The 57671-nt window shown below is 59.3% G+C and carries 48 protein-coding genes and 2 tRNA genes (2 of these 50 only partly in view); 29 read left to right on the top strand and 21 right to left on the bottom strand.

Annotated features, from left to right (window positions below; translation table 11 throughout):
• The 3 genes from AC3ISR_RS24205 to AC3ISR_RS24195 form a co-directional block, all read right to left on the bottom strand.
• On the bottom strand, positions 1–117 hold the 5' portion of the coding sequence (locus AC3ISR_RS24205) for a hypothetical protein (RefSeq protein ID WP_463984671.1). 162 nt of this gene lie to the left of the window's left edge; only the first 117 of its 279 coding nucleotides appear in the window; its start codon is at positions 115–117; its stop codon lies beyond the left edge, outside the window.
• Between the two features lie 135 nt (positions 118–252).
• On the bottom strand, positions 253–3063 hold the full coding sequence (locus tag AC3ISR_RS24200; protein ID WP_463984670.1) for an FAD-binding and (Fe-S)-binding domain-containing protein: 2811 nt from the start codon (positions 3061–3063) through the stop codon (positions 253–255).
• Between the two features lie 70 nt (positions 3064–3133).
• On the bottom strand, positions 3134–4828 hold the full coding sequence (locus AC3ISR_RS24195) for a lactate permease LctP family transporter (RefSeq protein ID WP_192298935.1): 1695 nt from the start codon (positions 4826–4828) through the stop codon (positions 3134–3136).
• A 261-nt stretch (positions 4829–5089) separates the two neighbouring features.
• Between AC3ISR_RS24195 and AC3ISR_RS24190 the strand changes: the two genes are divergently transcribed.
• Positions 5090–5857, top strand: coding sequence for a GntR family transcriptional regulator (locus AC3ISR_RS24190; protein WP_192298934.1), 768 nt, complete (start codon positions 5090–5092; stop codon positions 5855–5857).
• Positions 5858–5895: 38 nt separating this feature from the next.
• Here AC3ISR_RS24190 and smpB read toward each other — a convergent pair whose 3' ends face one another.
• Positions 5896–6378, bottom strand: a complete 483-nt coding sequence (gene smpB / locus AC3ISR_RS24185) for an SsrA-binding protein SmpB (protein ID WP_192298933.1) — start codon at positions 6376–6378, stop codon at positions 5896–5898.
• A gap of 166 nt (positions 6379–6544) precedes the next feature.
• Between smpB and AC3ISR_RS24180 the strand changes: the two genes are divergently transcribed.
• The gene (locus AC3ISR_RS24180) at positions 6545–6979 is read left to right on the top strand and encodes a type II toxin-antitoxin system RatA family toxin (protein WP_017735533.1); all 435 of its coding nucleotides are present in this window, start codon (positions 6545–6547) and stop codon (positions 6977–6979) included.
• Positions 6972–7274 (top strand): RnfH family protein, encoded by a 303-nt coding sequence (locus AC3ISR_RS24175; protein WP_463984669.1) that lies wholly within the window; start codon positions 6972–6974, stop codon positions 7272–7274. The genes AC3ISR_RS24180 and AC3ISR_RS24175 overlap by 8 nt, the downstream gene beginning before the upstream one ends.
• A 61-nt stretch (positions 7275–7335) precedes the next feature.
• Here the strand turns inward: AC3ISR_RS24175 and AC3ISR_RS24170 are convergent, their stop codons facing one another.
• Positions 7336–7863, bottom strand: a complete 528-nt coding sequence (locus AC3ISR_RS24170) for an outer membrane protein assembly factor BamE (protein ID WP_192298931.1) — start codon at positions 7861–7863, stop codon at positions 7336–7338.
• Positions 7864–7961: 98 nt separating this feature from the next.
• Here AC3ISR_RS24170 and fur point away from each other — a divergent pair, with 98 nt between their 5' ends.
• Positions 7962–8366, top strand: coding sequence for a ferric iron uptake transcriptional regulator (gene fur / locus AC3ISR_RS24165; protein ID WP_192299108.1), 405 nt, complete (start codon positions 7962–7964; stop codon positions 8364–8366).
• Positions 8367–8452: 86 nt separating this feature from the next.
• On the opposite strand, the gene recN is transcribed toward fur, so the two are convergent.
• Positions 8453–10126: a DNA repair protein RecN gene (recN, locus tag AC3ISR_RS24160; RefSeq protein WP_192298930.1), complete on the bottom strand. Its 1674-nt coding sequence runs from the start codon at positions 10124–10126 to the stop codon at positions 8453–8455.
• A 253-nt stretch (positions 10127–10379) separates the two neighbouring features.
• Between recN and grpE the strand changes: the two genes are divergently transcribed.
• The 8 genes from grpE to AC3ISR_RS24120 all read left to right on the top strand — a co-directional run bounded on the left by grpE (position 10380) and on the right by AC3ISR_RS24120 (position 20847).
• A complete protein-coding gene (grpE, locus tag AC3ISR_RS24155) occupies positions 10380–10940 on the top strand; it encodes a nucleotide exchange factor GrpE (protein ID WP_192298929.1) in 561 nt (186 codons plus the stop codon).
• Positions 10941–11042: 102 nt separating this feature from the next.
• A complete protein-coding gene (gene dnaK, locus AC3ISR_RS24150; RefSeq protein WP_192298928.1) occupies positions 11043–12959 on the top strand; it encodes a molecular chaperone DnaK in 1917 nt (638 codons plus the stop codon).
• 318 nt (positions 12960–13277) lie between these two features.
• Complete coding sequence (gene dnaJ, locus AC3ISR_RS24145; protein WP_192298927.1) at positions 13278–14402, top strand: molecular chaperone DnaJ; 1125 nt, start codon at positions 13278–13280, stop codon at positions 14400–14402.
• Between the two features lie 9 nt (positions 14403–14411).
• Positions 14412–15218 carry a 4-hydroxy-tetrahydrodipicolinate reductase gene (gene dapB, locus AC3ISR_RS24140; protein ID WP_192298926.1) on the top strand — a complete coding sequence of 269 codons (807 nt, stop codon included), beginning with the start codon at positions 14412–14414 and terminating at the stop codon, positions 15216–15218.
• Between the two features lie 259 nt (positions 15219–15477).
• Positions 15478–16614 (top strand): glutamine-hydrolyzing carbamoyl-phosphate synthase small subunit, encoded by a 1137-nt coding sequence (gene carA / locus AC3ISR_RS24135; RefSeq protein ID WP_192298925.1) that lies wholly within the window; start codon positions 15478–15480, stop codon positions 16612–16614.
• Positions 16615–16719: 105 nt separating this feature from the next.
• A complete protein-coding gene (carB, locus tag AC3ISR_RS24130) occupies positions 16720–19941 on the top strand; it encodes a carbamoyl-phosphate synthase large subunit (RefSeq protein ID WP_192298924.1) in 3222 nt (1073 codons plus the stop codon).
• Entirely contained in the window at positions 19938–20414 is a 477-nt protein-coding gene (gene greA, locus AC3ISR_RS24125; protein ID WP_003235048.1) for a transcription elongation factor GreA, read from the top strand. The genes carB and greA overlap by 4 nt, the downstream gene beginning before the upstream one ends.
• Before the next feature lie 28 nt (positions 20415–20442).
• Complete coding sequence (locus AC3ISR_RS24120) at positions 20443–20847, top strand: MFS transporter (protein ID WP_192298923.1); 405 nt, start codon at positions 20443–20445, stop codon at positions 20845–20847.
• A gap of 9 nt (positions 20848–20856) precedes the next feature.
• On the opposite strand, the gene AC3ISR_RS24115 is transcribed toward AC3ISR_RS24120, so the two are convergent.
• The gene (locus AC3ISR_RS24115; protein WP_017139256.1) at positions 20857–21165 is read right to left on the bottom strand and encodes a YhbY family RNA-binding protein; all 309 of its coding nucleotides are present in this window, start codon (positions 21163–21165) and stop codon (positions 20857–20859) included.
• Between the two features lie 105 nt (positions 21166–21270).
• On the opposite strand from AC3ISR_RS24115, the gene rlmE reads away from it, so the two are divergent.
• The 16 genes from rlmE to AC3ISR_RS24035 all read left to right on the top strand — a co-directional run bounded on the left by rlmE (position 21271) and on the right by AC3ISR_RS24035 (position 37487).
• Positions 21271–21921, top strand: a complete 651-nt coding sequence (rlmE, locus tag AC3ISR_RS24110) for a 23S rRNA (uridine(2552)-2'-O)-methyltransferase RlmE (RefSeq protein WP_192298922.1) — start codon at positions 21271–21273, stop codon at positions 21919–21921.
• A 200-nt stretch (positions 21922–22121) separates the two neighbouring features.
• A complete protein-coding gene (ftsH, locus tag AC3ISR_RS24105; protein WP_463984668.1) occupies positions 22122–24032 on the top strand; it encodes an ATP-dependent zinc metalloprotease FtsH in 1911 nt (636 codons plus the stop codon).
• Between the two features lie 8 nt (positions 24033–24040).
• A complete protein-coding gene (gene folP, locus AC3ISR_RS24100; RefSeq protein WP_226455729.1) occupies positions 24041–24892 on the top strand; it encodes a dihydropteroate synthase in 852 nt (283 codons plus the stop codon).
• Positions 24893–24908: 16 nt separating this feature from the next.
• Positions 24909–26246, top strand: a complete 1338-nt coding sequence (glmM, locus tag AC3ISR_RS24095; RefSeq protein WP_192298919.1) for a phosphoglucosamine mutase — start codon at positions 24909–24911, stop codon at positions 26244–26246.
• Positions 26247–26312: 66 nt separating this feature from the next.
• Complete coding sequence (tpiA, locus tag AC3ISR_RS24090; RefSeq protein ID WP_463984667.1) at positions 26313–27068, top strand: triose-phosphate isomerase; 756 nt, start codon at positions 26313–26315, stop codon at positions 27066–27068.
• 4 nt (positions 27069–27072) lie between these two features.
• Positions 27073–27456 carry a preprotein translocase subunit SecG gene (gene secG, locus AC3ISR_RS24085; RefSeq protein WP_010206600.1) on the top strand — a complete coding sequence of 128 codons (384 nt, stop codon included), beginning with the start codon at positions 27073–27075 and terminating at the stop codon, positions 27454–27456.
• Positions 27457–27478: 22 nt separating this feature from the next.
• A tRNA-Leu gene (locus tag AC3ISR_RS24080) sits at positions 27479–27564 on the top strand.
• Between the two features lie 96 nt (positions 27565–27660).
• Positions 27661–27737 (top strand) — tRNA-Met (locus AC3ISR_RS24075).
• Between the two features lie 140 nt (positions 27738–27877).
• Positions 27878–28336, top strand: a complete 459-nt coding sequence (rimP, locus tag AC3ISR_RS24070) for a ribosome maturation factor RimP (protein ID WP_032862957.1) — start codon at positions 27878–27880, stop codon at positions 28334–28336.
• 47 nt (positions 28337–28383) lie between these two features.
• Positions 28384–29865 carry a transcription termination factor NusA gene (gene nusA, locus AC3ISR_RS24065; protein ID WP_017735551.1) on the top strand — a complete coding sequence of 494 codons (1482 nt, stop codon included), beginning with the start codon at positions 28384–28386 and terminating at the stop codon, positions 29863–29865.
• A 27-nt stretch (positions 29866–29892) separates the two neighbouring features.
• Positions 29893–32409 (top strand): translation initiation factor IF-2, encoded by a 2517-nt coding sequence (gene infB, locus AC3ISR_RS24060; RefSeq protein ID WP_226455727.1) that lies wholly within the window; start codon positions 29893–29895, stop codon positions 32407–32409.
• 159 nt (positions 32410–32568) lie between these two features.
• Positions 32569–32964: a 30S ribosome-binding factor RbfA gene (gene rbfA / locus AC3ISR_RS24055; protein ID WP_065883945.1), complete on the top strand. Its 396-nt coding sequence runs from the start codon at positions 32569–32571 to the stop codon at positions 32962–32964.
• A gap of 3 nt (positions 32965–32967) precedes the next feature.
• Positions 32968–33885 carry a tRNA pseudouridine(55) synthase TruB gene (gene truB / locus AC3ISR_RS24050; protein WP_026136642.1) on the top strand — a complete coding sequence of 306 codons (918 nt, stop codon included), beginning with the start codon at positions 32968–32970 and terminating at the stop codon, positions 33883–33885.
• A 115-nt stretch (positions 33886–34000) separates the two neighbouring features.
• A complete protein-coding gene (gene rpsO, locus AC3ISR_RS24045; protein ID WP_003176135.1) occupies positions 34001–34270 on the top strand; it encodes a 30S ribosomal protein S15 in 270 nt (89 codons plus the stop codon).
• 194 nt (positions 34271–34464) lie between these two features.
• Positions 34465–36570: a polyribonucleotide nucleotidyltransferase gene (pnp, locus tag AC3ISR_RS24040; protein ID WP_192298916.1), complete on the top strand. Its 2106-nt coding sequence runs from the start codon at positions 34465–34467 to the stop codon at positions 36568–36570.
• 296 nt (positions 36571–36866) lie between these two features.
• The gene (locus AC3ISR_RS24035; RefSeq protein ID WP_192298915.1) at positions 36867–37487 is read left to right on the top strand and encodes a BON domain-containing protein; all 621 of its coding nucleotides are present in this window, start codon (positions 36867–36869) and stop codon (positions 37485–37487) included.
• Positions 37488–37724: 237 nt separating this feature from the next.
• Here AC3ISR_RS24035 and AC3ISR_RS24030 read toward each other — a convergent pair whose 3' ends face one another.
• From AC3ISR_RS24030 to dksA, 14 genes are all read right to left on the bottom strand, one after another.
• Positions 37725–40643 (bottom strand): DUF748 domain-containing protein, encoded by a 2919-nt coding sequence (locus AC3ISR_RS24030; protein WP_463984666.1) that lies wholly within the window; start codon positions 40641–40643, stop codon positions 37725–37727.
• An 87-nt stretch (positions 40644–40730) separates the two neighbouring features.
• Positions 40731–41747: a class I SAM-dependent rRNA methyltransferase gene (locus tag AC3ISR_RS24025; protein WP_463984665.1), complete on the bottom strand. Its 1017-nt coding sequence runs from the start codon at positions 41745–41747 to the stop codon at positions 40731–40733.
• A gap of 67 nt (positions 41748–41814) precedes the next feature.
• Positions 41815–42684 carry an oxygenase MpaB family protein gene (locus AC3ISR_RS24020; RefSeq protein WP_226455725.1) on the bottom strand — a complete coding sequence of 290 codons (870 nt, stop codon included), beginning with the start codon at positions 42682–42684 and terminating at the stop codon, positions 41815–41817.
• 16 nt (positions 42685–42700) lie between these two features.
• Positions 42701–44638, bottom strand: a complete 1938-nt coding sequence (acs, locus tag AC3ISR_RS24015; RefSeq protein ID WP_463984664.1) for an acetate--CoA ligase — start codon at positions 44636–44638, stop codon at positions 42701–42703.
• Between the two features lie 105 nt (positions 44639–44743).
• Positions 44744–46408: a glucose-6-phosphate isomerase gene (gene pgi, locus AC3ISR_RS24010; RefSeq protein WP_226455723.1), complete on the bottom strand. Its 1665-nt coding sequence runs from the start codon at positions 46406–46408 to the stop codon at positions 44744–44746.
• A 213-nt stretch (positions 46409–46621) separates the two neighbouring features.
• Positions 46622–47473, bottom strand: a complete 852-nt coding sequence (panC, locus tag AC3ISR_RS24005) for a pantoate--beta-alanine ligase (RefSeq protein WP_463984663.1) — start codon at positions 47471–47473, stop codon at positions 46622–46624.
• Entirely contained in the window at positions 47470–48270 is an 801-nt protein-coding gene (gene panB, locus AC3ISR_RS24000; RefSeq protein ID WP_192298908.1) for a 3-methyl-2-oxobutanoate hydroxymethyltransferase, read from the bottom strand. Before panB ends, panC begins: the two co-directional genes overlap by 4 nt.
• Positions 48271–48548: 278 nt before the next feature.
• Entirely contained in the window at positions 48549–49034 is a 486-nt protein-coding gene (gene folK, locus AC3ISR_RS23995) for a 2-amino-4-hydroxy-6-hydroxymethyldihydropteridine diphosphokinase (protein WP_463984662.1), read from the bottom strand.
• Positions 49035–49037: 3 nt separating this feature from the next.
• A complete protein-coding gene (locus tag AC3ISR_RS23990; RefSeq protein ID WP_192298906.1) occupies positions 49038–50432 on the bottom strand; it encodes a polynucleotide adenylyltransferase PcnB in 1395 nt (464 codons plus the stop codon).
• A gap of 696 nt (positions 50433–51128) precedes the next feature.
• Positions 51129–52559 carry a sigma-54-dependent transcriptional regulator gene (locus tag AC3ISR_RS23985; RefSeq protein ID WP_192298905.1) on the bottom strand — a complete coding sequence of 477 codons (1431 nt, stop codon included), beginning with the start codon at positions 52557–52559 and terminating at the stop codon, positions 51129–51131.
• A gap of 22 nt (positions 52560–52581) precedes the next feature.
• Positions 52582–55536, bottom strand: coding sequence for a sensor histidine kinase (locus tag AC3ISR_RS23980; protein ID WP_192298904.1), 2955 nt, complete (start codon positions 55534–55536; stop codon positions 52582–52584).
• The gene (locus tag AC3ISR_RS23975) at positions 55520–55696 is read right to left on the bottom strand and encodes a hypothetical protein (protein WP_003176118.1); all 177 of its coding nucleotides are present in this window, start codon (positions 55694–55696) and stop codon (positions 55520–55522) included. The genes AC3ISR_RS23980 and AC3ISR_RS23975 overlap by 17 nt, the downstream gene beginning before the upstream one ends.
• Positions 55697–55758: 62 nt before the next feature.
• Complete coding sequence (gluQRS, locus tag AC3ISR_RS23970) at positions 55759–56646, bottom strand: tRNA glutamyl-Q(34) synthetase GluQRS (protein ID WP_192298903.1); 888 nt, start codon at positions 56644–56646, stop codon at positions 55759–55761.
• Positions 56647–56729: 83 nt separating this feature from the next.
• Positions 56730–57173, bottom strand: a complete 444-nt coding sequence (gene dksA / locus AC3ISR_RS23965; RefSeq protein ID WP_192298902.1) for an RNA polymerase-binding protein DksA — start codon at positions 57171–57173, stop codon at positions 56730–56732.
• Between the two features lie 318 nt (positions 57174–57491).
• Here dksA and AC3ISR_RS23960 point away from each other — a divergent pair, with 318 nt between their 5' ends.
• Positions 57492–57671 carry the beginning of a pyridoxal phosphate-dependent aminotransferase gene (locus AC3ISR_RS23960; protein ID WP_192298901.1) on the top strand. 993 nt of this gene lie beyond the right edge of the window, so only the first 180 of its 1173 coding nucleotides appear in the window; the start codon lies at positions 57492–57494; its stop codon lies beyond the right edge, outside the window.

Raw genomic sequence — 57671 nt, 5'->3', positions numbered from 1 at the left:
GCCGTTGTTGATTTTGTTGAGGTTGATTTCGCAGAGGTCTTTGTCTCCGGCGGCGAAAACAGGGGAGGCCAGCATCGCAGCGGTGATGAACAAGCCAGCAAGAGCGGAACGCTTCATGGGGTATCTCCTCGCAAATAGGGCTCGACGCTGCTGGCGTTCACGGCTGCCAGCGACATCACTGATGAGCCTCGTTCGCCGAGGCCTATCTAGATGACTACGCGGGTGCGCGGGGGTTCTGTTTTTTTTGTCGGATCAATGGGCGCGTGCCTGTGTGACACGATCCACGAGGTACACGAGGCCGTGGTAATCGATACCGCCATGCTGGCTCAGGCCGATCTCGCAGGTGCGGCTGGTGGAGATGCCTTCGCTGCAATGTTGCACCGCGTCCTTGAGGGAGCGCAGTGAGTGGGCGTTGAGTTGCGGCGTGGTAAAGCCCTTGTCGCCGGCAAAGCCGCAGCAATGGATGCCTTCCGGGATGACCACCGTGTTGGAGCAGCGTCGGGCCAGGTCGATCAGCGCTTGGCTTTCGCCCAGGTGTTGGGTGCTGCAGGTGACATGCACGGCGATCGGTGCGTCTTGCGGCGTGAAGTCGAGGCGGTCCATCAAGTGGGTGCGGATAAAACGCACCGGATCGTAAAGGTCCAGGCGTGTTTCGCCGAGGTCTTGCACCAGGCGCAGGGTGCATGGGCTGGTGTCGCAATAGATCGGGTCGAGCCCGCCACGGCTGGCGTGGAGCAGGGCGCCAATGAGTTCCTGGCGTTTGTGTTCGGCTTGTTCGGCGTAGCCTTTGGAGACGAAGGGCTGGCCGCAGCACAGGCTGTCCTGGTTGTCGGGGAAGACGACCTGGTAACCGGCTTTTTCCAGCAGGCCGCGGGTTTTGTCGTACAGCGACATCTGCTCTTTATCCCCGGCTGCCGGGCCCATGGTGCGTGAGACGCAGGCCGCGAGATAGACCACGCGTGGCCGCTCGTCGGTCACCGGCGGACTGAAGCGGATAGCCTTTTCCGGCTGCGGCATGGCGTTGGTCCATTGTGGGATTTGCCCCTTCGACAGCCTGGTCACCGTGGCCGACAGTTTCGCCAGGCGCGGGGCGCCCAACAGCATGCGTGCGCCATTGGCCACGTGCAGGGTAAAGCGCGCGCCTTGCAGTGCGGTGGCGAAATGGGTAGCGAGCCATTCGGCGGTTTTCGTACGGTCGGCGTCGCGACTACGCAGCTTTTTCACCAGGTCGCCAGTGTTGATTCCTACAGGGCAACGCTGGGCGCACAGGCCGGTGGCAGCGCAGGTTTCGATGCCTTGGTAGTGGTAGGCCGCTTCCAGTTCGGTGGTGTCGACGCCAGCGCGTTTCTTCGCCTGGATGTCGCGCCAGATCACGATGCGCTGGCGCGGGCTCAGCGTCAGCCCTTTGGACGGGCACACCGGCTCGCAGAAGCCGCACTCGATGCACTTATCCACAAGCTCGTCGGCGGCGGGCAGCGGTTTGAGGTGTTTGAGGTGGATCTGCGGGTCTTCGCTGAGTACCACGTCCGGGTTGAGGATGCCGTTGGGGTCGAGCAGGCGCTTGAGTTGCCACATCAACTGATAGGCATCGCTGCCCCATTCCAGTTCGACAAACGGTGCCATGTTGCGACCCGTGCCGTGCTCGGCTTTCAGCGAACCGCCGAATTCCACGGCCACTAACTGGGCGACGTCATCCATGAACGCTTGATAGCGTGCGACTTCCTGCGCACTGTTGAAGCCTTGGGTGAATACAAAGTGCAGATTGCCTTCCAGGGCGTGTCCGAAAAGGATGGCTTCATCGTAGTGATGTTTGTCGAACAGTTCGATCAAGCGGTTCACACCGATGGCCAGCTGTTCGACCGGGAAGGTTACGTCTTCGATGATCACTGTAGTGCCGGTTTTGCGCACGGCACCCACTGCTGGGAAGGTGTCTTTGCGGATCGCCCACAGACGGGCGTTCTCCACGGGGTCTTCGGTAAAGTCGACCTGTTTTTCCACCGCAAATGCGGCCAGGGACGCCATGATCAATGCCAATTGCTCGTGCAGCAGTGACGGCGAAGCGGCGCGGGATTCGATCAGCAGCGCGCAGGCATTTTCCGAGAGGTGTTGTACGAAAGCAGGCATGCCCGGTTTGTTCTGTACCGAGCGCATGCTGCGCCGGTCCAGCAGTTCAACGGCTGAAACCGGTTGGGTTTTCAGTACCGTTACCGCGTTGCAGCAGGTTTCCACATCCGGGAACACAATCAGCGCCGAGGCTTTGTTCGGATGGTCGACCACTGTGTCGTAGGTTACTGCGCTGATAAAGCCCAGGGTGCCCTCGGAGCCCACCAGCAGGTGGCTGAGGATGTCCAGCGGTTCGTCGAAATCCACCAGGGCGTTGAGTGACAGGCCGGTGGTGTTTTTCAGACGGTATTTGTGGCGGATCTTAGCCGCCAATTCAGCGTTTGCCCGCGTCTCGCGCCCCAGTGTTGCCAGGCGCTCAAGCAGTGGGCCGTGTTGTTCACGAAAGGCCGCGATGCTGCTTGCGTCTTCGGTATCCAGGCGGCTGCCATCAGCGAGTACCAGGCGGATGCCGGCGAGGGTGTGATAGGTGTTTTGCGCCGTGCCGCAGCACATGCCGCTGGCGTTGTTGGCAACGATGCCACCAATTTTGCAGGCGTTGATCGATGCCGGGTCTGGCCCGATCTTGCGCCCGAATGGCGCCAGCCACGCGTTGGCCTGGGCGCCGATGACGCCAGGTTGCAGGCGGATTTGCGTGCCTTGCCCGCGAATCTCGCGGCCGTTCCAGTTGTCACCCAATACGATCAGCACGGAGTCGCTGATGGCTTGCCCGGACAGGCTGGTGCCGGCTGCGCGGAAAGTGACGGGGACGTGGTCGCGTTGGGCCAGTTGAAGCAGTGCGACAACTTCGTCTTCTGACTCCACGCGGATAACCAGCTGTGGGATCAGTCGGTAAAAGCTGGCGTCAGTGCCGAAGGCGAGGGTGGAAAGTGGGTCGTCGAAGCGTCGATCCTGTGGGATCAGCTGTGCGACATCGCGCAGAAAAGCAGCAGGCAGGCTCATCGGTCCTCCAGAAATAGCTGACGCCGGAACCGTGGTCCGGCGTCGATTCTTACTCTATTGCGTGCAGGTCTTAGTGCACCAGCATACCGGTGAACCAGTAGGCCTGGGCCAGGGTGATCAGGCCGACTATGGTGGCAAAGAACAGGCTGTGCTTGAGTGTGAAGCGGAACAGGTCTGACTCTTTGCCGACCAGGCCGGTGGCGGCGCAGGCCACGGCGATCGATTGCGGCGAGATCATCTTGCCAGTGACGCCGCCGCTGGTGTTTGCCGCGACCAGCAGGGTGTCATTGACGCCGATCTGGTGTGCGGTGGTGGCTTGCAACGAGCTGAACAGGGCGTTGGACGAGGTGTCCGAGCCTGTCAGGAACACGCCCAGCCAGCCGAGGAATGGCGAGAAGAACGGGAATGCCGCGCCCGTGCCGGCCAATACCAACGCCATGGTCGAAGACATGCCGGAGTAGTTGGTGACGAAGGCGAAGGCCAGCACCATGCCGATGGACAGGATCGGCCAGCGCAGTTCATAGAAGGTCTCTTTCAAAGTGGTAAGACCAGTTTTGATGTTGATCTTCAGTACCAGCATCGAGATCAGTGCGGAGAAGAAAATCGCCGTGCCGGTCGCCGAGATCGGGTCCAGCTTGAACACTGCCGGGATCGCGGTCGGGTTGGTCACGATGGGGGCGACCTTCACTACCATCTGGTCCAGGTGCGGAATCGCGAAGTTGAAGACCCAGCTGTACATCGAGCCGCCCGCAGCGAACATGGCCTTGAACGGTTTGAGGGTCCAGATAGTCACCAGTACGGTGAGGATCAGGAACGGCGACCATGCCTTGAAAATTTCCCCCAGGCTGTAGGGCGATGCAACCGTGGTGCGTGGTTGACCGAAACCGCCGGCACTGGCGGTGACAGTGGCGCCGGCGGTGGCGCCAGCAATCTGCGCGCCCGCGGTGCGCTTGGGTTGCCAGACCTTCAGGAACAGGGTCAGGGAAATCAGGCTGGCCAGGGCCGAGGTGATGTCCGGCAGTTCCGGGCCAATGAAGTTGGATGTGAAGTACTGCGTGATCGCAAAGCTCAAGCCTGCGACCAGTGCCGCGGGCCAGGTTTCGCGAACGCCGCGCAGGCCGTCCATCATGAACACCAGCCAGAACGGTACGAACAGCGACAGTAGCGGCAGTTGGCGACCAGTCATGGCGCCGATTTTGAACGCGTCGATGCCGGTTACCTGGCCTGCCACGATGATCGGGATCCCCAAGGCGCCGAACGCCACCGGTGCGGTGTTGGCAATCAGGCACAGGCCGGCCGCGTACAGCGGGTTGAAACCCAGGCCCACCAATAGCGCGGCGGTGATCGCCACGGGCGCGCCGAAACCGGCAGCCCCTTCGAGGAAGGCGCCGAAGCAGAAGCCGATCAGCAGCACTTGCAAGCGCTGGTCGTCGGTGATCGACAGGACCGAACTGCGGATGACCTCGAACTGGCCGCTCTTGACGGTCAGTTTGTAGAGGAACACGGCGGCGACGATGATCCACGCGATCGGCCACAGGCCATAGGCAAAACCGTAACCGGCTGCGGCGAACGCCATGTCCACCGGCATTTGGAAGGCAAAGATCGCCACCAGGATCGAGAGGGCCAGCGTGATGCTGCCGGCTACGTGGCCTTTGAGGCGAAACACGGCCAGGGCCAGGAAGAAGAATACGATGGGAATGACGGCGGCCAGTGCGGACAGGCCGAGGCTGCCGAGCGGGCTGTAGAGCTGTTGCCAAGTTTGCATATGGGGTGGCCCCTAATTGTTGTTGGTCAGGCACTGTTTAGTCGATTTGGCTAATTGGTAATACCAATTTACAATCGCTGTTGGCTAGGTTAAAAGCCTTCGGGGGATGTGTCAATTTGCCGCCTGCGAAACTTTCGTCGTAGGAAGTTGGGCGAGGGGATCTGATCGGATAAATCCGAGGCGCTCTGATAGGTGCTGCAAGCGCTGCGATAGGCGAGAATAGAGGGCCCGGCGAGTGGTCGGGATGGTGGAGAGTGAGTTATGGGGTTTGATCAGGTGCGTCAGCGCCGTTTGTCCGACGATATTGTCGAGCAGCTTGAGGGCATGATCCTTGAGGGCACGCTGAAGTCGGGCGAGCGCTTGCCAGCCGAGCGCGCATTGGCGGAGCGGTTTGGCGTGTCGCGACCGTCGTTGCGCGAGGCGATCCAGAAGCTCGCGGCCAAGGGTCTGCTGGTCAGTCGCCAGGGCGGGGGTAACTATGTCGCTGAATCGTTGGGGTCTACGTTCAGTGATCCGCTGTTGCACCTGTTGGAGAACAACCCCGAGGCGCAACGGGATCTGTTGGAGTTTCGCCAGACGCTTGAGGCGTCATGTGCGTATTACGCATCGTTGCGCGCCACCGAGGTTGACCGTGAACGGCTGACAGCGGCGTTTAATGCGTTGCAGGATTGCTACTCGCGGGTCGATGAGGTCAGTCGGGCGGAGGAGGGGGCGGCGGATGCGAGCTTTCACCTGGCGATTGCCGAGGCCAGTCATAACGCCGTGTTGCTGCACACCATCCGCGGGCTGTTCGATTTGCTCAAGCGCAATGTGGTGACCAATATCGGCGGGATGTATCAGCAGCGTACGGAAACCCGTGACATGCTGATCAGTCAGCACCGGGATTTGTATCTGGCGATTATCGAGGGGCGGGCCGAGGCGGCGCGTGAGGTTTCCACGCGTCATCTGCAGTACGTGCAGGAAGTGTTGGAAGAGGTGCGTCAGGAGGTTCAGCGGGTTGCGCGGGCTGAGCGGCGTAAAGGCATGTAGCCAAGGGTGATGCACCCAAGGCTACATCGCTGCAAGGATTACTCTTCCTTGCCCTTGTTGCGCACGGCGCGGTGCAGCTCGCGATTGGAGTCGCGTTCACGCTCGGTATCGCGCTTGTCGTATTCCTTCTTGCCCTTGCCGAGTGCGATCTCGCATTTGACCAGGTGCTTGCTCCAATACCAGGACAGGCAGACGCAGGCATAGCCTTTCTGCTGTACGGCGGCGGCGAGTTTTTCCAGTTCGCGCGCATTGAGCAACAGTTTGCGCGTGCGCACCGGGTCGGCAATCACGTGGGTGCTCGCGGTGGTCAGCGGGGTGATATGACTGCCCAGCAGCCACGCCTCGCCATCCTTGAGCAGCACGTAGCTGTCGACCAGTTGCAGCTTGTTGGCACGCAGACTTTTTACTTCCCAGCCGGCCAGGACCAGACCAGCCTCGAACCGATGTTCGATGAAGTAATCGTGTCGCGCCTTTTTATTTTGCGCGATGGTCCCTGTGGGGTGTTTCTTTTGTTTAGCCATAGGGGCGGCATTATAGGGAGTTGCGAGCGAGTCGGCTACGGTCAACCTGCGTGCTTGAGCGTGTTGGATGAATCCCGGACAATACGGGCAGTTCTTTGGTTTTTTTCTCTCGCGGATCGGGCTGTTGTTTCGCGATGTTTGCCTCAGCAGTGGAAATAACGCTCACATGACGACGCATATTCAACGTTCGGCCTTGTTGCCTTATCCGGCGCAAGCGCTCTATGACCTGGTCAACGACGTGGCGCGTTACCCGGAATTCCTGCCCTGGTGCTCGGCGGCCGAGGTGCTTGAAAGCAGTGATGAGCATATGGTTGCCAGCGTTGGTGTGGCGAAAGGGGGCATTGGCCAGCACTTTGTTACGCGTAACGTGTTGGTGCCCGGGAAATCCATCGAGATGAATCTGCAGGAAGGGCCGTTCACCCAGTTACATGGCGTATGGGTATTCAAGGCGCTGACTGACAAGGCTTGCAAGATCAGCCTGGATCTTTCTTTTGATTACGCGGGGCCGCTTGTTCGCGCGACACTGGGCCCTTTGTTCAACCAGGCGGCCAATACGTTGGTGGACGCGTTCTGTCAGCGAGCCAAGCAACTGCATGGTTGAGATTGAAGTGGTGTATGCCTCCGTGGATCGCCAGGTCTTGCTGGCGATGGCAGTGGCGCCCGGCACCAGCCTGCGGGCGGCGGTGCAGGCTTCGGGGATTGCGGCGCAATTTCCCGAGCTGAATCTGGCTGATTGTCCCTTGGGAATATTCGGCAAGGTCGTTGCGGACCCAGAGGTGCGCGCCGTACAGGCGGGTGATCGGATTGAGATCTACCGGCCCTTGCTGGCGGATCCTAAGGAGGTGCGTAGGCTGCGTGCAGCCAAGGCGGCCTTGGCCCGGCAACAGAACTCCTGAGCTTGCCAGGCAGCAGGCAACAAAAAGCCCGGCATGCCGGGCTTTTTTGAGCGCCGCACACTTACTGCGGGCTGGTGTCCAGAGGCTGTGGTGTTGGGACTGGAACAGTTTCCACGCCGTCGACGTCTTTCTGGATCTTGTCGAGCAGAGAGCCTGGTTTGGCAGGGACTTCGGACTTGGGCTTCTCGGCTTCCTGCGCTGGCGCAGTGACGTTGGTGCCGTTGTCCTTGCCGAGCAAGGCTTCATCGCGGCTTACGCCAGGCATGAAGTCACCGGACAGGCTCACAAGCTGGTCGTTGCCATTAAAAATGACGCTGACGCGTTCCTGCTGGCGCTCACCGCCACCAGGTTGGATGCTGTAGAGATAATCCCAGCGATCAGCATGGAAAGTGTCGGTCAGCAGGGGGTTACCCATGATAAACCGTACTTGCCGTCGGGTCATTCCCGGGCGTAACTGGTCTATCATGTCCTGCGTGACGACATTGCCCTGCTGGATGTCGATTTTGTAAACCCCGGGGAATGAACAACCGGCGAGTGCGAGCAGTCCCACAAAGGTGAAACTGGTTAGCAAGAGCTTGGTGTTTTGCATCGGTGGGCGACTTCCACTATCTTGGCTGGGACAACGTAAACGCCGATCATACCCGTATTAAGAGAAGCTGCGAAGCAGCATCCGCGAGAAAGCTAACCATGGTTGAAAATAGCGAACTACGTAAAGCCGGTCTTAAAGTGACTCTGCCACGAGTCAAGATTCTACAAATGCTCGATTCTGCTGAGCAGCGTCACATGAGTGCTGAAGATGTCTACAAGGCGCTGATGGAGTCTAACGAGGACGTTGGCCTAGCCACGGTTTACCGTGTGCTGACCCAGTTTGAAGCCGCAGGGCTGGTGGTTCGTCATAATTTCGACGGCGGTCATGCGGTATTTGAACTGGCTGACGGTGGTCATCACGATCACATGGTTAACCTGGATACCAACGAGGTTGTCGAGTTCACCAGTCCGGAAATCGAAGCGCTCCAGCACAAAATAGCTGAAGAGCATGGCTTCGATTTGATTGACCATAATCTCGTGTTGTACATCCGTAAGAAAAAGTAAAAATAGCGCAGATTTGTTCTGCGAAACGCACGAAGGCGACCCTGGGGTCGCCTTCGTGCGTTCTATATAAAGGTAAAAGCGTCAGGTCAGGCCTTCGACGCCACTACCATTTTTTTCGCGTGCGCCAAGGACTCCTTGGTCAAGTCGATGCCGCCGAGCATCCGTGCTACTTCTTCCACGCGTTCCGATTTGTTCAGCTTGGACACGGCCGTGTGCGTCGCATCGCTACCGCGGACTTTGTGCACGAACAGGTGTTGATGCCCCTGGGCCGCCACTTGCGGTAGGTGAGTGACGGTAAGTACCTGACCGCGATCTCCCAGTCGGCGTAGCAGTTGGCCCACAATTTCCGCCGTCGGCCCACCAATCCCCACGTCCACTTCATCGAATACCAGCGTTGGCACGCGAGATGTCTGTGCGGTGATGACCTGGATGGCCAGGCTGATCCGGGAGAGCTCGCCGCCGGACGCCACTTTTGCCAGTGCCTTGAGCGGCTGCCCAGGGTTGGCGCTGACCAGTAGTTCTACCTGTTCAAGGCCGTGAGGTTGCAGTTCGGCGTTGGAGTTGGCGCGTAGCTCGATGGTGAAGCGTCCGCCTGGCATGCCCAGGCGCTGGATTTCCAGTTCCACTGCGCCGGCGAGGCTGGTGGCGGCCTGTTGGCGCAGGTCGCTTAGTTCGCGGGCCTTCTCTTGATAGTGGCGGGCGAAAGAGGCGAGCTCATCGCCGAGTCGCTCGATGGATTCGTCATTGGCATTCAGGGTTTCGATTTCATCCAGCAGCTTCTGCTGCATCGCTGCCACTTCGGTGGGCTGGATTCGATGTTTGCGCGCCAGGGTATAGATAGTGTCCAGGCGCTCTTCGATTTCCTGCAGTCGTGCCGGGTCGGCGTCGAAATGGTCGAGGAAGCGATTCAGCTCGCCGACGGCTTCTTCCACTTGAATCTGGGCGCTGGTCAGCAGGGTGGTCGCTTCGCAAAGGGAGCCAGAGGCGTTGTTAACGCTGGACAGGCGATTGAGGCTGGCGGTCAGTGCGTTGAGCACATTGCCGGAGTCGCTTTCGCTGCACTGCTCGACCACCTGGCGGCAAATACCCAGCAGGGTTTCGGCGTTGGTCAGGTTTTTGTGTTCCTGCTCAAGCTGTTCCAGTTCGGTCTCGCCCAGGCCCAGGCTTTCGAGTTCTTCGAGTTGATAGCTGAGTAGCTGGTGGCGAGCACGCTGTTCGTCGCCGGAATTGGAAAGGCGTTCCAGTTCCTGGCGGGTTTGGCGCCAGCGTTGGGCGGCCAGTTGCACTTGTCGCGCAAGGTCGGTGGCGCCGGCGTACTCGTCAAGCAGGCGACGATGGGTGTCGGTTTTCAGCAGGGACTGGTGTTCGTGTTGGCTGTGGATGTCGATCAGCAACTCGCCCAGGGCTTTCAGGTCGCCAAGGGGGCAGGGCGTGCCATTGATATAGCCACGTGAGCGGCCTTCGGCGGTGATGACCCGGCGCAGGATGCATGGACCGTCATTATTAAGGTCGCGTTCGGCCAGCCAGGCTTCAGCCTCGGGAATGTCTGCCAGGTCGAAGGTCGCGAGGATGTCGGCCTTGTCTGCGCCCGGGCGCACCACGCCGCTGTCGGCGCGGTCACCGAGGGTCAGGCCCAGGGCGTCGAGCATGATTGATTTACCGGCGCCGGTTTCGCCCGTGATTACGCTCATTCCGCGATCCAGTTCGAGATCCAGGTGTTCAACGATGGCGTAGTTATGTACAGACAGGTGCACGAGCATGAGGGCGCTCCCAGGCGTTAGGTCTGGTTATTTATACAGTGTTTTGTTCTGGGCTGACAATCCTGATGCTTAGCTCGATTTGCTTGATCGGCTGTTTTTTTTAGCGCGATGAGGAATGATCGTGCAGGAACTGATCGGGAGCACGTGAACGACTTTTGGTAACGCTCTGGCCCTTGAACCTGGAAATTGTGGCCCCATATACCGGAACAGAAGCGCGAGTTGAGTTCGCGCATGATTTTGAAAGGAGAAAACTATGGCTGACGAACAGACGCAGGATACGCAAACTCCAGACGCCAATTCGGCTGTCGGTGATGAGCTGGCAACGCGTGTGCAAGTGCTCGAAGAGCAATTGGCTGCGGCGAATGATCAGGCTCTGCGTGTTGCCGCCGATCTGCAGAACGTCCGCCGCCGTGCCGAGCAGGATGTGGAGAAGGCTCACAAGTTCGCGCTGGAAAAATTCGCTGGCGACCTGCTGCCGATTATCGACAGCCTGGAACGTGGCCTTGATTTGTCCAACCCGGACGATGAAAACATCCGCCCAATGCGTGAAGGGATCGAGCTGACCCTGAAAATGTTCCAGGACACCCTGAAGCGTTATCAGTTGGAGGCGATTGATCCGCAAGGCGGCGAGCCGTTCAACGCTGAGCATCACCAGGCCATGGCCATGCAGGAAAGCCATGACCTTGAACCGAACAGTGTGTTGAAAGTGTTCCAGAAGGGTTATCTGCTCAACGGTCGCTTGTTGCGCCCGGCAATGGTGGTGGTAAGCAAGACGCCGGCACCTGTTGCACCTTCTATTGATGAGCAGGCTTGAAATTCGCCGCAAGGCCCCCATCTATAAGTCAAGCGTTTAAGTGCTACCGCAGTTAGCCACCACTGCTGCGGCAACCAAATTCAAGTTTCGGGAGAGTAAATCATGGGCAAAATCATCGGTATCGACCTGGGGACCACCAACTCGTGTGTCTCCGTTATGGAAAACGGTAAAGCTAAAGTTATCGAAAACGCCGAAGGCGCGCGTACCACGCCGTCGATCATTGCTTACGCCAATGACGGTGAAATTCTTGTAGGTCAGTCGGCCAAGCGCCAGGCTGTCACCAACCCGCACAACACTCTGTACGCGGTAAAACGTCTGATCGGTCGTAAGTTCGACGAAGAAGTCGTGCAGAAAGACATCAAGATGGTTCCGTACAAAATCGCCAAGGCTGACAACGGTGACGCCTGGGTTGAAGTAAACGGCAACAAGATGTCTGCACCGCAGATCTCGGCTGAAGTCTTGAAAAAGATGAAGAAAACCGCCGAAGACTACCTCGGCGAGCCAGTGACTGAAGCGGTCATCACCGTTCCGGCCTACTTCAACGACAGCCAGCGTCAGGCAACCAAAGACGCCGGCCGTATCGCGGGCCTGGACGTAAAGCGTATCATCAACGAACCTACCGCGGCCGCTCTGGCTTACGGTATGGACAAGGCCAAAGGCGACCACACCGTGATCGTTTATGACCTGGGTGGTGGTACTTTCGACGTCTCCGTGATCGAGATCGCTGAAGTTGACGGCGAGCACCAGTTCGAAGTGTTGGCCACCAACGGCGACACCTTCCTGGGTGGTGAGGACTTTGACATTCGTCTGATCGACTACCTCGTCGACGAATTCAAGAAAGAAAGCGGCATGAACCTCAAGGGTGATCCGCTGGCGATGCAGCGTCTGAAAGAAGCTGCTGAAAAAGCCAAGATCGAATTGTCGTCCAGCAATGCGACCGACGTGAACCTGCCGTACATCACTGCAGACGCCACCGGTCCTAAACACTTGAACGTGAAGATTTCTCGCGCCAAGTTGGAATCGCTGGTCGAAGACCTGGTTCAGCGCACCATCGAGCCTTGCCGCATTGCATTGAAAGATGCCGGTATCGACGTTGGTTCCATCAACGACGTGATCCTGGTCGGCGGCCAGACTCGCATGCCGCTGGTACAGCAAAAAGTAACCGAGTTCTTCGGTAAAGAAGCACGTAAAGACGTGAACCCGGACGAAGCGGTTGCCATGGGTGCTGCTATCCAGGGCGCGGTATTGGCCGGCGACGTGAAAGACGTGTTGCTGCTGGACGTCAGCCCGCTGACCCTGGGTATCGAAACCATGGGTGGCGTGATGACTGCGCTGATCGAGAAAAACACCACGATTCCTACCAAGAAATCGCAAGTGTTCTCGACTGCCGATGACAACCAGGGCGCTGTGACCATTCACGTGCTGCAAGGTGAGCGTAAGCAGGCTGCGCAGAACAAGTCCCTGGGCAAGTTCGACCTGGCCGAGATTCCACCAGCACCACGTGGCGTGCCACAAATCGAAGTGACCTTCGACATCGACGCCAACGGCATCCTGCACGTTGGTGCGAAAGACAAGGCTACCGGCAAAGAGCAGAAGATCACGATCAAGGCCAACTCCGGTCTGTCTGATGAAGAAATTCAACAGATGATTCGTGATGCTGAAGCCAACGCTGACGCGGACGCCAAGTTTGCAGAGCTGGCCGCTGCCCGTAACCAGGGTGATGCACTGGTTCACTCGACGCGCAAAATGGTCGTTGATGCTGGCGACAAAGTGACTGCCGAAGAGAAGACCGCGATCGAAGCTGCCGTGGTTGCCCTTGAAGCCGCCATCAAAGGCGACGACAAGGCTGCCATCGATGCCAAGGTTGAGGAGCTGTCGAAAGTCTCCGCGCCGGTTGCTCAGAAGATGTACGCCGAACAACAGGCTCAGCCTGAGGGCGGCGCGCAACAGGCAGAGCCTGAAGCCAAGCACGATGACGTGGTTGATGCTGAGTTCGAAGAAGTCAAAGAGCAGAAGTAAGTTGCTCGTCCGGTTGACCGCTATCAAGCGGTGACTGGTAGGATGTCGCCGCGCGGGAGCTTGCTCCCGCGTTGGCGTGTCTGGGGTATGGGAATTTTTACAGCATGCGACATCGCTCGGATGCTGGCGGTGTGATCGGGAATGCTCCTGCTTTCCGAGCAGTAAATACCGCATTTTTGGCCAGGTCCCTGGCTAAAAGTAGTTATGACCAGGATCGTTGAATTGACGTGAGTTGGGTCCGGGCCTGTATTGGGGCTCAACGAGTTTGGCAAGGCTCAGGAGGGTCTGGCTGAACGTCCTACAAGAGTGCAAAGACTTATGGCAAAGCGTGACTATTACGAAGTGTTGGGTGTGGAGCGCGGCTCCAGCGATGCGGACCTGAAGAAGGCCTACCGTCGCCTGGCGATGAAGCACCACCCGGACCGTAATCCGGATAGCAAAGAATCCGAAGAGATGTTCAAAGAGGCCAACGAGGCCTACGAATGCTTGTCTGATCCCAATAAGCGTGCGGCCTACGACCAGTATGGCCATGCCGGCGTCGACCCGAGCATGGGTGGCGGTGGTGCCGGGTTTGGTGGTCAGAATTTCTCCGATATTTTCGGCGATGTGTTCAGCGATTTCTTCGGCGGTGGCCGTGGCGGTCAGCGTGGCGGGGCCCAGCGTGGCAGCGACTTGCGCTATACCCTCGAGCTGAACCTGGAAGAGGCCGTGCGCGGCACCAGCGTCAACATTCGTGTGCCGACACTGGTTAACTGCAAGCCGTGCGACGGCTCGGGTGCCAAGAAAGGCTCCTCGCCGATCACTTGCCCGACGTGCGGCGGTATTGGTCAGGTTCGCATGCAGCAGGGCTTCTTCTCGGTGCAGCAGACCTGCCCGCGTTGCCATGGCCAGGGCAAGATCATTTCCGACCCGTGCGATTCCTGCCACGGCGAAGGGCGTGTCGAAGAGTACAAGACGCTGTCGGTGAAAGTGCCGGCGGGCGTGGATACCGGTGATCGCATCCGCCTGTCGGGTGAGGGCGAAGCGGGCACCCAGGGCGGGCCAACGGGCGACCTGTACGTGGTGATCAATGTGCGCGAGCACTCGATCTTCCAGCGTGATGGCAAGCACCTGTTCTGCGAAGTGCCGATCAGCTTTGTGGATGCGGCGCTGGGTGGCGAGCTGGAGATTCCGACGCTGGATGGTCGGGTCAAGCTGAAGATCCCTGAGGGGACTCAGACCGGCAAGCAGTTCCGTATCCGTGGCAAAGGCGTTGCGCCGGTGCGCGGTGGCGGTGCTGGCGACCTGATGTGTCGTGTGGCGGTTGAAACGCCGGTCAATCTGAATCGTCGTCAGCGCGAGTTGCTTGAAGAGTTCCGCAGTTCGCTGGAAGGTGATGACTCCCATTCGCCGAAAACCACAGGCTTTTTCGATGGCGTGAAGCGCTTCTTCGGCGACCTGTAAGGAATGAATATGCGACGTATAGCCGTAATGGGCGCTGCCGGGCGCATGGGCAAGACGCTGATCGAGGCGGTGCAGCAGCGCTCGCCGGTTTCCGGGCTGACGGCGGCGATCGTTCGCCCCGGCAGCACGTTGATCGGTGCGGACGCCGGTGAGTTGGCCTCGTTGGGTCGGATCGGCGTTTCGCTGTCGGGCAGCCTGGAGCAGGTGGCGGATGAATTTGACGTCCTGATCGACTTCACCCTGCCGGACGTGATGCTGAAGAACCTGGCGTTCTGCCGCAAGGCGGGCAAGGCCATGGTCATCGGTACTACGGGCTTGAGTGCTGAACAGAAGCAGGTGCTGGTGGAGGCGGGCAAGGAAATTCCTGTCGTGTTCGCGGCCAATTTCAGTGTCGGCGTGAATCTGTCGCTCAAGTTGCTGGATCTGGCAGCGCGGGTGCTGGGAGATGAGGCGGACATCGAGATTATCGAAACCCATCACCGTCACAAGATCGATGCGCCCTCGGGCACTGCGCTGCGCATGGGTGAGGCAATTGCCGATGCGTTGGGTCGTGATCTGTCGAAGGTCGCGGTGTACGGTCGTGAAGGCCATACCGGTGCGCGTGCGCGTGACACCATCGGCTTTGCGACCGTGCGCGGTGGCGATGTGGTCGGTGATCACACGGTGCTGTTCGCCACCGAGGGCGAGCGTCTGGAGATCACGCACAAGGCATCCAGCCGCATGACCTTTGCCAAGGGTGCGGTACGTGCTGCGCTCTGGTTGGACGGCCGTGAGCCGGGGCTGTATGACATGCGTGATGTGCTGGATCTGCACTAATCAGTAGCTAAAACGGAGCGTCAGGATTACCCTGAGGCCCCGTTTTTACCCGCTAAGCGACGTCCTGTCGCATTCCCCTGCCTTTTAGGCTCATTAGCGGTGGACCCAAAAAGCCTTTTTCTGTAAGCTACAGCTTTAGTGTGTCCACTAAAAGCGCGCAGAATAATTCAGTGAAGAAGCGGGGTGACGTGTCCATACGTCACTCCGCTTTTTTACAACCTGCGATCGCCCTTTCAGGCTTTATTTACGGGAGGTCTTCTTGACTAAGCCAGCCATACTCGCCCTTGCTGATGGCAGCATTTTTCGCGGCGAAGCCATTGGAGCCGACGGTCAGACCGTTGGAGAGGTGGTGTTTAACACCGCCATGACCGGCTATCAGGAAATCCTTACCGATCCTTCCTACGCCCAACAGATCGTTACCCTGACCTATCCACACATCGGCAACACCGGTACTACACCGGAAGACGTCGAGTCTGATCGTGTCTGGTCGGCTGGTCTGGTGATTCGTGACCTGCCACTGGTTGCGAGCAACTGGCGTAACACGATGTCGCTGTCCGATTACCTGAAAGCCAACAATGTTGTGGCGATCGCCGGTATCGACACGCGCCGCCTGACACGCATCCTGCGTGAAAAAGGCTCGCAGAACGGCTGCATCATGGTCGGTGACAATATTTCCGAAGCTGCTGCAATTGCTGCTGCGCAGGGTTTCCCTGGCCTGAAAGGCATGGACCTGGCAAAAGTGGTCAGTACCAAGGAATCGTATGAGTGGCGCTCCACTGTCTGGGAATTGAAGACCGACAGTCACGCGACCATCGAGGCCGCCGAGCTGCCTTACCACGTTGTGGCCTACGACTACGGCGTCAAGTACAACATCCTGCGCATGCTGGTCGAGCGCGGCTGCCGCGTGACCGTGGTGCCGGCGCAAACCCCGGCCAGCGATGTCTTGGCCCTGCAACCGGACGGCGTGTTCCTGTCCAACGGCCCGGGCGACCCTGAGCCGTGCGACTACGCCATCCAGGCGATCAAGGACGTGCTGGAAACCGAGATCCCGGTGTTCGGCATCTGCCTCGGTCACCAACTGCTGGCCCTGGCCTCCGGCGCCAAGACCCTGAAAATGGGGCACGGCCACCACGGTGCCAACCACCCTGTGCAGGACTTGGACACTGGCGTCGTCATGATCACCAGCCAGAACCACGGTTTTGCAGTGGATGAAGCGACTTTGCCGGGCAATGTCCGCGCCATTCACAAGTCGCTGTTCGACGGCTCCCTGCAAGGCATCGAGCGCACCGACAAGAGCGCGTTCAGCTTCCAGGGCCACCCAGAAGCGAGCCCGGGCCCGAACGACGTAGCGCCGCTGTTCGACCGTTTCATCAATGAGATGGCCAAGCGACGCTGACTGAGTGGCCTGCGGGCGGCCCCGTACCTCGGTGGCCCCCGCAGGCTCTTCAAAGATTGTTCAAGACGGCTTGCCGACTGACCTGCGGATTTGAGTGACAAACCCATGCCAAAACGTACAGACATAAAAAGCATCCTGATTCTTGGCGCTGGCCCGATCGTTATCGGCCAGGCCTGCGAATTCGACTACTCCGGCGCCCAGGCCTGCAAAGCCCTGCGCGAAGAGGGCTACCGCGTCATCCTGGTGAACTCCAACCCGGCCACCATCATGACCGACCCGGACATGGCCGACGCCACCTACATCGAGCCGATCAAGTGGCAAACCGTTGCCAAGATCATCGAGAAAGAGCGTCCGGACGCACTGTTGCCAACCATGGGTGGCCAGACTGCCCTGAACTGCGCCCTGGACCTGGAGCGCGAAGGCGTCCTGGAAAAGTTCGGCGTAGAGATGATCGGTGCCAACGCCGACACCATCGACAAGGCTGAAGACCGTTCGCGTTTCGACAAGGCGATGAAATCCATCGGCCTGGCGTGCCCGCGTTCCGGTATCGCCCACAGCATGGAAGAGGCCAACGCGGTCCTCGAGACCCTGGGCTTCCCGTGCATCATCCGTCCGTCCTTCACCATGGGCGGCACGGGTGGCGGTATCGCTTACAACCGTGAAGAATTCGAAGAAATCTGCGCCCGCGGCCTGGACCTGTCGCCGACCAAAGAGCTGCTGATCGACGAATCCCTGATCGGTTGGAAAGAATATGAGATGGAGGTTGTCCGCGATAAGAAGGACAACTGCATCATCGTCTGCTCCATCGAAAACTTTGACCCGATGGGCGTGCACACTGGTGACTCGATCACTGTGGCTCCAGCGCAGACCCTGACCGACAAGGAATACCAGATCCTGCGTAACGCCTCCCTGGCGGTACTGCGCGAGATCGGCGTGGAAACCGGCGGTTCCAACGTTCAGTTCGGCATCTGCCCGAACACCGGCCGCATGGTCGTGATCGAAATGAACCCGCGTGTATCCCGCTCTTCGGCTCTGGCCTCGAAAGCCACCGGCTTCCCGATTGCCAAGGTCGCGGCCAAGCTGGCGGTGGGTTACACCCTGGATGAGCTGTCGAACGACATCACCGGCGGCAAGACTCCGGCGTCCTTCGAGCCGTCCATCGACTACGTCGTGACCAAGCTGCCACGTTTCGCCTTCGAGAAGTTCGCCAAGGCTGACGCGCGCCTGACCACCCAGATGAAATCCGTGGGTGAAGTCATGGCCATCGGCCGTACGTTCCAGGAATCCTTGCAGAAAGCCCTGCGCGGCCTGGAAGTGGGCGTTTGTGGCCTGGACGAGAAGCTCGACCTGAGCAACCCGGAAAGCATGAGCGTGCTCAAGCGCGAGCTGACCGTGCCGGGCGCCGAGCGTATCTGGTACGTGGCTGATGCCTTCCGTGCCGGCCTGTCCGTCGAAGACATCTTCGGCATGAACATGATCGACCCGTGGTTCCTGGTGCAGATCGAAGATCTGATCAAGGAAGAAGAGAAGGTCAAGACCCTGGGTCTGGCCAGCATCGACCGCGACATGATGTTCCGCCTCAAGCGCAAAGGTTTCTCCGACCAGCGTCTGGCCAAGCTGCTGGGTGTGACCGAGAAAAACCTGCGGACCCATCGCCACAAGCTGGAGATCTTCCCGGTCTACAAGCGCGTTGACACCTGCGCTGCCGAGTTCTCCACCGATACCGCGTACCTGTACTCCACCTACGAGGAAGAGTGCGAAGCGGCGCCGTCGGGTCGCGACAAGATCATGATCCTGGGCGGCGGTCCAAACCGTATCGGCCAAGGCATCGAGTTCGACTACTGCTGCGTACACGCCGCTCTGGCCCTGCGCGCAGACGGGTACGAGACCATCATGGTCAACTGCAACCCGGAAACTGTTTCCACCGACTACGACACTTCTGATCGCCTGTACTTCGAACCAGTGACCCTGGAAGACGTGCTGGAAATCGTACGCGTCGAGAAGCCCAAAGGCGTGATCGTCCAGTACGGCGGCCAAACCCCGCTGAAACTGGCTCGCGCCCTTGAAGCGGCTGGCGTGCCGATCATCGGTACAAGCCCTGACGCCATCGACCGTGCCGAAGACCGTGAGCGCTTCCAGCAAATGGTTGAGCGCCTGAACCTGCGTCAGCCGCCAAACGCCACTGTGCGCAGCGAAGACGAGGCCATCCGTGCAGCCAGCAAGATCGGCTACCCGCTGGTGGTGCGTCCGTCCTACGTACTGGGCGGTCGGGCGATGGAAATCGTCTACGAAGAAGAAGAGCTCAAGCGTTACCTGCGTGACGCCGTGAAAGTGTCCAATGACAGCCCGGTGCTGCTGGACCACTTCCTCAACTGCGCCATCGAAATGGACGTGGACGCTGTTTGCGACGGCACCGACGTGGTGATCGGCGCGATCATGCAGCACATCGAACAGGCTGGCGTTCACTCCGGTGACTCCGCGTGCTCGCTGCCGCCGTACTCGCTGCCGGTGCACATCCAGGACGAGATGCGCGAACAGGTCAAGAAAATGGCCCTGGAGCTGGGTGTGGTCGGCCTGATGAACGTACAGTTGGCGCTGCAAGGCGAAGACATCTACGTTATTGAGGTCAACCCGCGCGCTTCGCGTACCGTGCCGTTTGTTTCCAAATGCATCGGTGTGTCCCTGGCCATGATCGCTGCCCGTGTGATGGCTGGTAAGACCCTGAAGGAAATCGGCTTCACCAAGGAAATCATCCCGAACTTCTACAGCGTGAAAGAGGCGGTGTTCCCATTCGCCAAATTCCCTGGTGTGGACCCGATCCTGGGCCCTGAAATGAAGTCCACTGGTGAAGTGATGGGTGTGGGCGATACCTTCGGTGAAGCATTCGCCAAGGCCCAGATGGGCGCCAGCGAAGTGCTGCCGACCGGCGGTACTGCGTTCATCAGCGTGCGTGATGACGACAAGCCACTGGTTGCAGGCGTTGCCCGTGATCTGATCAACTTGGGCTTCGAAGTCGTGGCCACTGCCGGGACCGCCAAGCTGATCGAGGCTGCCGGTCTGAAAGTGCGTCGCGTGAACAAGGTGACGGAAGGCCGTCCGCACGTGGTCGACATGATCAAGAACGACGAAGTCACCTTGATCATCAACACCACTGAAGGTCGCCAGTCGATCGCGGATTCCTACTCCATTCGTCGTAACGCCTTGCAGCACAAGATCTACTGCACCACCACCATTGCTGCTGGCGAAGCTATCTGCGAAGCGCTCAAGTTCGGTCCGGAAAAGACCGTGCGTCGCTTGCAGGATCTACACGCAGGATTGAAGGCATGACCAAATACCCAATGACCGTCCAGGGCTTCAAGGCCCTGGAAGAGGAACACGCCCATCTGACCAAGGTCGTCCGTCCAAAGCTGAGCCAGGACATCGGTACGGCCCGCGAGCTGGGTGACTTGAAGGAAAACGCTGAATACCACGCTGCTCGCGAGCAGCAGGGTATGGTTGAGGCGCGGATCCGTGACATCGAAGGCCGCCTGCAGAACTCGGTGGTGATCGACGTGACGACCATTCCGAAGACCGGCAAGGTGATTTTCGGCACGACCGTGGAAATCGCCAATGTCGAGACTGACGAAAGTGTGGTCTACCACATCGTTGGCGAGGACGAAGCTGACTTCAAGCTCGGCAAGATCTCCGTCGGTTCACCGCTGGCCCGCGCCTTGATTGCCAAGGAAGAGGGTGATGTGGTGGCCGTCAAGACGCCGGGTGGCGTGATCGAGTACGAGATTGTTGAAGTTCGTCACGTCTGAAAGGCGGCGCCCGCTCCGTGCGGGCGCCATGCTATGGCAGCTCTCCCAGATGCTTTGGGTGGGTGGCCTGTGGTTGTTGCACATTGGTGTTTTACCGGCGCTGGGCCTGATAGGCCTGGCACCGTTGCTGATCGATGAGATCGACGGATTACTGAGTGCGCTGCTGGTGGGTTTTGCGGCGGCGTGCGTGACACTCCAGGCGTTGGTGCTGGTCAAGGCCGAAGGCTGGGGGAGTTTGTGGCGGGATATTCGCGGCCAACTGCTGTTGATGGCGCTGTATGCGTGTGCAATGTTTTGCATCGTGCATGTCTGGCTGCCGGAAGCGTTGCGCTGGCAGTTGTTCAGCTATCTTGTGCTAGGGTTCTCTGGCTTGGTCCTGGTTGTGCAACCTGCACCGGGATGGAGCGGCAGGGCGCGCGAAGCACGCCCGTGACCCTTTGAATCATTTGAAGCGATGAACGTTCGACAGCTGCTTGTTGACGCTGAAGTTCTTGCGATACAGCAGCGCCATCTTGCCGATGACCTGAACCAGGTCGGCCTTGCCCACCTTGCACAGTTCTGCAATGGCGGCCAGGCGCGCTTCGCGGTCAAGGATGTTGACCTTGATCTTGATCAGTTCGTGATCGCCCAATGCGCGTTCAAGTTCGGCTAACACACCTTCAGTCAAACCGTTGTCTGCCACAATCAGAACTGGTTTCAGATGGTGGCCAATGGATTTGTACTGTTTCTTCTGCTCTTGAGTGAGCGGCATAATCTGACCCCTGCGTCTGATCTTGTAAAAAGCGGCGGCCAGTTTACCCGAGCGAGTCCGGGACCGCCCAGTTAATCACAACCCGTTTTATTTTCGAGGTGGCCCGTGGCCCGTTCCAAAACTAGCCTCAAGTGGCTGCAAGAGCATTTCAACGATCCTTACGTCAAAAAGGCGCAAAAGGACGGCTATCGTTCCCGTGCCAGCTACAAGCTGCTGGAGATCCAGGACAAGGACAAGCTGATTCGTCCAGGCATGAGCGTTATCGATCTTGGTGCAGCCCCTGGTGGCTGGTCCCAGGTGACCAGTCGTCTGATTGGTGGGCAAGGTCGCCTTATCGCTTCCGACATCCTCGAGATGGACAGCATCCCGGACGTGACCTTTGTTCATGGTGACTTTACCCAGGACACGGTGCTCGCCCAAATCCTTGAGGCTGTGGGAAATTCGCAGGTAGACCTTGTGATTTCCGACATGGCCCCCAATATGAGTGGATTACCGGCCGTCGATATGCCGCGTGCAATGTTCCTTTGCGAGCTGGCACTGGATTTGGCGGGTCGGGTATTGCGTCCCGGTGGCGATTTCCTGGTGAAGGTCTTCCAGGGTGAAGGTTTCGACGAGTACCACAAGAACATACGCAAGTTGTTCGATAAGGTGCAGACGCGTAAGCCAGACTCTTCCCGGGACCGGTCCAGAGAGCAATACCTGCTGTGCCGTGGCTTCCGTGGCGTCGAAGGTGCGACGAGTGAAGAGCGTTTTTGAGAAAGTCGAGGAGGGCGATAGGTTTTTTTATGTCGCTTTCGTCACGAAGCTTTACGAATATTGTGTAGTCAAAGTTTCACAAAGGGTTACAGACGGCGCCTGCCAGAGTTGTAGGTAATGTAGTAAGTTAGGCCGGTGAATATCATGCGAAGCGCGCGCCAGTAGCGGAGCTTGCTTCAGAGGGTAGTTAATTGAACGATATGGCAAAGAATCTGATCCTGTGGTTGATCATCGCGGCTGTCCTTGTGACGGTGATGAACAACTTCTCCAGCCCTAACGAGCCGCAGACCCTCAACTACTCCGACTTCATCCAGCAAGTCAAGGATGGCAAGGTCGAGCGTGTAGCGATTGATGGCTTTGTGATCAACGGCAAGCGCAACGACGGCGATAGCTTCAAGACCATTCGTCCGAACATTCCGGACAACGGTCTGATCGGCGATCTGGTGGACAACCACGTCGTGGTCGAAGGCAAGCAGCCTGAGCAGCAGAGCATCTGGACCCAGCTCCTGGTCGCCAGTTTCCCGATCCTGGTGATTATTGCCGTGTTCATGTTCTTCATGCGCCAGATGCAAGGTGGTGCGGGAGGCAAGGGCGGGCCGATGAGCTTTGGCAAGAGCAAGGCGCGCCTGCTCTCCGAAGATCAGGTGAAGACCACCCTGGCTGACGTTGCCGGTTGCGATGAAGCCAAGGAAGAAGTGGGTGAGTTGGTCGAGTTCCTGCGCGATCCGGGCAAGTTCCAGCGCCTGGGTGGTCGCATTCCACGTGGTGTGCTGATGGTAGGCCCGCCAGGTACGGGTAAAACCTTGCTGGCCAAGGCGATTGCCGGCGAAGCGAAAGTGCCGTTCTTCACCATTTCCGGTTCTGACTTCGTCGAGATGTTTGTCGGTGTCGGCGCCAGCCGTGTTCGCGATATGTTCGAGCAGGCCAAGAAGCACGCACCTTGCATTATCTTCATCGATGAAATCGACGCCGTTGGTCGCCATCGTGGCGCCGGCATGGGCGGCGGTCATGATGAGCGTGAGCAGACCCTCAACCAACTGCTGGTTGAGATGGACGGCTTTGAAATGAATGATGGCATCATTGTCATCGCTGCTACCAACCGTCCGGACGTATTGGACCCTGCGTTGCTGCGTCCGGGCCGTTTCGACCGCCAGGTCGTGGTTGGCTTGCCGGACATCCGTGGTCGTGAGCAGATTCTCAAAGTGCATATGCGCAAAGTGCCGATGGGCGACGACGTGGCTCCGGCCGTGATTGCCCGTGGTACTCCTGGCTTCTCCGGTGCTGACCTGGCCAACCTGGTTAACGAGGCTTCGCTGTTTGCGGCCCGTACCGGCAAGCGCATCGTCGAAATGAAAGAGTTCGAACTGGCGAAAGACAAGATCATGATGGGCGCCGAGCGCAAATCCATGGTCATGTCCGAGAAAGAAAAGCAGAACACTGCTTATCACGAAGCCGGTCACGCCATTGTTGGTCGCGTTGTGCCAGAGCATGACCCGGTCTACAAGGTATCGATCATTCCTCGCGGTCGGGCCCTGGGTGTCACCATGTTCCTGCCGGAAGAGGATCGCTACAGCCTTTCCAAGCGTGCGCTGATCAGCCAGATCTGCTCACTGTACGGCGGCCGTATCGCGGAAGAAATGACCCTGGGCTTTGACGGTGTGACCACCGGCGCGTCCAACGACATCATGCGTGCCAGCCAGATTGCGCGAAACATGGTGACCAAGTGGGGCTTGTCGGAAAAACTCGGTCCTTTGATGTATGCCGAGGAAGAAGGTGAGGTGTTCCTGGGTCGTGGCGGCGGCGGTCAAAGCGCTAGCTTCTCCGTTGAGACAGCCAAGCTGATCGACTCCGAAGTGCGCAGCATCATTGACCAGTGCTACGGCACGGCCAAGCAGATCCTGACCGATAACCGCGACAAGCTCGACGCGATGGCTGACGCGCTGATGAAGTACGAAACCATCGATGCCGACCAGATCGACGACATCATGGCTGGCCGCACACCGCGTGAGCCGCGCGATTGGGAAGGTGGTTCGGGTACTTCGGGTACTCCGCCAGTGGTCCAGAATGAACGCCCTGAAACCCCGATCGGCGGCCCTGCGGCTGACCATTAAGGTTTGAAATGACTTCTGTGTTGTCCTCCACCCGGTTGCCTTGCGGCAATCGGGTTCTTGATTTGGCCCATACGCATGTCATGGGCATTCTTAATGTCACTCCTGATTCCTTCTCTGATGGTGGTCGCTTCAGCCAGCTTGATGCTGCGTTGCGCCACGCCGAGGCGATGGTGTTGGCCGGTGCGACCTTGATCGATGTGGGTGGGGAGTCCACCCGTCCCGGTGCTCGCGTGGTTTCTCCCTTGGAGGAGTTGGAGCGGGTTGCACCGATTGTCGAGCGCATCGCCCAGGAGCTGGATGTCATTATCTCGGTTGATACCTCGACCCCGGCGGTGATGCGCGAAACCGCGCGGCTGGGGGCTGGACTTATCAACGACGTGCGTTCCTTGCGGCGTGACGGTGCCCTGGATGCGGCAGCAGCCACCGGTCTGCCGGTGTGCCTGATGCACATGCTAGGGGAGCCTGGAAATATGCAGGACAATCCGCACTACGACGATCTCGTTGGTGAGGTGAGCAGTTTCCTGGCTGAGCGGATCGCTCAGTGCGCCGGAGTAGGCATCGCTCCCGAGAAGATCATCCTTGATCCTGGGTTTGGCTTCGCCAAGACCCTGCAACATAATTTGAGTCTGTTTAAACACATGGAGTCTCTCCATGCGCTTGGTCGTCCCTTGTTGGTTGGGGTTTCGCGCAAGAGCATGATAGGGCTGGCATTGAATCGTCCAGTGGGTGAGCGGTTATATGGTGGCCTGGCGCTTGCGGCGCTTGCCGTGACTAAGGGCGCACGCATCTTGCGTGTACATGATGTCGCCGAGACGGTCGATGTGGTGCGCATGATTGCCGCTGTAGAATCCGCCGAATAAGAATGATGGAGCACTTATGACTAAAAAATACTTTGGCACCGACGGTATCCGTGGTCGGGTCGGCGAGTTTCCGATTACTCCTGATTTCATGCTCAAGCTGGGTTGGGCGGCAGGCATGGCGTTCCGCAGCATGGGCGCGTGCCGCATCCTGGTGGGCAAGGACACCCGCATTTCGGGCTATATGTTTGAGTCTGCGCTTGAGGCGGGTTTGTCTGCTGCCGGTGCTGATGTGATGTTGCTGGGGCCGATGCCGACGCCGGCGATCGCCTACCTGACGCGTACCTTCCACGCTGAAGCCGGTATTGTGATCAGCGCTTCGCACAATCCCCACGATGACAATGGCATCAAGTTCTTTTCCGGGCAGGGCACCAAGTTGCCTGACGAAATCGAGCTGATGATCGAAGAGTTGCTCGACGCACCGATGACTGTGGTCGAGTCCAGTAAGCTGGGCAAGGTGTCGCGCATCAATGATGCCTCTGGGCGTTACATCGAGTTTTGCAAAAGCAGTGTTCCTACCAGCACCAATTTTGCCGGGCTGAAAATTGTTGTCGATTGCGCACACGGTGCGACCTACAAGGTTGCCCCGAGCGTGTTCAAGGAGTTGGGTGCCGAAGTAACGGTGCTGTCGGCGCAGCCTGATGGTTTGAATATCAACGAGAACTGTGGCTCCACGCACATGGAGCAGTTGCAGGCAGCCGTGCTGGCCAAGCATGCTGACTTGGGTATTGCCTTTGATGGCGATGGCGATCGCGTGCTGATGGTGGATCACACGGGCGCGGTGGTCGATGGCGATGACCTGCTGTTCATCATTGCTCGCGACTTGCATGAGCGTAACAAGCTGCAGGGCGGCGTCGTTGGTACGTTGATGAGTAATCTGGGATTGGAGTTGGCCCTGGCTGACCTGGGGATTCCCTTTGTTCGTGCCAATGTCGGTGACCGATACGTAATCGCCGAGCTGCTAGAGCGTAACTGGCAAGTGGGGGGCGAGAACTCCGGGCATGTTGTCTGCTTCCAGCACACCACTACTGGCGACGCAATTATCGCGGCGCTCCAAGTATTGCTGTCTTTGCGTCGTCGTGAAGAGAGTCTTGCTCAGGCGCGTCAGGCGCTGCGCAAGTGCCCGCAAGTGCTCCTCAATGTGCGCTTTGCAGGGGGTGAAAACCCAATCGAGCACCCGGCTGTCAAAGATGCCTGTGAGCGTGTGACGCTGGCAATGGCGGGGCGTGGGCGGGTGTTGCTGCGCAAGTCCGGCACAGAGCCTTTGGTGCGCGTTATGGTCGAAGGTGACGATGAAACGCAGGTTCGCGAGCATGCAGAAAGCCTGGCAAAACTGGTAAGTGAAGTTTGCGCCTGAATTCGGCTTGCCAGTGGTGATGTGGTTGGGTAACATCTGCGCCCACTTTGACCGACGGGGTACAGCATGCGTCGCACTATGGTAGCTGGTAACTGGAAGATGCACGGTACCCGCGCCAGTGTCGCTGAGCTGATCAACGGCCTTCGTCACCTGGCCTTGCCTAGCGGCGTTGATGTGGCGGTTTTCCCGCCTCTCTTGCATATCACCCAGGTGGTTGATGGCTTGAAAGGCAAGTCGATTCAGGTCGGCGCGCAGAATTCTGCGGTGGAAGCCATGCAAGGTGCGTTGACCGGTGAGATTGCACCGAGTCAGTTGGTTGATGCGGGTTGTTCCTATGTGCTGGTCGGGCACTCCGAGCGTCGCCAGATGATGGGCGAGCGGGATGGGACACTCAATCGCAAGTTCGCAGCGGCACAGGCTTGTGGCTTGATTCCGGTGTTGTGCATAGGGGAAACCCTTGAGCAGCGCGAATCGGGCAAGACTCTTGAAGTTGTCTCGCGTCAGCTGGGCAGCATCATCGAGGAGCTGGGTGTCGGTGCGTTTGCAAAGGCAGTAATCGCTTACGAGCCGGTCTGGGCCATTGGTACCGGGCTGACTGCAACGCCGCAACAGGCGCAGGATGTGCACGCAGCCATCCGCGCGCAGTTGGCGGCAGAGAATTCTGAAGTCGCACGAGGTGTGCGTCTTCTATACGGCGGCAGCGTGAAGGCGGCCAATGCGGTCGAACTGTTCGGCATGCCGGATATCGATGGGGGGCTCATTGGTGGAGCTTCCCTGAATGCAGATGAGTTCGGTGCGATCTGTCGCGCCGCGGGAAACTGAAAAAATGCTGGAAACAGTCGTAGTCGTTTTTCATCTGTTGGCCGCACTGGGCGTAGTTGCCCTGGTTTTGCTGCAACAGGGTAAAGGTGCGGATGCTGGTGCGTCTTTCGGTGCAGGTGCTTCAAATACTGTGTTCGGAAGCCAAGGTTCCTCTACCTTTCTTAGTAAGTTTACTGCTATACTTGCCGCCGGTTTCTTCATAACCAGCTTGGGGTTAGGTTACTTTGCTAAAGAGAAGGCTCATGTGCTGACTCAGGTAGGTCTCCCAAACCCAGCAGTGTTGGAAGTTCCAAAAGCAAAACCGGCTTCTGATGATGTCCCGGTGCTTCAAGAGCAAAAGTCGGCTACTCCAGCGACTGACGTACCTCCAGCTCAAGAGCAAAAGTAAGAAGGGTTGTAAACGCTGTATTGCCGAGGTGGTGGAATTGGTAGACACGCAACCTTGAGGTGGTTGTGCCCATAGGGTGTAGGGGTTCGAGTCCCCTTCTCGGTACCAATTATCAGGAGAGCCCGCTGTTGCGGGCTTTCTTGTAGGTGGAAGGTTACATTGACCCTGCAAGGGATCGGTCGTATACTTCCGCCCCAGCTTTGTCGCGGGGTGGAGCAGTCTGGTAGCTCGTCGGGCTCATAACCCGAAGGTCGTCGGTTCAAATCCGGCCCCCGCAACCAGTTTTAGCGGAGCCCCTTTTAAGGGGCTTTTTGTTAGCTGGACACTTTCAACGCCGCTGTTCGACGGCGTTTCAAGGATGGGCGTTTCGCCCATTTTTTTATTTTGCACAGCATGCACATACATGCACGAGGGGGTTCAGGTGTCGAGCAAGCTAGAAGAGTTGCAGGCCTTGCTGGCCCCGGTGGTCGTGGCCCTAGGCTATGAATGCTGGGGTATTGAGTTTTCGGCTCAAGGTCGCCACTCAATGTTGCGCGTTTATATCGATAAAGAGGGCGGTGTGCTGGTGGACGATTGCGCCATTGTCAGCCGTCAGATCAGCGGTGTCCTGGATGTTGAAGATCCAATCGCCGTTGAATACACCCTCGAAGTTTCCTCGCCAGGCATGGAACGCCCACTGTTCACTATCGAGCAGTTTGCTAAATATGTCGGTGAACAAGTGAAGATCAAGCTGCGATCCCCGTTCGAAGGGCGACGCAATTTTCAGGGCCTTCTGCGCGGTGTAGAAGAACAGGATGTCGTGGTGCAGGTAGAAGACCATGAGTTCCTGTTGCCGATCGATATGATCGACAAGGCCAACATTATTCCCAGTTTTGACTGAGACGCGGATCCCGCGGATCCAATGGCTTGCGAAAGGCGAGGCGTACGATGAGCAAAGAAGTACTGCTGGTTGTTGAGTCGGTATCCAACGAAAAGGGTGTACCGGCAAGCGTGATTTTTGAAGCGTTGGAGCTGGCCCTGGCCACTGCTACCAAAAAGCGCTTTGAAGACGAAGTTGATCTGCGTGTGGAAATCAACCGCCACACCGGTGCCTACGAGACTTTCCGTCGCTGGACGGTGGTCGAAGAGGACGATCTTGATGATCCGGCCATCGAAACCTGGCCGAGCAAGGTTGCGCAAACGCATCCTGGCGCCAAGGTCGGTGATGTCGTTGAAGAGAAAATCGAATCCATCGAGTTCGGCCGCATTGCTGCACAGACTGCCAAGCAGGTCATTGTGCAGAAAGTCCGCGAAGCCGAGCGCGCTCAAGTCGTTGACGCTTATCGCGAGCGCCTGGGTGAAATCATCTCCGGCACCGTGAAAAAAGTCACCCGCGACAATGTGATCGTCGACCTGGGCAACAACGCAGAAGCGTTGCTGGCTCGCGAAGACATCATTTCTCGCGAAACCTTCCGTGTTGGCGTGCGTCTGCGTGCGCTGCTCAAGGAAATCCGCACCGAGAACCGCGGCCCTCAGTTGATCCTGTCGCGTACCGCGCCGGAAATGCTGATCGAGCTGTTCCGTATCGAAGTGCCGGAAATTGCCGAAGGCCTGATCGAAGTCATGGCTGCGTCCCGCGACCCGGGTTCGCGCGCCAAGATCGCGGTCCGCTCCAAGGACAAACGCATCGACCCGCAAGGCGCTTGCATTGGTATGCGCGGTTCGCGCGTCCAGGCAGTGTCGGGCGAATTGGGCGGTGAGCGTGTGGACATCGTCCTGTGGGACGATAACCCGGCGCAGTTCGTGATCAACGCCATGTCGCCAGCTGAAGTGGCGGCAATTATCGTTGACGAAGATGCCCATGCAATGGACATCGCCGTTGGCGCAGACAATCTGGCTCAGGCCATTGGTCGTGGTGGTCAGAACGTGCGTCTGGCCAGCCAACTGACCGGCTGGACCCTGAACGTGATGACCGAATCGGACATCCAGGCTAAGCAGCAAGCTGAAACCGGTGACATCCTGCGCAACTTCATCGACGAGCTGGAAGTCGACGAAGACCTGGCGCAGGTGCTGGTAGATGAAGGCTTCACCAGCCTGGAAGAGATTGCCTACGTACCGTTGGAAGAAATGCTCAACATCGACGGCTTTGACGAAGATACCGTCAACGAGCTTCGCGCTCGGGCCAAGGATCGTTTGTTGACTAAAGCCATCGCTACTGAGGAAAAGCTGGCAGACGCCCATCCGGCCGAAGACCTGCTCTCGCTTGAGGGTATGGACAAGGATTTGGCGATGGAACTGGCGGTGCGCGGCGTAATTACCCGCGAAGACCTGGCCGAGCAGTCTATTGACGACCTGCTCGACATCGACGGCATTGACGATGATCGTGCCGGCAAGTTGATCATGGCCGCCCGAGCCCATTGGTTCGAGTAATTAGGCGCGGCCTGAGGAGAGAAGTGCATGACGCAAGTCACGGTGAAACAACTGGCCGATGAGGTCAAAACACCGGTAGAGCGCCTGTTGCAGCAGATGCGTGAGGCAGGTCTGCCGCACACCGCCGCCGATGAAGGTGTGAGCGATAGTGAGAAGCAGTCTTTGCTGACTCACTTGAAGAGCAGCCACAAGGCGAAAGTGGAAGAACCGCGCAAGATTACATTGCAGCGCAAAACCACCAGCACACTGCGTGTTGCTGGTAGCAAGAGCATCAGCGTTGAAGTACGCAAGAAGAAAGTCTTCGTACAGCGCAGCCCGGAAGAAATCGAAGCCGAGCGCAAACGCGAACTGGAAGAGCGTCGCGCAGTAGAAAATGCTGCTCGTCAGAAGGCTGAAGAAGAAGCCAAGCGTCGCGCCGAAGAAGAAGCGCGTCGCCAGCCTGCTGCTGCGCAACCTGCGGCCACTGAAGCGGTCGCTGCGCCTGTTGAAGCTGTGCGTGAGGCCGCTCCGGTTGCCGCTGCACCTGCTCCGGCAGCTGACGCCCGCAAGCGTGACGAACCTCGTCGCCCGGACAAGCCACGTGCCGACGATAACAATCGTCGCAGCGGTGGTGGCGATGGCGAGCGCAAAAACGCTCCGCATCGTGCTTCGGTCAAAGAGAAAGCGCCTGCTCCACGCGTTGCCCCACGTACTACCGACGAAGAAAGCGATGGCTTCCGTCGTGGTGGTCGCGGCAAGGCCAAGCTGAAGAAACGCAACGCCCACGGTTTCCAGAGCCCAACCGGCCCTGTCGTGCGTGAAGTGAAGATCGGCGAGACCATCACTGTTGGCGATCTCGCCCAGCAGATGTCGGTCAAGGCAGCTGAAATCATCAAGTTCATGTTCAAGCTGGGTACTCCGGCCACTATCAACCAGGTACTGGATCAGGAAACTGCCCAACTGGTTGCTGAAGAGCTGGGCCACAAAGTGACCCTGGTCAGCGATACCGCCCTGGAAGATTCCCTGGCCGAGTCCCTGAAGTTTGAAGGTGAGGCAGTTTCCCGTGCACCGGTCGTGACCGTAATGGGCCACGTTGACCACGGTAAAACTTCCCTGCTCGACTACATCCGTCGTGCCAAGGTTGCTGCTGGCGAAGCCGGCGGTATCACCCAGCACATCGGTGCGTACCACGTTGAAACCGACCGTGGCATGGTGACGTTCCTCGACACCCCTGGTCACGCCGCGTTTACCGCAATGCGTGCCCGTGGTGCCAAGGCGACTGACATCGTGATCCTGGTGGTTGCAGCTGACGACGGCGTGATGCCACAAACCATCGAAGCTGTTCAGCATGCCAAGGCTGCTGGCGTTCCGCTGGTTGTTGCGGTGAACAAAATCGACAAGCCGGGCGCTGATCTTGATCGCATCCGTAGCGAACTGTCGGTTCACGGCGTGACATCCGAAGAGTGGGGTGGCGACACTCCATTCGTACCAGTCTCCGCGAAGATGGGTACTGGCGTTGACGAACTGCTCGAAGCCGTTCTGTTGCAAGCCGAAGTCCTGGAACTGACTGCTACTCCATCGGCTCCTGGCCGTGGCGTTGTGGTTGAGTCCCGTCTCGACAAGGGCCGTGGCCCGGTTGCGACCGTTCTGGTTCAAGACGGTACCCTGCGCCAAGGCGACATGGTCCTGGTCGGTTCGAACTACGGCCGTGTACGTGCCATGCTCGACGAGAACGGCAAGCCAATCAAGGAAGCAGGTCCTGCTATCCCGGTCGAGATCCTCGGCCTGGACGGTACGCCGGACGCTGGCGACGAGATGAGCGTAGTGGCCGACGAGAAGAAAGCCCGTGAAGTGGCTCTGTTCCGTCAAGGCAAGTTCCGCGAAGTCAAACTGGCCCGTGCTCACGCAGGCAAGCTGGAAAACATCTTCGAGAACATGGGCCAGGAAGAGAAGAAGACGCTTAACATCGTCCTCAAATCTGACGTACGTGGTTCCCTCGAAGCGTTGAACGGCGCCTTGAACGGCCTGGGTAACGACGAAGTGCAAGTGCGCGTTGTCGGTGGCGGTGTCGGTGGTATCACCGAATCCGACGCCAACCTGGCACTGGCTTCCAACGCTGTACTGTTCGGCTTCAACGTGCGTGCCGATGCTGGCGCTCGCAAGATCGTCGAGCAGGAAGGCCTGGACATGCGTTACTACAACGTCATCTACGACATCATCGAAGACGTCAAGAAAGCCCTTACCGGCATGCTTGGCAGCGACGTCCGGGAGAACATCCTGGGTATCGCCGAAGTACGTGACGTGTTCCGCTCGCCGAAATTCGGCGCGATCGCCGGCTGCATGGTTGTCGAAGGCACTGTGTACCGTAACCGTCCAATCCGCGTACTGCGTGAAGACATCGTTATCTTCGAAGGCGAGCTGGAATCCCTGCGCCGCTTCAAGGATGACGCTTCCGAAGTACGTGCCGGCATGGAATGCGGTATCGGCGTCAAGAGCTACAACGACGTCAAGGTTGGCGACAAGATCGAAGTCTTCGAGAAGGTTCAGGTTGCTCGCAGCCTCTAACTCGCGCACTTCCGGAGCCACGCAGCGAGTGGGCATGCAAATGCCCCGCGCAGCGTACGGACTCTAAACGCAACGCCCGGTCTGGCTTTTGTCAGGCCGGGCGTTTGCCGCTTTCAGACCCCACGGGTTTCACCGTGTGGCAGTAACAGGTAACAAGACATGGCAAAAGAATACAGCCGTACCCAGCGTATCGGCGATCAGATGCAGCGCGAGCTGGCCCAACTGATCCGTCGCGAAGTCAAAGACCCACGGGTTGGCCTGGTCACCATCACCGCCGTTGAAGTGAGCCGTGACGTTGGTCACGCCAAGATCTTCATCACCGTGATGGGGCAGGACAACAGCGAAGAAATCGCGCAAAGCATCAAGGTGCTCAACGCTGCGGCAGGTTTCCTGCGCATGCAGTTGGCCCGTGAAATGAAGCTGCGCAGCGTTCCCCAGCTGCACTTCCACTACGACGAAAGCGTCGTGCGTGGTGCGCACCTGTCGGCACTGATCGAGCGCGCCGTGGCGGAAGACAGTCAGCACCCGTCCACACCTGAAGACGCCAAGGAGTAAGCGGTGGCTCAGGTCAAACGTATCCGTCGCAACGTCAGCGGCATCATTCTGCTCGACAAGCCCATTGGCTTTACCTCCAATGCCGCTTTGCAGAAGGTCCGCTGGCTGCTCAATGCCGAGAAGGCCGGGCACACCGGCAGCCTTGATCCTCTGGCCACCGGCGTGTTGCCGTTGTGCTTTGGCGAGGCCACCAAGTTCTCGCAATACCTGCTCGATTCCGACAAGGGTTACGAAACCCTCATGCAACTGGGCAAGACCACCACCACGGCCGATGCCGAAGGTGATGTTTTGCAGGTTCGCGATGTGACCGTTGGTCGTGCGGATATTGAAGCGGCTTTACCCGGTTTTCGTGGGCAAATCAGTCAGATACCGCCGATGTACTCGGCGCTCAAGCGTGATGGGCAGCCACTTTACAAGCTGGCACGTGCGGGCGAAGTAGTGGAGCGCGAACCGCGTTCTGTTACTATTGCGCGCTTGGAATTGCTCGCCTGTGAAGGTGACACTGCGCGTCTGGCCGTGGACTGCAGCAAAGGCACCTATATCCGTACCCTGGTGGAAGATATTGGTGAAAAGCTTGGTTGCGGCGCGTACGTTGCAGAACTGCGACGCACCCAGGCCGGCCCTTTCACCCTGGCCCAGACGGTCACGCTGGAAGAGTTGGAAGCGGTGCACGCCGAAGGCGGCAATGAAGCAGTTGATCGCTTCCTGATGCCATCGGACAGCGGTTTGCTGGACTGGCCATTGCTGCACTTCTCGGAGCACAGCGCGTTCTACTGGCTCAACGGCCAGCCGGTACGTGCCCCGGATGCCCCGAAGTTCGGCATGGTGCGGGTACAGGATCATAACGGTCGCTTTATCGGTATCGGTGAAGTGAGCGAAGACGGGCGCATCGCGCCGCGTCGACTGATTCGGTCAGAATGACCGAACGAGTGTGGCTGTTAACAGGCACGGTCAACACTCATTTTTAGATACAGGGATTTGTCCCTGGCCTGTTGAGACTGCCCTTTGGGTGGTTTCCTGAAAAAAGGATTGCCTCATGGCTCTCGACGTTCAAGAAAAAGCACAAATCGTTGCTGACTATCAGCAAGCTGTTGGTGACACTGGTTCGCCAGAAGTGCAAGTTGCACTGCTGACCCACAACATCAACAAGCTGCAAGGTCACTTCAAGGCCAACGGTAAAGATCACCACTCCCGTCGTGGTCTGATCCGCATGGTAAACCAGCGTCGTAAGCTGCTGGATTACCTGAAAGGCAAGGATCTGGGTCGTTATCAGGCTCTGATCGGTCGCCTGGGTCTGCGTCGCTAATAAGCGATTGCGCTAGAGGTTGGTTGTCTGCCGTGTGTCAGTGGGATTTCCGCTGGCCCATGGCAGGCTCCCAGCCTCAAGTTTTATCTGGATACACGTTTTACCCTGGACTAGCGTCGGGCCGATTCCCGGCATTGCCCAAGAATTTCGCAAGAAGACAAGTTCCCCAAGAGCCACAAAGAAGGTAGGACACCGTGAACCCGGTTATCAAAAAATTCCAGTTCGGTCAGTCGACCGTTACCCTCGAGACAGGCCGTATCGCCCGTCAAGCCTCCGGCGCAGTGCTGGTTACCGTTGACGACGACGTGACCGTATTGGTGACCGTTGTTGGCGCCAAGACCGCTGACCCAAGCAAAGGCTTCTTCCCTCTTTCCGTTCACTACCAGGAAAAGACTTACGCTGCCGGTAAGATCCCTGGCGGTTTCTTCAAGCGTGAAGGCCGTCCTTCCGAGAAAGAAACCCTGACTTCCCGACTGATCGACCGTCCGATCCGTCCGCTGTTCCCAGAAGGCTTCATGAACGAAGTGCAGGTTGTCTGCACCGTCGTTTCCACCAGCAAGAAAACCGATCCGGACATCGCTGCGATGATCGGTACTTCGGCTGCCCTGGCTATCTCGGGCATCCCGTTCGACGGCCCGATCGGCGCCGCTCGTGTTGCTTTCCACGAAAGCACCGGCTACCTGCTGAACCCGACTTACGAGCAACAGAAAGCATCGAGCCTGGACATGGTCGTTGCCGGTACCTCGGAAGCCGTATTGATGGTTGAATCGGAAGCCAAAGAGCTGACCGAAGACCAGATGCTGGGCGCCGTACTGTTCGCCCACGACGAGTTCCAGGCGGTCATCAAGGCCGTTACCGAACTGGCTGCCGAAGCCGCCAAGCCTACCTGGACCTGGACTGCTGCTCCGGAAGCCACCGAGCTGCTGAGCACTATCCGCTCCGAGTTCGGCGCTGCGATCTCCGACGCCTACACCATCACCGTCAAGGCCGACCGCTACGCTCGCCTGGGTGAGTTGAAGGATCAGGTCGTTGCCAAGCTGTCCGGTGAAGAAGGCCAGCCTTCCTCCAGCGACGTCAAAGCGGCTTTCGGCGAAATCGAATACCGCACCGTTCGCGAAAACATCGTCAACGGCAAACCACGTATCGACGGTCGCGACACCAAGACCGTACGTCCGCTGAACATCGAAGTCGGCGTTCTGCCGAAGACTCACGGTTCGGCGCTGTTCACCCGTGGTGAAACCCAGGCCCTGGTTGTCGCGACTCTGGGTACTGCCCGTGACGCACAGCTGCTGGACACCCTGGAAGGCGAGAAAAAAGACCCGTTCATGCTGCACTACAACTTCCCTCCGTTCTCGGTGGGCGAGTGTGGTCGCATGGGTGGCGCTGGTCGTCGTGAAATCGGCCACGGCCGTCTGGCCCGTCGTTCGATTGCAGCCATGCTGCCGGCTGCCGACGTGTTCCCGTACACCATCCGTGTCGTATCGGAAATTACCGAATCCAACGGTTCCAGCTCCATGGCTTCGGTCTGCGGTGCTTCCCTGGCACTGATGGATGCTGGTGTGCCGATGAAGGCGCCGGTTGCCGGTATCGCCATGGGCCTGGTTAAAGAAGGCGAGAAGTTCGCCATCCTGACCGACATCCTGGGCGACGAAGACCACTTGGGCGACATGGACTTCAAGGTAGCCGGTACCGCCAAAGGCGTCACCGCGTTGCAGATGGACATCAAGATCAAGGGCATCACCGAAGAGATCATGGAAATCGCCCTGGGCCAAGCCCTGGAAGCGCGCCTGAACATCCTCGGCCAGATGAACCAGATCATTGGTCAGTCCCGTACCGAACTGTCGGAAAATGCTCCGACCATGATCGCGATGAAAATCGACACCGACAAAATCCGTGATGTTATCGGTAAAGGCGGCGCGACTATCCGTGCGATCTGTGAAGAGACCAAGGCTTCGATCGACATCGAAGACGACGGCTCGATCAAGATCTTCGGCGAAACCAAGGAAGCCGCTGAGGCAGCACGTCAGCGCGTCCTGGGCATTACCGCTGAAGCCGAGATCGGCAAGATCTACGTCGGTAAGGTTGAGCGCATCGTCGACTTCGGCGCATTCGTCAACATCCTGCCGGGCAAGGACGGTCTGGTTCACATCTCCATGCTGAGCGACGCTCGTGTTGAGAAAGTGACCGACATCCTGAAAGAAGGCCAGGAAGTGGAAGTGCTGGTACTGGACGTGGACAACCGCGGCCGTATCAAGCTGTCCATCAAGGACGTAGCAGCAGCCAAGGCTTCGGGCGTTTAATCACCCTCAGGCTTTTCGCTGAAAAAAGGGACTCTTCGGAGTCCTTTTTTTATGCCTGGAGGAAAATGCCTGGAAATCAGGTGCTTACCCAGATCCAAAAGCCGCAACTTGCATGCAGAGGCGAGGGGTTTCATGCAAGTTGCACGATTACAAAAAACAGCTGTTTTCGTAACTCGTTGTTTTGTAAGGTTTTAATTGCCTGATGCGACTTGGCACACTGTCTGCAATATCCCTGTTAACGCTGCAGCATCAAGGTTTACGTACTGCAGACTTTTAATAAAACAGGAGTTACTCGTATGAAGAAGTTCGCTCTCGCTACTGCTACCGCTCTGACCCTGGCCATGGGTGCTAACGTAGCCTTTGCTCAGACTTCCCAAGCCCCTATGACCCTGGCGGCCGGTGAAGTGACCAAGGCTAAAGAGTCCACCTCGGACACCTGGATCACCACCAAAGTGAAAGCTGATCTGCTGACCGAGAAAGGCATTCCTGGTTCGGACATCAAGGTTGAGACCAATAAAGGCGTGGTTTCCCTGTCTTCGACAGTCGCGATCTCCGACGCTCAGAAAGCCACTGCCGTAGCCATCACCAAGAAAATCAAAGGTGTTACCGCCGTTTCGGCTGACGGCCTGATGGCTGGCGGCGCTACCAAGGCTGACAATATCGACAAAACCAAAAGCGCAGCGGCTGACGCCAAAGAGTCCACTTCGGACACTTGGATCACCACCAAAGTAAAAGCTGACCTGGTGACCGAGAAAGGCATTCCTGGCACCGACATCAAAGTCGAAACCAACAAAGGCGTAGTGTCCCTGTCTTCGACCGCCGCGGTCACTGAAGCTCAGAAAACTACCGCGGTGAACATCACCAAGAAAATCAAAGGCGTTAAAGCTGTATCGGCCGACGGCCTGAAAGCAGAGTAACGCACCCCTTTTCGTCTGAACTGGACGGCGGCGGCTTAGGGTGAGTTAGACATCCACCTGATGCACCTCTGGAGTTCATGCGAGCGACCACACGGATGTGGTCATTACAGGCCCCGGCACTTGTGTCGGGGCCTGTTCTATTGTGGGTGACGTTAACTGTAAGCGCCGGCGATCAGGCCCTCGACCCGTCGTCGATTTCAAGGCTGCATCGCCTGCAAGCCGGCTCTTGCAAGGGGCTTACTCCGCGTCCAGGTGCATCGGTGTGACGACACGCCCATCCTTCTCGGCCTGGCCCAAGTTGGCATCAATGAAGTACACCCGGTCATCTTCCAACTGTCCCTTATCCACCAGGTAGTCCTTGATGGTGCTGGCACGGTCTTGGCCCAGCTGGCGCAGCAGTACATCACTGCCACTCCAGAACTTGATCACCCCGTCACGAAGTTTCGCGCTACGTTCATCGTTGCTCAGGTCTTTCCATTCGGCTGGCGGTTGCTGTTTCAGGCGGGTGCGGTAAATGCCTTCAAGCAATGGTGCTTTTTCCTTCTCGGGTACCACCAGCAATGACGCTTGGGCGGGAACCTTTTCTCCACGACGCTGAAGAATCTTGTAGTAGTTGTACTGGTACTCGCGCTCCAGTCGCTGAGCGGCAAGGAAAGGCCCGTCGCTGCTGGCCGCCGCGGTGCCTTCGATCTCCAGGCGCAGGCTAGGGCGTTCTTTCAGTGCTTTGGCCAGCGTGTTCAGGGCGCCTTCAGCATCCTTGTCCAATTCGCTGGAACCGGCGGCGAACGATACATTGCCGAGGTCTTCCGAACCGCCGCCCGTTACCAGCCCACCGATAAACTTAAACGGCGCTGTCGCTGCACGCACCACCAGGTTACGCAGGGTCTGCCAGACAATCGGCATGACACTGAACTGCGGGTTATTCAGATCGCCAGTCACCGGCAGTTCGATGGAAATCTTGCCGTCGGAGTCCTTGAGCAGTGCAATTGCCAGACGAATCGGCAAGTCCACGGCATCGGCGCTGTCGACCTTCTCGCCCAGTTGCAATTGCTCGACCACCACTTTGTTCTCGGCCTTCAGCTGGCCCTTTGTGATCACATAATGCAGGTCGAGGTTCAGTCGCCCCTTGCGGATGCGGAAACCGGCGAACTTGCCAGAGTAGGGCGTGAGGGTGGTCAGTTCTACGCGTTTGAAGCTGGTCGCAATATCCAGCGCCGCCATCGGGTCAAACGGGTTAACGCTGCCCTTGATCGTCACGGGTGCGTAGCGATCCACCTTGCCCTTGATGTCGACGCTGGCCGGTTTGGCCTGGCGGCTGTCGATGGTGCCAATTTGTCCGTTGAGCTGTTGAATCGCGGTCGCGAAGTTGGGGGTCAGGCTGAAGTCGGCAAAGTTGGCGGAACCGTCGTTGATCGCAATCTGCCCGATACGAATGCCCAGGGGCTTTTCTTTGCTGACAGGTTTCGAGCCTTTGTCCGGTGGCTGCGGGATCAACAAGTCGTCGACGTTGGTGGTGCGGTCGTCGTTGATCATGAAGCGCGCATACGGCTGCAGCAGGTTGACCTTATCGATCGACAGGCTATCGCCGTGCTGATAGTTCACGCCTTCGAGCACCAGGCGCTGCCATTTGAGGAAGTCGCGGGTCTTGAGGGTGTCCAGGGTGTGCAACTGGTCCACCTGCGCCCGGCCGGTGACCTGGAACTTCAGAGGATCAGTGCTTTTAAGGTTCACATCAAGATTGCTGCCGAGCATGCCGCTACGCAGTTCCAGGCGGATGAACGGGCTGATATAGGACTGGGCGACTCGCAGGTCGATGTCCTGGGTATTTACTTTCAGCTTGGCGCTGACCGGGTTGAGGTTGACCTCGCCAGTCGCCTGGACCTTGCCTTGCTTGCCCAGGCCCGTGTCGACTTTCAGCGTGAACGGGCTCTGGTTGAGGCTATCGAAGTTCTGCACATCGACATTCAGCGGGCCGACTTCCAGTGCGACCGCCGGCTTGGCCTGGCGGTCAGCCAGGTGCACCTGATAGTTACGCAGTTGCACATCCTTGAGCAGCACTTGCCAAGGTTTGCTTGGCGCCGCGGGCTCGGTTTTTGGCGAGTCGGCGGTGGCGGGGGCATTTTTCGGCTCCGGCGCCTTGGTTGGTTTGCTCGGCTGGCTGGCGAACAATTTCTGCCAGTCCAGTTGCCCATCCGCTTCCAGCGCCGCCCAGGTTTCCAGCTTGTTGCTGCGGATCTTGCCGACAACGACCTGCTGTTTGGCCAGGTCCACGCTGGTTTCGCTGACGTCCAGGCGCTCCAGGCGCACCAGGGGGCGGCCATCCGGTGCCTTGATGGCAAACGGTGCGATGCTGGCGGAGGTGTTGGTCAGGTTCAGCTCGGTCTCTTTGGCCAGGCTGAATTTATACTCGGTGCTGAAGTTCAGCACGCCGTCTTCAAGCACCAGCGGCAGGGCATCGCGCACATAGGGCCACCAGGCCTTCATCTTGCCGTCGGTGACTTTCAGTGTGCCCTGGGACGTGATTGGCACCAGGCTGAAGTTGCCTTTCCAATCGATTTGCCCGCCTGCCGGGCCTGCCGCGACGAGCGTCATGTCGGCATTGTCTTCGGGCAGGGTGCTGAGGTTCTTCAGCTCGAAGTCGAGCTTGTCGTAGAGGAATTCGATGGGCTCGCTGGGGCGCAAGTCCTCAAAGTGCACATAGCCGCCGGCCAGCTTGATGCCGTCGATACGCAGAGGAAACGGTTTGGCATTCGGGTCGGTCGGCGTTGGTTCGCTCGGCGGGATTTTGAACAGTTGCGCCAGGTTCAACTGGCCGGACTTGTCGAACAGCAACTCAGTCTTCGGTTTGTCCAGTTGCACATCGGCCAGGTGCAGCGCGCGGGTCCACAGGCTGTCGACCTGCAGGTTGGCGTAGAGGCGCTCGAAACCCACCTGCTCCTTGCCGGGGTCGCCGATCTTGAGGCCCCAGACGGTCAGCTCGAGGCTGAAGGGGTTGAGTTCGATCCGTTCGATTCGCGCCGGCACCGTGGCGTAATTCGCCAGTTGCTGGTTGGCAATCCGCAGGGCAATTCCGGGCAAAATCAAGAAGCCCAACAGGCTGTACAGGGCAAGGGCGGTCAACAAGGCGCCAACGGCGCGAATCAATCCTTTGTGCATGGGGCGGCGCCATCTATGTCAAACAGGAGTGCCTTGGAGTATGGCACGGGTTTTCGGTTCCGAAGAGCGAGGGCTTTGGGAAGCGTCCTACAGCTGGAGTATCAATGTTTTCAGGGGTGGCTGCTGGTCTTGTGAAGGAAAATCCGCCCCCGGCGTCATGATTTGCCAGTCGCGTACCGCACGTCCGGCTTTTTCTGCGCAACGCAGTACCTGTTCGCGCCAGTCATCCATGCTGACCTTCGCCAGGTTGTTGCAGCAAATCAGTACACCGTTGTCGGCCGTGGCGAGCAGTGCGGGCTTGAGCAGGCTTTGGTAGTCGCGCAACAGGTCGACGGTGCCGAATGCGCTCTTGGCCCAGGCCGGAGGGTCGAGCAACACCAAGTCATACTGGCGCTGCTCCAGGCGTGGATAACTCGGCAGTTTCTGGCCACGGCGCTGGGTGATCGGCAGGCCGGCCAGTTGGCGAATCGCCGGGAAGTAGTCGGACTGCACGAACTCCATGGTCGGCAACTGCGGGTTCAGCAGGCCGTTCTCGCGGCCGACCGCCAGGTTGCCCTCGGCGAAGTCCAGGTTGCACACCTCCCGCGCCCCGCCGGCCGCAGCGCTCAGGCCGACGCCACAGGTGTAGGCGAACAGGTTCAGCACGCTTTTGCCGGCGCTATGGTTCTTGACCCAGCCGCGGGTGTTGCGCAGGTCGAGGAACAGCAGCGGGTCCTGCCCGGCATGCCGTCCGCGTACGCGGTAATTGAGCCCCCATTCATGGCAGACCAGATCTTCCAGCGCCGCCGGCTCGGCGCGGTACACCGTGTCTTCACGGTCGACCCGCGAGTTGCCACGGGAACGGTCGTTGTACACCAGCAGCAATTCCAGGCCCATGTACTGGTTGATCAACTGGTGCAGGTCCAGCAACTCCTCGGTATGCAGTGACTGATGGAAGCTCTGCACCAGCAGTTGCGGGCCATAACGGTCGATGGTCAGGCCGCCGGCGCCTTCCTGGCTGCCATGGAACAAGCGATAGCAGTCGGTGCCCTGGGCGTGCAGCTCGTTGATCAGGTCTTGGCGATGATCGAGGGCGGCGCGCAGCGCCTGATTCAAGGGAGACATGGAGCGCGCCTTGCTTAAGTAATGGGGGTAAATGTGGGCGCGGAGTTTAACAGTTATAAAGCCTGGCCTACATCAACCCCATCCGCCGATGCGCCCGTTGTACCGAACCGTTGCGCATCGCCCAGCGCAGCAACGGCGCGCTGCGTTTGACCGCGCCCCGGATCATCTGGCGTTGCAGCGGGCTCTGGTGTTGATCGAGCATGGCGCTGGCCCAGTCTGGCAGCAGGTCGATGCCGGCTTGCATCATCAAGGCGCCAAACGGCTTGGCCATCGTGCTGGGTGCCGGGGCATTGAGCAGCAGGCGCAACACTTCACGACTGCGCGCGTCGCACAGCAGTTGCGGGCGGATACGCGCCAGGTAATCCGAAACTTCCTGCCGCGAACGCGGAACATGCCGCGCGCCCAGTTGTTCGGCGACCAAGGCGATCTCGCTGTAGTAACGGTCCTGGTCCCGACCCGAGAGCAGTGGGTTGCGATAGCGCAGGTGAGCGGCTAGGAAGTTGCTGACCTCGGCCACATGCACCCAGGTGAGCAGTTCCGGATCGCTGGCTGCATAAGGTCGGCCGTCCGGCGCATGGCCAACCACTTGCAGGTGAATGGTGCGCACTTTTTCGATCAGCCACTGCGCGTCCTTGCGCGAGCCAAAGGTCGTGCCGGAGATGAACTGCGAGGTGCGCCGCAAACGCCCGAGCATGTCCTCGCGAAAGTTCGAGTGATCCCACACCCCAGCCAGGGCCAGCGGGTGCAGGGCCTGCAACATCAAGGCGCTGATGCCGCCGATCAACATGCTGCTGAAGTCGCCATGCACTTGCCAACTGACCGAACTCGGTCCGAACAGGCCTGGGTCGCCCTTGGGGTTTTCCAGGTCCAGCTGGCCCAGTGAGAGCCCTGTGAGGCTCATCAATTGGGTTTCGATACGGCTGCGGATAAATTCCATGGCGACGCTGGGTTTCCTATCGGTTCAGGCGTTTGTCGATCAGGCCGTCGACAACGCTGGGATCGGCCAGGGTGGAAGTATCACCGAGGCTGTCCAGTTCGTTGCAGGCGATCTTGCGCAAGATCCTGCGCATGATTTTGCCGGAACGGGTCTTCGGCAACGCGGGTGCCCATTGGATCAGTTCCGGCTTGGCAAAGCTGCCGATTTCCTTACTGACCAAGTCCAGCAGGTGTTTTTTTAGCGCATCGTCGGGCGCTACGCCATTCATCGGCGTGACAAAGGCGTAGATGCCCTGGCCTTTGACATCATGGGGGTAGCCCACCACGGCGGCCTCGGCCACCAGGTCATGCAGGACCAGGGCACTTTCCACCTCGGCGGTGCCGATGCGGTGGCCGGAGACGTTGATCACATCGTCGATGCGCCCGGTGATCCAGTAATCGCCGTCCTCGTCGCGTCGCGCGCCGTCGCCGGTGAAGTAGTAGCCGGGGTAGGGTTTGAAATAGGTGTCGATCATCCGCTGGGGGTCGCCGTAGACGCTGCGGATCTGCCCCGGCCAACTCGCCTTGATCGCCAGCACGCCACTGCCGGCGCCGGTAAACACCTTGCCGTGCTCATCCAGCAACACCGGTTGTACGCCAAACATCGGTTGCGTGGCGCAACCGGGCTTGATCCGCTGCGCGCTCACCAGCGGGCTGAGCATGATGCCGCCGGTCTCGGTCTGCCACCAGGTGTCGACGATCGGGCAGCGCTGCTCGCCGACGGCATTGAAGTACCAGTCCCACGCTTCGGGGTTGATCGGCTCGCCGACGCTGCCGAGCAAGCGCAGGCTGGCGCGCGAGGTGTTTTCCAGCGGGCCGTGGCCCTCGCGCATCAAGGCACGCAGGGCCGTCGGCGCGGTGTAGAAGATATTGACCTTGTGCTTGTCGATCACCTGCCAGAACCGCGAACTGTCCGGGTAGCTCGGCACGCCCTCGAACATCAGCGACGTCGCGCCATTGGCCAGCGGGCCGTACACGATGTAGCTGTGGCCGGTGACCCAGCCCACGTCGGCGGTGCACCAGAACACTTCGCCGTCCCGGTAGTCGAGTACGTACTTGAAGGTCATCGCCGCTTGCAGCAGATAGCCGCCGGTGGTGTGCAGCACGCCTTTGGGTTTGCCGGTGCTGCCGGAGGTGTAGAGGATGAAGAGCGGGTCTTCGGCATCCATCGGCTCGGGTGGGCAGTCGGCGCTTGCGGCGTCCAGCGCCTGTTGATACTTGAGGTCGCGGCCTTCGCTCCAGTTCACGGTCGCACCGGTACGTTCCACTACCAATACGGTGCTGACGTTCGGGCAGTTGGCCAGGGCTTTGTCGACATTCTGTTTCAGCGCCACCGGCTTGCCGCCGCGTACCCCTTCGTCGGCGGTGATCACCGTGCGGCAGTCGGCATCCAGGATCCGGTCGCGCAGAGCGTCGGGCGAAAAGCCCCCAAATACCACCGAGTGCACCGCGCCAATACGTGTGCAGGCCAGCATGGCGTAGGCCGCTTCCGGGATCATCGGCATGTAGATGCACACCCGATCACCTTTTTTCACGCCACGACCTTTCAGCACATTGGCCAGGCGACTGACGTTTTGGTGCAGTTGGCGGTAGGTGATTTTCGAGGACTTTGTCGGATCATCACCTTCCCAGATGAAGGCGGTTTGCTCAGCGCGTTGCGCCAGATGACGGTCGATGCAGTTGTAGCTGACGTTCAGTTGCCCGCCCGCGAACCATTGGGCAGCGCCCGTGTGGATGTCTGATTGCTGAACGGTATGCCAGGGCGTGATCCAGTCCAGAAAGCCCTTGGCCTGTTCGGCCCAGAAGGTATCCGGTTGCTCGATGGATTGGCGGTAGAGGCGCTGATAGTCCTCTTGACTGAGTTGCGCAGCGCGGCGGACGGCATCGGCGCTGGGGAACGTGCTGATATCGAACATGAGCGGTCCTTATTCTTGTTTTTGGCACAAGTCATAAAGATGCACGCTGTGGGGGGAGGGTTCAAGGCCAACGTCCAAACGGACGTTGGCCCTGGAGTGGCCGGATCAGCCGCGGTGACGACCGCGGAAGTAGTTGATCAAACCCTGGGTCGAGGCGTCATCCGCCACGGCTTCTTCAGTGCCGGTCAGGCGATTGTAGACGCCCTTGCCCAGCTCTTTACCCAGTTCCACGCCCCATTGGTCAAAGGCGTTGATGCCCCAGATGACGCTCTGCACGAACACCTTGTGTTCATACATCGCCACCAGTGCGCCCAGACGACGCGGGCTGATGCGTTCCACCACCAGGGTGTTGCTCGGACGGTTGCCCGGGATCACCTTGTGCGGTGCCAGCTTCTGCACGTCTTCTTCGGCGATGCCCTTGTCGCGCAGTTCGGCCTCGGCCTCGCTGCGGGTCTTGCCGAGCATCAGCGCCTGGCTCTGGGACAGGCAGTTGGCGTATAGCCACTGATGGTGGTCCGACACGGGGTTGAAGCTGACAATCGGCACGATGAAGTCGGCCGGAATCAGTTGGGTCCCTTGGTGCAGCAACTGGTGGTAAGCGTGCTGGCCGTTGCAGCCTACGCCGCCCCAGATCACCGGACCGGTATCGGTGGACACCGGGGTGCCGTCCTGGCGCACGCTCTTGCCGTTGGATTCCATGTCCAGTTGTTGCAAGTGCTTGGTGATGTTACGCAGGTAGTGGTCGTACGGCAGGATCGCATGGCTCTGCGCGCCCCAGAAGTTGCCGTACCACACGCCCAGCAGGCCCAACAGTACCGGCATGTTGGCTTCGAACGGCGCGTTCTGGAAATGCTGGTCCATGGTGTAGGCACCGGACAGCAGTTCCTTGAAGTTGGACATGCCGATGGCCAGGGCGATTGGCAAGCCGATGGCCGACCACAGCGAGTAGCGGCCACCGACCCAGTCCCACATCGGGAAGATGTTTTCTTCGCGGATACCGAACGCCACGGCCGCGGCGTTGTTGCTCGATACGGCGATGAAGTGGCGGAACAGCTCGGCTTCCGACCCCCCCTGGGCCAAGTACCAGGCGCGGGCGGCCTGGGCGTTTTTCAGGGTTTCAAGGGTGTTGAAGGATTTCGACGAGACGATGAACAGCGTGGTCTCGGCGCGCAGCTTCATGGTCAGCTCGTGGAACTCGCTGCCGTCGATGTTCGCCAGGTAGTGGCAGCGCACGCCTTTGTGGGCGTAGGACAACAGCGCTTCGGAGACCAGCTCCGGGCCGAGGAACGAGCCACCGATACCGATGTTCACCACGTCGGTGATCGGCTTCTCGGTGTAGCCACGCCACAGGCCGTCGTGGATGCGGCCGACCAGGTCAGTCATCTGGTTCAGCACCTTGTGCACGTCCGGCATGATGTTCACGCCGTTGACCGACAGCTTGTCACCCACCGGGCGGCGCAGGGCGGTGTGCAGGGCAGGGCGGCCTTCGGATGAGTTGACCGGTTCGCCGGCGTACAGCGAGTTGATCGCGGCCTTGAGGTCGACTTCCTTCGCCAGAGCCACCAGCAGGTCACGGGTTTCGCTGGTGATCAGGTTTTTCGAGTAATCGAGGAAAAGTCCGCAGCTGCTCAAGGTGAATTGGGAAAAACGCTGGGGATCGGCATTGAACGCGTCGCGCATGCTGAAATCCTGCATGGCTTGGCGGTGTTGATTGAGCGCTTGCCAGGCGGGCAGAGCGGTAACGTCGTGAGGAGTGCGGTAGTACGCCATCGCTGCGGGTTTCCTTTTATTACGGGGACTGCCTTTAGGACACTTCTAAGCCCGGAACGTCCTGCCTCTCATCAAGCGGCGGACTCCGGACAGCGCTAACCAAGAGCGCAGGGCGATTACATTAAACCTAGCGTGTGAATATGTCTTGGCTTTGTCTGCGCTGTGGCCGGTACTTTTTTATACCGGCACAGAGAGGAGGGCAACAGGCGGGGGTCAGTCGAGGTTCAGATGCAGGTTGTCGATGAGGCGGGTGGCGCCCAGATAGGCCGCAACGAGGATGACGACATCACGGTCTTCAGGCGTTGCCGGGCGCAGGTGCACGCCTTGGCGCACTTCGAGGTAATCGATGCGCAGCCCGGCGGCTTCGATCTGCCGGATGTGTTCGGCACGCAGCTTGGCAAAGTCGTGATCATCGGCCTGGATGGCCGCGGCAATCTGGCTGAGGCTGCGGTACAGCACCGGCGCGATGGCGCGTTGTTCGTCGCTGAGGTAACCGTTGCGCGACGACAGCGCGAGGCCATCCTCGGCGCGCACGGTGGGCTCGCCGATGATCTGGATCGGCATATTCAGGTCATGCACCATGGCGCGGATCACTGCCAACTGCTGGTAGTCCTTTTGGCCAAACACCGCGATGTCCGGCTGGACCATGTTGAACAGCTTGCTCACCACGGTCGCCACGCCTTCGAAGTGCCCGGGGCGACTGGCGCCGCACAGGCCCTCCGACAGCAGCGGGACGCTGACGCGGGTCTGGCCGCTCATGCCGCCGGGGTACATCTCGTCGACGGAGGGTGCGAACAGCAGGTTGCAACCGGCTTGCAGGAGTTTCTCCTGGTCGGCGGCCAGGGTGCGCGGGTATTTGTCCAGGTCTTCACCCGCGCCGAATTGCAGCGGGTTGACGAAGATGCTGGCGACGACAAAGTCCGATTGTTGCGCAGCCTTGGTCACCAGTGTCGCGTGGCCGCTGTGCAGGTTGCCCATGGTCGGCACAAAACCGATGCGTTTGCCGGCGTTGCGCGCGTGGGTCACAGCGGCGCGCAGTTCGCGTAGGGTTTTTACGGTGTTCATGCAGAGAATCCGTGTTCGGCGCCTGGGAAGGTCACGCCTTTGACTTCGGCGACGTAAGCGCTCAATGCCGCGTGGATGCTGTCTTGGCCGGTCATGAAGTTCTTCACGAACTTCGGTACGCGGCCGCTGATCGACAGGCCGAGCATGTCGTGCAGCACCAGCACCTGGCCATCGGTGGCCGAGCCGGCGCCGATACCGATGACTGGCACTTTAACGGCTTGGGTGATTTCCGCCGCCAGCTCGCTCGGCACGCATTCAAGCAGGATCATCGCCACGCCGGCCTGTTCCAGGGCAATGGCATCGGCGCGCATCTGGCGCGCCTGGGCTTCGTTGCGGCCCTGAACCTTGTAGCCGCCGAGGATGTTCACCGACTGTGGCGTCAGGCCCATATGGGCGCACACCGGCACGCCGCGTTCGGCCAGCAGGCGGATCGACTCGGCGAGCCAGACGGCACCTTCGACCTTGACCATATGTGCACCGGCACGCATCAGCTTGCCGGCGTTGTGGAAGGTCTGTTCGACGGTGGCGTAATCCATGAACGGCAGGTCGGCAATGATGAATGCGCCATGGTTGCCGCGTTTGACGCTGGCCGTGTGGTAGGCCAGTTCATCGGTGGTCACAGGCAGGGTGCTGTCATGCCCTTGAAGAACCATGCCCAGGGAGTCGCCCACCAGTAACACTTCGACTCCGGCCTGGCAGCAGGCGTGGGCGAAGGTGGCGTCGTAGCAGGTCAGCATGGTGATTTTTTCACCTTTGAGCTTGAGGCTCTGCAAGGTGGTCAGGGTAATGTCTGGCATGAAAAGGGTCCTCGTTCAGGCGCTTGGAAACAGCGAGTAACGCGCGTGAGTCTTCGTTTATACAGGCGCACTGTCTTGAGAGCAGCGCTTATAAGGCCTGGATTGCGCCCTTCAGTGCCGGGTTGGCGGCAGCGGGACGCCTATAGTCGTGAGGAGGACACGGGAAGTCAATTGGATGTGTTACCGCATTGTTACGATGGCGGTGTTACCGCTGTTACTGATGCGATTCAGCAGGGATCAGCCGTTTTTACAGTGCCGAAGCTCCCACATTGATCGAGTCAGTCTGGAAGGATGCGTTCCAGCCCGACGAATGGGCACGCAGCCAACAGGTCACTGAGTTGCCGGCCGTCGGATAGCTGCAGGGTGCTCGGCGCCAGTTCAGCCAGCGGGTACAGCACGAAGGGCCGCAGGTGCATCTGGTAGTGCGGCACCTTGAGGCGCGGTTCTTCGATCAGGCGATCGCCAAACAGCAGGATGTCCAGGTCCAGCGTGCGTGGGCCCCAACGCTCAAGGCGCTCGCGGCCCTGGTCGTTTTCGATGGCTTGCAGCGCATCCAGCAGGGCCAGCGGCGCGAGGTCGCTGTCCAGCGCGGCCACCGCGTTGGTGTAGCGCGGTTGGCCCGGGAGCAGGGAATCGCTTTGATAGAAGGCGGATACGCCGACGAGCGTGGTGCCGGGCAATAACGCCAGCGCCTCGATGGCGCTGCGCAATTGCTGGTCCGGGGCAGCCAGGTTGCTGCCCATCCCGATGTAGATACGTTCCACGGTTTATTCGCCCGAGGCGTCGGCCGCGCTGCGTTTGCGCTTGCTGCCGCTGCGTCGGCGTTTCTTGGGCCCTTCGCTGGCGCCATCGCCTTTGCTGCCGAGGTCGCGGATCATGTCGCGGCGCTCGCTGTCATTGGCGTCCTGATAATCGGTCCACCATTCGCCCAGGCCGTCGGTCTGCTCGCCGGCGCTTTCGCGCAGCAGCAGGAAGTCGTAGCCGGCACGGAAGCGCGGGTTGTCGAGCAGCAGGTCGGCGCGTTTGCCGCTGCGGCGCGGCAGGCGCTCCTGCATGTCCCAGATCTCGCGGATCGGCATGGTGAAACGTTTGGGAATGGCAATGCGCTGGCACTGCTCGGCGATCAGTTCGTGTGCCGCTTCCTGCATGGCCGGAATCGGCGGCATGCCGCGCTCTTGCAGGCGCAGAACGCGTTTCGGCAGGGCAGGCCACAGCAAGGCAGCAAACAGGAAAGCCGGGGTCACCGGTTTGTTCTGCTTGATGCGCAGGTCGGTGTTGATCAATGCCTCGCTGATCAGCGTGTGGGTGTACGTCGGGTTGTACTCCAACGCCTCGGCGCTGGCCGGGAACAGGGGGTCGAACAACTGCAGGTCGACGAGCATTTCGAAGGTATCGGCGGCGTGGCCCGAGAGGAACAGCTTGAGCACTTCTTCGAACAGGCGCGCCGAAGGAATTTCCCGCAGCATCGGTGCCAGCTCGCGAATCGGCGCGGCGGTGTGTTTCTCGATACCGAAGTTCAGCTTGGCGGCAAACCGCACCGCCCGCAGCATGCGCACCGGGTCTTCCTGGTAGCGCTGCGTCGGGTCGCCGATCAGGCGGATCAGGTTGTTGCGAATATCGTGTACACCGTTGGCGTAATCGAGGATGCGCTCGCTGACCGGGTCGTAATAGAGGGCGTTGATGGTGAAGTCGCGACGTTGCGCGTCTTCTTCCAGGCTGCCATAGACGTTATCGCGCAGGATGCGTCCGCTTTCGTTGCGGGAAGACTGGTTGGTGTCTTCCTCTTCATCGTTTTGCGGGTGGCCGGCGCGGAAGGTCGCGACCTCGATGATCTCGCGACCAAAGTGGATGTGCACCAGCTTGAAGCGACGGCCGATGATGCGCGCATTGCGGAACTCGGCGCGCACTTGTTCAGGCGTGGCGCTGGTGGCGACGTCGAAATCCTTGGGCGTGATGTTGAGCAACATGTCGCGCACACAGCCGCCGACCAGGTAAGCCTGGTAGCCAGCGTTCTGCAAGCGTTCGACGATATTCACCGCATAACGGCTGAATTGAGCGCGTTGCAGCGAATGTTGGCTGCTATTGAGCACTTCAGGCGTGCTGCGTTTGTGTTGCGTACGACGCAAGGGGGAACGGAATGACTGGAACAACTTCTTCAGCATGGGATGCACTGTTTGAAGGAATGTTCGGCCATAACGAAGAATGACCGCATGATGGGCGGGGATTCTAGCATTTAGTCAGGGGATGGTGTAGGAACAAGCTACAGGCATTGCGCCATAAGCCTTTGGTGGTCAAATTCCGGAAACTACAAGGGGAGCCGAAGCTCCCCCAGAAGTAGTTGCGTGCTCTATTTTTATTATTGATTGCGGGCTTCTTGTTTTTGTTGATCGCCCTCGCCATGAAGCTTCACCTTCATGACACTCCCAATCGGGAGTCAAGAGCAAACGGATTGCTTTGGTCGCTGTGTTGCTGATCTACGATCCAACCAGTTCAGGCTCTGCCTTAGGGCAGTTTTTGTTGTTCTCGGCCTGGTTGCGGGGCAAGCCCCAAATGCAACGCCTCTCCAAAAGAATCAGTTAGCTGCGCCTCCGCCGTGTTGTTTTTGTTATGCGTGAGTCGATTCGTCTTATTTTTATTGTCTTGTACAAAGCTTGTTATTGTTTTTGTACTAAGCATATAGCAGGGTGCGTGCCAACTTTTGCACCGCCCAATAAAACCGGGGGGTTGAGCGGTTTTTGGGCTTTTGGCGGGCAAAAAAAAGCCGGGGCTTCGTTACCGTAAGCCCCGGCTTTTGTTACGTGAAAATCATCGGTAACAGTTTTTTCACATCTGAGGGTGTTACCTGTGGGGTCACACCCTCAGCTTTCGCTGGCCACCCCGGTCTTGCGCCGTGGGATGCCCAGGCGCTGGCGACGTTCCCACAGGCACTTGCGGCTCACGCCCAGCTTGCGTGCCAGTTCGGTCTCGGTCATGTGGTCCTGATGCTCGAGGACGAAGTGCTGGAAGTAGTCTTCCAGTGACAAGTCTTCTGTCGGCTCATGGCTGGTAGCGTTGGCGCCGCCCTGTTGTGGGGCCAGGCCGATGAAGTCGTCATCTTCCAGGTCGCTGAGCTCTATATCGATACCTAGCAGCTCGGCGGAAATTTCCGGGCTCTCCGACAGAATCACCGCACGCTCCACCGCGTTCTCCAGTTCCCGCACGTTGCCCGGCCACGAGTAATGCCGGATCGCCTGCTCGGCATCCGGGGCGAACTTGAGATCGGTACGGTTGATGCGTGCACTCTGGCGTTGCAGGAACGCGTTGGCGATCTCGTTGACGTCGGCGCCACGCTCGCGCAGGGCCGGCAGCTTGAGGGCAATCACGTGCAGGCGGTAATACAAGTCTTCACGGAACTGGCCGATCTTGGCCAGGCTCTTGAGATCCCGGTGAGTCGCCGCGATCAGGCGCACGTCGACCTTCTGCGATTGCACCGAACCGACGCGGCGAATCTCGCCTTCCTGCAGTACGCGCAGCAAACGTGCCTGCGCTTCCAATGGCAGTTCGCCGATTTCGTCGAGGAACAAGGTGCCGCCGTCCGCCGCTTCCACCAGGCCCGCACGCCCGGCGCTGGCGCCGGTGAAGGCGCCTTTTTCGTGGCCGAACAGTTCGGACTCGATCAGGGATTCCGGGATTGCCGCGCAGTTCACCGAAATCATCGGGGCCTTGGCGCGCTTGGACAGGTTGTGCAGGGCGCGGGCCACCAACTCTTTACCAGTGCCCGACTCGCCCTGGATCAGTACATTGGAATCGGTAGGCGCGACCTTGCGGATCTTGCCGTACAGGTCCTGCATCGGCGGGCAGGAACCGATGATGCCGATCTCGCCATTGCTGTTGTCGACACCTGGCTTGTCGGCCGCTTTGCCGGCTGGACGCGGCTCGGCAGGGGTACTGCTGGCCGACTGACGGTCGCGCAGGATACGGGCCACGGCCTGGAGCATTTCGTCATGGTCGAAAGGCTTGGCGATGTAGTCCACCGCGCCCATCTTCATGGAGTCCACCGCCGAGCGCAGGCTGGCGTAGCTGGTCATGATCAGCACCGGGGTGCCTTGGCCAAGCTTGATCAACTCGGTGCCAGGTGCGCCCGGCAAGCGCAGGTCGCTGACAATCAGGTCGAACGTGGGAATGCTGAACCGCTCCTGGGCTTCCTGTACCGAGCCAGCTTCGCTGACCTGGTACTGATTACGTTCAAGCAGGCGACGCAAGGCAGAGCGGATAATGGTTTCGTCTTCGACGATCAAAATGTGCGGCATTGATTCAATTCTCTCGACGGTCTCAGTTCACAGCGGACGTCGCTTCGACATGACGCGGCAAGGTCACCCGAATACGGGTGCCGCGTTGGCTTTCGGTGTCAGCCGGGCTGTCGATGGTGATTTGTCCATAATGCTCTTCAACGATGGAATAGACCAGTGCAAGGCCCAGACCGGTGCCTTCACCCGGGTCCTTGGTGGTGAAGAAGGGTTCGAACAATCGGTCCATGATGTTCTGTGGAATGCCGCTGCCTTCGTCTTCGACGATCAGGTCGACCGTATGCTCGAAAGCCTCGGTCTTGACGCGTACCGCACCACCGGCCGGGGTCGCGTCACGGGCATTGGACAACAGGTTGATCAGCACTTGGGCCAGACGCTGTGAGTCGCCGTCGACCCAATGGTCCGGGTCGCACAAGTTGAAAAACTGTACTTCGAAATTTCGTCGGTTCAAGGCCAGCAGCCCGATGGCGTCCTGCGCCACTTCGGCCAGGCACACCGCTTCGTCCTGGTTTTGATGGGCGCCGGCGTGGGCAAAGCTCATCAGCGACTGCACGATGCGCGATACGCGCTTGGTCTGTTCGAGGATCTGCCCGCTGATCTCGGTGATTTCACCGTCCTCTTCGCGCTCTTCGCGCAGGTTCTGCGCCAGGCACGCGATACCGGTGATCGGATTGCCAATCTCGTGGGCCACACCGGCCGCCAGGCGACCAATACTGGCCAACCGCTCGGAGTGCACCAGCTTGTCTTCGAGCATCTGGGTTTCGGTCAAATCTTCCACCAGCAACACCAGGCCGCTGTTGCCCGGCGCCAGGGGCTCGTCGATGGCGGCTTTGTGAAGGTTCAGCCAGCGGGTCTGGCCGTCGAGGGCCAGGTGCTGTTTGTGCAAGTGTTCGTCGGGCAGGTTGATGAAACCTTGCAGCAACTCTCTCCACGGTTCGCCCAGGGTATTGAGGCGCGAGCCGACGACCCGTTGCGCAGCGATGCCGGTGAGTTCTTCCATGGCCTTGTTCCACATCAGGATCTCTTGATCCTTGGCCAGGGAGCAGACGCCCATCGGCAGTTCCTGCAGCGTCTGGCGGTGGTAGCGGCGCAAGGCGTCGAGTTCGGCGGCAAGGCCCGTGAGGCGCGAGTGGTAGTCCTCCAGCCGGCTTTCGATGAAGTGGATGTCTTCGGTGACGTAGTTTTCGCCGCCCGCCTTGTAGGGCAGAAAGGTTTCCACCATGTCCTGGGACACGCTGGGACCCATCAGGCCGGACAGGTTGGCCTCGATGCGATCGCGCAGACGGCGCAGCGCGTACGGGCGACGTTCGTCGAACGGCAGGTAGAGATCGCGCAGTGCCTGCTCGACTTCCTTTTGCGCGGCCTTGGCGCCCAGTGGCTTCGCCAGTTGCGTGGCGAATTCCTGGGGTGAGGCCGCGTGCAGTTCGCGCCGTTGCGGGCGGCGCACGTTGTCCACCGCGCAGGCTTCGGCGGCGCTGGTTTCCTCCGGGCTGGCATTGGTGAACAGCGAGATCAGGGTGAACATCAGGACGTTGGCGGCCAGGGATGCAATCGCCGCCATGTGCCAACTGGTGTCGTCGAGCACGTAGATCATGTTCAGCAGCGGGATGTAGAAACCCTGCAAGTTGCCGACCAGCGGCAGCAGCATGGTCACCGTCCAGACCAGGATCCCTGCCAGCAGCCCGGCGATGAAACCGCGGCGATTGGCTGTCGGCCAGTACAGCACCGACAACACCCCCGGCAGGAACTGCAAGGTGGCGACAAACGCGACGATGCCCAGGTTGGCCAGGTCCTGCCCGGCGCCGAGCAGCAGGTAGAAGCCGTAGCCGGCCATGATGATCGCGACGATCAATGCGCGGCGCGTCCACTTCAGCCAGCGGTAGATATTGCCTTCGGCCGGCGGCTGGTACAGCGGCAGCACCAAGTGGTTGAGCGCCATGCCCGAGAGCGCCAGCGTGGTGACGATGATCAGCCCGCTGGCCGCCGATAAACCGCCGACATACGCCAACATCGCCAAGGCCGGACTATTGGCCGCAATGCCGATGCCAAGGGTGAAATATTCAGGGTTGGTGGTCGCGCCCAGCTTGAGGCCGGCCCATAGGATCAGCGGCACCGCCAGGCTCATCAGCAACAAGAACAGCGGCAAGCCCCAACTGGCACTGACCAGCGAGCGGGGGTTGAGGTTTTCAGTGAAGGTCATGTGGTACATGTGCGGCATCACGATCGCCGAGGCAAAGAACACCAGCAATAACGTGCGCCACGGGCCTTCCTGCAAAGGTGTGTGCAGGGCCGCGAGGGCGGTCTGGTTTTGCAGCAGCCACAGTTCCAACTGTTGCGGGCCGTCGAACACGCCGTAGAGCGCATACAGGCCGACGCCTCCGATGGCGATCAGCTTGATCACCGATTCAAAGGCAATCGCAAACACCAGGCCTTCGTGCTTCTCGCGGGTGGCGATATGGCGCGAACCGAAGAAGATCGTGAACAGTGTGATCAGTGCGCAGAACGCCAGGGCGACGCGATGCTGCACGGGCTCGCGGGTGAGAATGCTGATGGAATCAGCCACCGCCTGGATCTGCAGGGCCAGCAGCGGCAGCACGCCGATCAACATGAAAATCGTAGTCAGCGCGCCAGCCCAGGTGCTGCGAAAGCGGAAGGCGAACAGGTCGGCCAGGGACGACAGCTGGTAGGTGCGGGTAATTTTCAGGATCGGGTACAGCAACACCGGCGCCAGCAGAAACGCGCCGGACACGCCGAGATAGCTGGAAAGAAAACCATAACCGTACTGATAGGCCAGGCCCACCGTACCGTAGAACGCCCAGGCGCTGGCATAGACGCCGAGGGACAAGGTGTAGGTCAACGGATGGCGAATGATCGCCCGCGGAATCATTCCGCGCTCACTGATCCAGGCCACCCCGAACAGCGCGGCCAGGTAGGCGGCGCTGACCAGTAGCATCTGGGTGAGACTAAAGCTCATCGGCATCTTTTTGGCTCTGCAGGATGAAAGTCACGACGATCAGGATCAGCCACAGCAGATACGGGCGATACCAGGCGCCCGTGGCGTCGATCCACCAATCCATGATGGCGGGGGAAAACAGGTAGATCCCGACGACCAGCAGCAGGACCAATCGATAGATGTACATGTTGGCCTCTGATTAGAAAACTGCGGCGATGGTAACGGATGGTGGGCAAGCTGCAAGCGCCTTCAGCTCAATTGCGCTTCGGCCAGCGTGAGTGTGCGTGGGATCTGTGCCGCATCCCAGTGCTGGATGCCCCAATCAAGCAGTTCACGTGGGCTGGCGTGCAACAGCTCGTCGCCGGGTTGCTGGCCGAGGGCGCGCAGTGCCCGCAGTAGCAAAGGCGTGGCCTGGTCTGGTGTCAGCGGTGGGGAGCGGTAGGACTTGCCCAGTTTGTTACCGTCCGGCTGGACGATCAGCGGTACGTGCAGGTAGCGCGGTTGGCGCAGGCCCAGCAGTTCTTGCAGATACAACTGGCGTGGCGTGGAGTCGAGCAGGTCGGCACCGCGGACAATATCGGTAACACCTTGCCAGGCGTCGTCGAGGACCACGGCCAGTTGATAGGCGTACAGGCCATCGCGGCGACGGATGACGAAATCGCCGACATCGCGGCCCAGGTGCTGTCGGAATTCGCCCTGAACCCGGTCGGTAAAGTGATACTCCAGTTCCGGCACACGCAGACGGATTGCGGCATCTTGCTGATCGTGACCGGCGTTGCGACACAGGCCGGGATAGATCCCGTTGTAGGGCTCCAGCTGTTTGCGCGAGCACGTGCAGGCGTAGGCCAGGCCATGGTTGAACATATCGTTCAACACTTTTGCGTAGGCGTCATGCCGCTCGCTTTGTCGGACCAATTCGCCGTCCCATTCAAAGCCGTAGCTTTCCAGCGCATGCAGGATGGCTGCCTGGGCGCCGGGCTCTTCACGGGGAGGGTCGAGGTCTTCCATACGCATGAGCCAGCGGCCTTGATTGGCGCGGGCGTCGAGGTAGGAGGCGAGGGCGGCGACCAGGGAGCCAAAGTGCAAATGGCCGCTGGGCGTGGGGGCGAAGCGCCCGATATAGGTAGAGGCTGTCATGGGCCGGATACTACTGGAAAAACGGTAAACGCCAGAAACAAAAATGGGGCGTTTGCACGCCCCATTCGTTCAGCTCGGAAGGATTACTTGCCGACCTGCTTTTCCTTGATTTCCGCAAGGTTCTTGCAGTCCACGCACATGTCTGCGGTAGGACGGGCCTCGAGGCGGCGAATACCGATCTCGATGCCGCAGGACTCGCACCAGCCGTATTCTTCGTCTTTGATCATTTGCAGTGTCTTGTCGATCTTCTTGATCAACTTGCGCTCGCGATCACGGGCGCGCAGTTCGAGGGCGAACTCTTCTTCCTGGCTGGCACGGTCTGCCGGGTCGGGGAAGTTGGCTGCTTCGTCCTTCATGTGGTCAACGGTACGGTCGACCTCCTGCATCAAGTCCTGTTTCCACTTGTTCAGGATCTTGGTGAAGTGCTCGCGCATGGGCTCGCCCATGTACTCTTCGCCCTTCTTTTCCACATAGGGTTCGAAGCCGCTGAGGCCTTGAGTCTGCTGTTGCTTTGCTTGGGTGGACATGAATAGACCGCCTCTCACTCTTCTAATCCATTGCGCAGGATTGCAACATCACCGACACCTGCCGGCCCTGCGGCTGCAAGCGGGCGAACTTACCAGATAGATTCGGGGTGCGCCACTCCCGGTTGTCGAGGCCGTGGCGAAGGCGTCGCAAACTGCGGCGGCCCGTCGTAGCTGGGCATGCACTGTCTCGAATCTTGATTTTAGTCGTTTTGCAGACGCTTGCCCGGCCTGCGCGGATAGCCGGGCAGGCAATAGAACATGTTTTACCGCGTGGGTTCGGTAGAATCCGGATTTTGTCCTCACCGTTAAGGAAGGCTAATGGTCCAGCCCTACAGTGCGCGCAGTCGCGCCATCGAACCTTTTCATGTCATGGCGTTACTGGCACGTGCCAATGAGCTGCAGGCCGCCGGGCATGACGTGATCCACCTGGAAATCGGCGAGCCGGACTTCACCACCGCCGAGCCGATTATCCGTGCCGGCCAGGCGGCGCTGGCCAAT

Source organism: Pseudomonas sp. GL_117 (assembly GCF_057835125.1).
Note: the sequence above shows the minus strand (reverse complement) of the source record. Positions and strands in the feature narration are given on the sequence as shown.

Bases quoted from the DNA above. Each gene is read 5' to 3' on its own strand.
- AC3ISR_RS24115 (WP_017139256.1), bottom strand. From the start codon at position 21,165: ATGCCGCTCACTCAAGAGCAGAAGAAACAGTACAAATCCATTGGCCAC.
- smpB (WP_192298933.1), bottom strand. From the start codon at position 6,378: ATGGCTAAACAAAAGAAACACCCCACAGGGACCATCGCGCAAAATAAA.
- acs (WP_463984664.1), bottom strand. From the start codon at position 44,638: ATGTTCGATATCAGCACGTTCCCCAGCGCCGATGCCGTCCGCCGCGCT.
- AC3ISR_RS23980 (WP_192298904.1), bottom strand. From the start codon at position 55,536: ATGCCGATGAGCTTTAGTCTCACCCAGATGCTACTGGTCAGCGCCGCC.
- AC3ISR_RS24030 (WP_463984666.1), bottom strand. From the start codon at position 40,643: ATGCACAAAGGATTGATTCGCGCCGTTGGCGCCTTGTTGACCGCCCTT.
- infB (WP_226455727.1), top strand. From the start codon at position 29,893: ATGACGCAAGTCACGGTGAAACAACTGGCCGATGAGGTCAAAACACCG.
- AC3ISR_RS24195 (WP_192298935.1), bottom strand. From the start codon at position 4,828: ATGCAAACTTGGCAACAGCTCTACAGCCCGCTCGGCAGCCTCGGCCTG.
- dnaK (WP_192298928.1), top strand. From the start codon at position 11,043: ATGGGCAAAATCATCGGTATCGACCTGGGGACCACCAACTCGTGTGTC.
- AC3ISR_RS23990 (WP_192298906.1), bottom strand. From the start codon at position 50,432: ATGCTGAAGAAGTTGTTCCAGTCATTCCGTTCCCCCTTGCGTCGTACG.
- dnaJ (WP_192298927.1), top strand. From the start codon at position 13,278: ATGGCAAAGCGTGACTATTACGAAGTGTTGGGTGTGGAGCGCGGCTCC.
- panC (WP_463984663.1), bottom strand. From the start codon at position 47,473: ATGAACACCGTAAAAACCCTACGCGAACTGCGCGCCGCTGTGACCCAC.
- fur (WP_192299108.1), top strand. From the start codon at position 7,962: ATGGTTGAAAATAGCGAACTACGTAAAGCCGGTCTTAAAGTGACTCTG.
- greA (WP_003235048.1), top strand. From the start codon at position 19,938: ATGACCAAATACCCAATGACCGTCCAGGGCTTCAAGGCCCTGGAAGAG.
- AC3ISR_RS24170 (WP_192298931.1), bottom strand. From the start codon at position 7,863: ATGCAAAACACCAAGCTCTTGCTAACCAGTTTCACCTTTGTGGGACTG.
- dksA (WP_192298902.1), bottom strand. From the start codon at position 57,173: ATGTCCACCCAAGCAAAGCAACAGCAGACTCAAGGCCTCAGCGGCTTC.
- AC3ISR_RS24190 (WP_192298934.1), top strand. From the start codon at position 5,090: ATGGGGTTTGATCAGGTGCGTCAGCGCCGTTTGTCCGACGATATTGTC.
- grpE (WP_192298929.1), top strand. From the start codon at position 10,380: ATGGCTGACGAACAGACGCAGGATACGCAAACTCCAGACGCCAATTCG.
- ftsH (WP_463984668.1), top strand. From the start codon at position 22,122: ATGGCAAAGAATCTGATCCTGTGGTTGATCATCGCGGCTGTCCTTGTG.
- rpsO (WP_003176135.1), top strand. From the start codon at position 34,001: ATGGCTCTCGACGTTCAAGAAAAAGCACAAATCGTTGCTGACTATCAG.
- glmM (WP_192298919.1), top strand. From the start codon at position 24,909: ATGACTAAAAAATACTTTGGCACCGACGGTATCCGTGGTCGGGTCGGC.
- AC3ISR_RS24180 (WP_017735533.1), top strand. From the start codon at position 6,545: ATGACGACGCATATTCAACGTTCGGCCTTGTTGCCTTATCCGGCGCAA.
- tpiA (WP_463984667.1), top strand. From the start codon at position 26,313: ATGCGTCGCACTATGGTAGCTGGTAACTGGAAGATGCACGGTACCCGC.
- AC3ISR_RS24025 (WP_463984665.1), bottom strand. From the start codon at position 41,747: ATGTCTCCCTTGAATCAGGCGCTGCGCGCCGCCCTCGATCATCGCCAA.
- secG (WP_010206600.1), top strand. From the start codon at position 27,073: ATGCTGGAAACAGTCGTAGTCGTTTTTCATCTGTTGGCCGCACTGGGC.
- AC3ISR_RS24020 (WP_226455725.1), bottom strand. From the start codon at position 42,684: ATGGAATTTATCCGCAGCCGTATCGAAACCCAATTGATGAGCCTCACA.
- nusA (WP_017735551.1), top strand. From the start codon at position 28,384: ATGAGCAAAGAAGTACTGCTGGTTGTTGAGTCGGTATCCAACGAAAAG.
- AC3ISR_RS24035 (WP_192298915.1), top strand. From the start codon at position 36,867: ATGAAGAAGTTCGCTCTCGCTACTGCTACCGCTCTGACCCTGGCCATG.
- AC3ISR_RS23985 (WP_192298905.1), bottom strand. From the start codon at position 52,559: ATGCCGCACATTTTGATCGTCGAAGACGAAACCATTATCCGCTCTGCC.
- rbfA (WP_065883945.1), top strand. From the start codon at position 32,569: ATGGCAAAAGAATACAGCCGTACCCAGCGTATCGGCGATCAGATGCAG.
- AC3ISR_RS24175 (WP_463984669.1), top strand. From the start codon at position 6,972: ATGGTTGAGATTGAAGTGGTGTATGCCTCCGTGGATCGCCAGGTCTTG.
- carB (WP_192298924.1), top strand. From the start codon at position 16,720: ATGCCAAAACGTACAGACATAAAAAGCATCCTGATTCTTGGCGCTGGC.
- folP (WP_226455729.1), top strand. From the start codon at position 24,041: ATGACTTCTGTGTTGTCCTCCACCCGGTTGCCTTGCGGCAATCGGGTT.
- recN (WP_192298930.1), bottom strand. From the start codon at position 10,126: ATGCTCGTGCACCTGTCTGTACATAACTACGCCATCGTTGAACACCTG.
- panB (WP_192298908.1), bottom strand. From the start codon at position 48,270: ATGCCAGACATTACCCTGACCACCTTGCAGAGCCTCAAGCTCAAAGGT.
- pgi (WP_226455723.1), bottom strand. From the start codon at position 46,408: ATGGCGTACTACCGCACTCCTCACGACGTTACCGCTCTGCCCGCCTGG.
- AC3ISR_RS24200 (WP_463984670.1), bottom strand. From the start codon at position 3,063: ATGAGCCTGCCTGCTGCTTTTCTGCGCGATGTCGCACAGCTGATCCCA.
- AC3ISR_RS24120 (WP_192298923.1), top strand. From the start codon at position 20,443: ATGCTATGGCAGCTCTCCCAGATGCTTTGGGTGGGTGGCCTGTGGTTG.
- gluQRS (WP_192298903.1), bottom strand. From the start codon at position 56,646: ATGACAGCCTCTACCTATATCGGGCGCTTCGCCCCCACGCCCAGCGGC.
- AC3ISR_RS23975 (WP_003176118.1), bottom strand. From the start codon at position 55,696: ATGTACATCTATCGATTGGTCCTGCTGCTGGTCGTCGGGATCTACCTG.
- dapB (WP_192298926.1), top strand. From the start codon at position 14,412: ATGCGACGTATAGCCGTAATGGGCGCTGCCGGGCGCATGGGCAAGACG.